The 57,671-nt window shown below is 65.5% G+C and carries 23 protein-coding genes (2 of these 23 cut by a window edge); 13 read left to right on the top strand and 10 right to left on the bottom strand.

Annotated elements, in window-relative coordinates; genetic code table 11:
* Positions 1-924, bottom strand: the start of a protein-coding gene (locus CH292_RS03150; protein ID WP_094626356.1) for a LuxR family transcriptional regulator. It extends 1,818 nt beyond the left edge of the window; only the first 924 of its 2,742 coding nucleotides appear in the window; the start codon lies at positions 922-924; its stop codon lies off the left edge, out of view.
* 433 nt (positions 925-1,357) lie between these two features.
* Between CH292_RS03150 and CH292_RS03145 the strand changes: the two genes are divergently transcribed.
* The 4 genes from CH292_RS03145 to CH292_RS03130 are packed head-to-tail and all read left to right on the top strand — an operon-like array spanning position 1,358 to position 30,771.
* Entirely contained in the window at positions 1,358-6,724 is a 5,367-nt protein-coding gene (locus CH292_RS03145) for a type I polyketide synthase (protein ID WP_094653971.1), read from the top strand.
* The gene (locus CH292_RS03140) at positions 6,724-11,466 is read left to right on the top strand and encodes a type I polyketide synthase (RefSeq protein ID WP_094653970.1); all 4,743 of its coding nucleotides are present in this window, start codon (positions 6,724-6,726) and stop codon (positions 11,464-11,466) included. The genes CH292_RS03145 and CH292_RS03140 overlap by 1 nt, the downstream gene beginning before the upstream one ends.
* A gap of 14 nt (positions 11,467-11,480) precedes the next feature.
* Positions 11,481-21,860 (top strand): type I polyketide synthase, encoded by a 10,380-nt coding sequence (locus CH292_RS29175; protein WP_094653969.1) that lies wholly within the window; start codon positions 11,481-11,483, stop codon positions 21,858-21,860.
* A gap of 31 nt (positions 21,861-21,891) precedes the next feature.
* Positions 21,892-30,771, top strand: a complete 8,880-nt coding sequence (locus tag CH292_RS03130) for a type I polyketide synthase (protein ID WP_218830164.1) — start codon at positions 21,892-21,894, stop codon at positions 30,769-30,771.
* On the opposite strand, the gene CH292_RS03125 is transcribed toward CH292_RS03130, so the two are convergent.
* The 9 genes from CH292_RS03125 to CH292_RS03085 all read right to left on the bottom strand — a co-directional run bounded on the left by CH292_RS03125 (position 30,722) and on the right by CH292_RS03085 (position 41,141).
* Entirely contained in the window at positions 30,722-31,369 is a 648-nt protein-coding gene (locus CH292_RS03125; protein WP_094626751.1) for a response regulator transcription factor, read from the bottom strand. The two genes, CH292_RS03130 and CH292_RS03125, sit on opposite strands and share 50 nt — an antisense overlap.
* Complete coding sequence (locus CH292_RS03120) at positions 31,333-32,574, bottom strand: sensor histidine kinase (protein ID WP_256977894.1); 1,242 nt, start codon at positions 32,572-32,574, stop codon at positions 31,333-31,335. The genes CH292_RS03125 and CH292_RS03120 overlap by 37 nt, the downstream gene beginning before the upstream one ends.
* A gap of 136 nt (positions 32,575-32,710) precedes the next feature.
* A complete protein-coding gene (locus CH292_RS03115) occupies positions 32,711-35,245 on the bottom strand; it encodes an FtsX-like permease family protein (protein ID WP_094628268.1) in 2,535 nt (844 codons plus the stop codon).
* On the bottom strand, positions 35,245-36,045 hold the full coding sequence (locus CH292_RS03110) for an ABC transporter ATP-binding protein (protein WP_094628267.1): 801 nt from the start codon (positions 36,043-36,045) through the stop codon (positions 35,245-35,247). Before CH292_RS03110 ends, CH292_RS03115 begins: the two co-directional genes overlap by 1 nt.
* A gap of 135 nt (positions 36,046-36,180) precedes the next feature.
* Entirely contained in the window at positions 36,181-36,927 is a 747-nt protein-coding gene (locus tag CH292_RS03105) for a thioesterase II family protein (RefSeq protein ID WP_094628266.1), read from the bottom strand.
* Positions 36,928-36,940: 13 nt separating this feature from the next.
* Complete coding sequence (locus tag CH292_RS03100) at positions 36,941-38,443, bottom strand: glycosyltransferase family 39 protein (RefSeq protein ID WP_094653966.1); 1,503 nt, start codon at positions 38,441-38,443, stop codon at positions 36,941-36,943.
* 21 nt (positions 38,444-38,464) lie between these two features.
* Positions 38,465-39,691 (bottom strand): cytochrome P450, encoded by a 1,227-nt coding sequence (locus CH292_RS03095; RefSeq protein ID WP_094628264.1) that lies wholly within the window; start codon positions 39,689-39,691, stop codon positions 38,465-38,467.
* Entirely contained in the window at positions 39,688-39,930 is a 243-nt protein-coding gene (locus CH292_RS03090; RefSeq protein WP_094628263.1) for a ferredoxin, read from the bottom strand. The genes CH292_RS03095 and CH292_RS03090 overlap by 4 nt, the downstream gene beginning before the upstream one ends.
* Positions 39,927-41,141 carry a cytochrome P450 gene (locus tag CH292_RS03085; RefSeq protein WP_094628262.1) on the bottom strand — a complete coding sequence of 405 codons (1,215 nt, stop codon included), beginning with the start codon at positions 41,139-41,141 and terminating at the stop codon, positions 39,927-39,929. Before CH292_RS03085 ends, CH292_RS03090 begins: the two co-directional genes overlap by 4 nt.
* Before the next feature lie 347 nt (positions 41,142-41,488).
* Here CH292_RS03085 and CH292_RS03080 point away from each other — a divergent pair, with 347 nt between their 5' ends.
* From CH292_RS03080 to CH292_RS03040, 9 genes are all read left to right on the top strand, one after another.
* The gene (locus CH292_RS03080; protein ID WP_373454665.1) at positions 41,489-42,325 is read left to right on the top strand and encodes a proline iminopeptidase-family hydrolase; all 837 of its coding nucleotides are present in this window, start codon (positions 41,489-41,491) and stop codon (positions 42,323-42,325) included.
* Positions 42,322-43,335, top strand: coding sequence for an ACP S-malonyltransferase (locus CH292_RS03075; protein ID WP_218829524.1), 1,014 nt, complete (start codon positions 42,322-42,324; stop codon positions 43,333-43,335). The genes CH292_RS03080 and CH292_RS03075 overlap by 4 nt, the downstream gene beginning before the upstream one ends.
* Entirely contained in the window at positions 43,289-43,528 is a 240-nt protein-coding gene (locus CH292_RS03070) for an acyl carrier protein (protein ID WP_218829523.1), read from the top strand. Before CH292_RS03075 ends, CH292_RS03070 begins: the two co-directional genes overlap by 47 nt.
* Positions 43,529-43,540: 12 nt before the next feature.
* Positions 43,541-45,070, top strand: coding sequence for an AMP-binding protein (locus CH292_RS03065; RefSeq protein WP_094653965.1), 1,530 nt, complete (start codon positions 43,541-43,543; stop codon positions 45,068-45,070).
* Entirely contained in the window at positions 45,067-46,617 is a 1,551-nt protein-coding gene (locus CH292_RS03060; RefSeq protein WP_094653964.1) for an AMP-binding protein, read from the top strand. Before CH292_RS03065 ends, CH292_RS03060 begins: the two co-directional genes overlap by 4 nt.
* Positions 46,614-47,885 (top strand): decarboxylase, encoded by a 1,272-nt coding sequence (locus CH292_RS03055; RefSeq protein ID WP_094628257.1) that lies wholly within the window; start codon positions 46,614-46,616, stop codon positions 47,883-47,885. Before CH292_RS03060 ends, CH292_RS03055 begins: the two co-directional genes overlap by 4 nt.
* Positions 47,882-48,355 (top strand): cobalamin B12-binding domain-containing protein, encoded by a 474-nt coding sequence (locus CH292_RS03050; protein ID WP_094628256.1) that lies wholly within the window; start codon positions 47,882-47,884, stop codon positions 48,353-48,355. The genes CH292_RS03055 and CH292_RS03050 overlap by 4 nt, the downstream gene beginning before the upstream one ends.
* A gap of 5 nt (positions 48,356-48,360) precedes the next feature.
* Positions 48,361-49,635, top strand: a complete 1,275-nt coding sequence (locus tag CH292_RS03045; RefSeq protein ID WP_094653963.1) for a methylaspartate mutase — start codon at positions 48,361-48,363, stop codon at positions 49,633-49,635.
* Between the two features lie 97 nt (positions 49,636-49,732).
* Positions 49,733-57,671, top strand: the 5' portion of a protein-coding gene (locus CH292_RS03040) for a type I polyketide synthase (RefSeq protein ID WP_218830162.1). It continues 2,663 nt past the right edge of the window; only the first 7,939 of its 10,602 coding nucleotides appear in the window; the start codon lies at positions 49,733-49,735; the stop codon falls past the right edge of the window.

Here is a 57,671-nt window from a genome sequence, read left to right as displayed (position 1 = left end):
GGCTGCTGTAGCGCCGTAACGAAACTGGTAGCCGTCGAGCAGTCCGGCTGCGCTGAGCAACTCGACGACCGAATCGACTGAGGTCGGGTGCTCGCCGGTGAGATCGGCGACGCGGTCGGGGGTCACCGAGGCCCCGAGAACCGCGATCTCGCGGGCAATTCGCAGGCGCGCACGTTCACCGCGGTACAGGCAGGCCAGTACGGAATCGCGGTACGAACCCGCAGGCGTCGGTTCGGTGACCTGGTCGGTGCTGCGGGTGTCGTCGATCAATGCATGGACGAGCATCGGATTGCCGCCGGTTGCAGAGTGGAATCGCGTGTCGACGTCGGACGATTCGACGCCGAGGCGGTCTCGAACGACTGTGCGGACACCGTCCTGGGTCAGTAGCGGAAGATGAATTCGTCGATACGGTTGGCGAAGGATCTCCGCCAGCTGTTCCGGTGCGAACAGCTTGGTCTGTTCGAGGTGCGCACCGAGGATCAACACCGGACTGTTTCGTGTACCTCGCAGAATATGCAGGAACACGTCGATCGAAGAACCGTCCATCAGGTATGCATCATCGATAGCGATCACAACTGTTTGGTCCAGCGCGAGAGTCGAGATCGTGGTGAGGGCCTCGTCTCTCACGTCGACGTCACCGGCATCCGACGACAAGCCTGGAATGAGCTGACGAATCAACGCCAGTGGCCTGTCGTGGTCCGTGTGCGACCCTGTGGCGATCATCGTGTGTGCGCCACGCCGCTGTGCCTCTGCACAGAATTCGTGCATGAGCTCACTTTTTCCCGAACCTGGTCCGCCACTGATCAGGACAAGTCGGCCGACTCCCGATGCTGCTGACTCGAATGCATCGATGAGCATCGTCCACTGGCTTCGACGCTCGACAAGGCGCACGTTCTCCCCTTCGAAATTCGGCTTTCGGACCATTTTCGTGCGTTGAATCGACGCCGTTGTCTTTCACCGCTGTAATCGATCGAGCGATCTTCGGTATTCACTTGTTCTGTACTCGTTGGCTGGGTAGTTGCAGTGAAAACTATCCTTGTACAACCAGGTTCGAATTTTGTTTCGTAACTATGTGTTCATCTGCGAGACATGAACAGTCGAAACTCGAGCGCCGGTACATCGACGATGACGCATATGCGAATCCAATGTACGACGGCGTGATCCGAACCGAGAATTTCGCCAGAGCACGAGTGGAAACGTTATTGCGCCGCGGTTGCACTGTCAATTGCAAGGGTGGACCCCTGCTGACCGCGTTGGGGGTTCTAGGGGTGGTTGACGGACGCACCCCTCCATAGATTTCGAACGTGGCCCTGCTGGGGCGACAAGCACACGTGAAGCCGACGGGACGGTGGCGAGGGTGAACAACGAGGAACGGCTGCTCGATTACTTGAAGCGCGCCACGATGGACCTCCGAGATGCACGGTCTCGCCTGGATGCTGCCGAATCTGCCGCGTCGGAACCGGTTGCCATCGTAGGTATGTCGTGTCGATACCCCGGGGGCACGACCACACCGGAACAGCTTTGGGATCTGCTCGATTCAGGTGTCGACGCGATCGGTGACTTTCCGACCGATCGTGGGTGGGACGTGTCCGCCCTGTTCGACGCCGATCCCGACCGAGCCGGAACGACCAACGCGACTTCCGGTGGATTCCTCTACGACGCAGCAGAATTCGATCCAGACTTCTTCGGTGTAAGCCCACGTGAAGCGCTCGCGACAGACCCGCAGCAGCGGATCCTGCTCGAAACTGCATGGGAATCGTTCGAGAGTGCAGGTATCCTCCCATCCACCCTGCGCGGTTCGAGGACAGGCGTCTTCACTGGAATCATGTACAACGACTACGGAACTCGGCCGGCTAAGGTGCCTGCGGATCTCGAAGGGTATCTGTCGAACGGCAGCGCTCCGAGCATTGCATCCGGTCGAATCGCCTACAACTTCGGCCTGGAGGGCCCAGCCATCACACTCGACACCGCGTGCTCGTCGTCGTTGGTAGCATTGCACTGGGCCGTGCAAGCGTTACGCGCTGGTGAATGTGATCTTGCTCTCGCAGGCGGCGCGACCATCATGTCCACGCCCGAGACGTTCGTCGATTTCAGTCGGCAGCGTGGGCTGGCGTCCGACGGTCGCTGCAAAGCCTTCGGTGTGGGCGCAGACGGAACCGGGTGGGCCGAGGGCGTCGGGTTGTTGCTCGTCGAGCGACTGTCCGACGCAGTGCGCGCGGGTCATCCGATAGCCGCCGTGATTCGTGGATCGGCGGTGAACTCGGACGGCGCGACCAGCACCATGACAGCCCCGAACGGGCCGTCGCAGCAGCGTGTAATACGTCAGGCACTCGACGCTGCGGGTCTCGAACCCGGTGACGTCGATCTGATCGAGGCGCACGGCACCGGAACCGCGCTCGGTGACCCCATCGAGGCACAAGCGTTGGCGAATGTGTACGGCAAGGGGCGAACAACGCCGATCCCGATCGGATCGATCAAGTCGAACCTCGGACACACGCAGGCCGCTGCGGGCGTAGCCGGACTCCAGAAGGTCATCCTCGCGCTTCAGCACGGACGAATCCCGAGGACCCTGCACGCGGACACGCCTACCTCCGCCATCGACTGGTCGACGGCGGGCATCGAACCGGCATCGAATGCCAGGCCATGGCCGCGGGCCGCCCGTCCTCGTCGGGCTGCAGTGTCCTCGTTCGGTCTGAGCGGTACTAATTCCCACGTGATCGTCGAGGAGGCACCCCCGTCGGATCAGCCGGCAAGCCAACCGTCGTCCTCGGATTCCACGACGGTACAGCCGTCGCGGCTGGTGCCGTGGGTAGTCTCGGCACGCACCTCGACTGCGCTCGACGCGCAGATCGCGCGCATCGCCGATCGCGCCCGCACCGACGTCGAGCATCAGGACATCGCGTACTCGCTCCTGACCACACGCACGAAGTTTCCACACCACGCGGTAGCGGTCGGTCGGACGACGGAAGAGTTGGTGTCGGGGCTGTCCGGCGCACCGAAGCGCGTCGCGAAGCCAGGGCGTCTCGCGATGATGTTCTCAGGGCAGGGCTCCCAACGGGTGGCGATGGGCGCTGCGCTGGCCGCGGAATTCGAAGTCTTCGCAGATGCACTCGACGAGGTGTATTCCGCGATCGAGGACGACGGAACGCTGAGAGACATCGTCGCAGGCAACGCGGATGCTTTGGCGCGCACCGAAAATGCGCAGGTTGCCATCTTCGCGGTCGAGGTTGCACTCTATCGATTGCTCGAATTCTTCGGAGTGCGGCCCGACGTCCTCGTCGGCCATTCCATCGGCGAAATCGCGGTCGCGCACGTCTCGGGAATGCTCACGCTCGCCGACGCGGCGACGCTCGTGCGTGCACGAGCTGCGGCGATGGGCGCACTGCCTGCAGGCGGTGCGATGATCGCGATCCGAGCGAGCGAAGCAGACGTGGCGGCGACACTGACCGAACGAGTCGGTATTGCCGCAGTGAACGGCCCGGAGTCCGTGGTCGTCTCCGGGGTCCGAGCAGAGGTGGAGGCGGTGGCGTCGCAATTCGCCAAGACTCGCGAACTGCGAGTCTCGCACGCATTCCACTCACCGTCGATGGAACCGGCGCTCGCCGACTTCGGTTCTGTCGTCCGAACTCTGACGTTCTCCGAGCCGAAGATTCCGATCGTCTCGACGATCACCGGAACCGCGGTCGACAAGTCGGTGATCTGTACTCCCGACTACTGGATTCGTCACGTACGTGAAACGGTGCGATTCCATCCCGCCCTCGTCGCACTTGCGGATTCGGGCGTGACCACATTCCTCGAAGTGGGACCCGACGCGGTGCTGACGGCTCTCGTCCAGGAACAGGACTTGGGCGCCGTCTCGACGATGCGCCGCGGTCAGGACGAGGAATCCGTTTTCGTACATGCCCTGGCCGAACTGCACGGCGATGGCGTGTCGGTGAACTGGGATCGATTCTTCGCGGACCGGACGGTCCGACGTGTTGCTCTGCCCACGTACGCATTCGACCGTCGTCGTTTCTGGCTCGACGCGACGGCGTCGGCGAGCGATCCGACGGCAGTCGGACAACGTCCAGGCTTTCATCCGTTGCTCGGTGCCGTCATAGAACTCCCCGAACCCGACGGAACGGTGTTCTCCTCTCGTCTGTCGGTGGCCGACCAGCCGTGGCTCGCGGATCACGTCGTGCACGGTGTCGTACTTCTGCCTGGCACGGCGTTCGTCGAACTGGCGCTGCAGGCTGGTGCCCGCGTCGGGTTCCCGGCCGTCCAGGAGTTGACGTTGCAAGCGCCGCTGGTCGTTCCCGAACCGGGAGCGCTGGAGCTGCGGATGATCACGAGTCCCACCGAGGAGGGCACCACGCGACTGGAGATCTCCTCGCGCAACGCTGACGACGAGTCAGGGGCATGGACGACCCACGCGGTGGGAACCCTACGAGATTCGGCGATGCCCGACGCCCCGTCGGTGACCGAGTGGCCGCCGGCAGGATCGCTGCCTATCGAGATCGGTAGCGTCTACGACGACCTTGCGGACAGTGGGTACGGCTACGGGCAGGCGTTCCAAGGGCTGAGGGCGGCGTGGAGGTCGGGAACCGATCTGTACGGCGAGGCCGTGCTGCCGAACTCCGTCCAGCTGGCTGCATCCGAGTATGCGATTCATCCCGCGCTGCTCGACGCCGCCCTGCACGTCAACTTGCTCGATCTGGGCAACGGCCCAGCGTTGCTTCCGTTCAGTTGGTCCGGCGTCGAGCTGAACGCGGCGGGTGCATCGTCGCTCAGGATCGCGGTGAAAAAAACCGGTGCCGAATCGGTTTCGGTTCAGGTGATGGACTCGTCGGGCGCACCGGTCGCGAGCGTCGAAGCATTGGTGGCGCGAGCGGTGACGGCCGAACGACTGTCGGTTCGATCGGCTCCGGTTCTGCGTCGCGAGTGGATCCCTACGGGCCACGACGACGCGCCGCCTGCGCCCGCTGCAGCATGGGGAGCCGTCGCAGGTGCTGCTCTGGCAATTCGAGAGAGCTTGAACGACTTTCCCGATCCGGTGCCCGCCGTCCTGGTCACCGCGGTGCCCGGCCCGGCGGGTGAGGTACCGGCCGCGGTCCGAGACACCGTCGACGACGTCGTCGCTCGCCTTCGAGAGTTCCTGGCGGCTCAGAGGTTCGCGTCGTCGCGACTTGTCGTCGTCACCCGCGGAGACGTTCCGGCCTTGTCGCCTGTTGCCGGTCTCGTCCGCGCAGCGGAGTCCGAGAACCCAGGTCGAATCCTGCTGGTGGACAGTGACGGCGGCGGCGTCGAATCCGCCCTCGCTACTCTGACGACCGGCGGATCCGACGAGACCGAAGTGCGTGTACGCCAGGGCGCGGTCACCGTGCCACGCTTGGTGCCGGCGCAGGTCGGTGAATCCTCGGTGACGTTCGGAGACCCCGACGACCGAGTCCTCGTGACCGGTGGAACCGGCGGCCTCGGCGCGATGATCGCACGGCACCTCGTCGCGACGCACGGCGTGCGCAATCTTCTCCTCGTGGGTCGCCGGGGGCCGGCGGCACCCGGCGCGACGGAGCTTGCTGCGGAGCTCGTCGCACTCGGCGGTGACGTCGTCGTCGAAGCATGTGACTGCGCCGACCGCGAACAGCTGGCCGCCCTGCTCGCCCGCCACCGGGTCGGATCGGTGATCCATTGCGCGGGTGTCGTCGACAACGCGACGCTGGGGTCACTCACCACCGAGCAGTTCGAGACCGTGTTGCGCCCCAAGGTCGACGCCGCCTGGAATCTTCACGAGCTGACCAAGGACAATCCGCCTGCTTCGTTCGTGCTGTTCTCCTCGATCGCGGGCATACTGGTCGGCGGCGGGCAGGCGAACTACGCCGCTGCCAACACTTTCCTCGATGCATTGGCTGAGCACCGCCACGCCGCAGGAATGCCCGCGGTGTCGATCGTGTGGGGTCTGTGGTCGGGCGCCGGAGGGCTGGCCGAGTCCCTCGAGGAAGCGGACCTGGAGCGGATGCGGCGCATCGGATTGCCTGCGTTTACCACCGAGGACGGTCTCGCTGCATTCGATGCTGCCGTTGCAGGCGACGACGCGGTAGTCGTGGCGGCCAAGGTCGATTCGGCTGCGGTGCGAGCGCGTGCCGACGGCATTCCGCCGCTACTGCGATCGCTCGTACGCGGGTCGGTGCAGGTTGCGCCGACGGTGTCCAAGGCGGCGGGGTGGCAGGAACGTCTCGCGCCCCTCGGCAGTGCCGACCGGACCCGTGTGGTGCTCGACGTGGTATCGGGTGCAGTTGCCGGGGTGCTGGGACACGATGACGTCGAGTCGATCGAGCCCGACCGGGCGTTGCAGGACGTCGGTCTCGATTCACTTGCCGCAGTGGAGCTTCGCAATGTGCTTTCCGCCACCACGGGGCTCACCCTGCCTGCGACGTTGGTGTTCGACTGGCCCACACCGGTCGAGATCACGGGATTCATCGTCTCCGAGCTCGTTCCGCTACCCGCCGATCCGACAGCTGCTCTGGTGAGCGAAGTGGACCGTCTCGGCATCGTGCTCGCCGACGCGAAGGTGACGGGCGAGGCGCGTACCAGGGTCATGATCCGGCTGGAGGCGCTGCTGCGAACGTGGCGCGACGGCGACGATGCAGGTCTCGACGGGCGAGACGACGCGCCGACCGCAGACCTCAGAAGTGCAACCGACGACGAACTTTTCGCCAGGCTCGACAACGAACTGGGAGTGCAGTGATGGCCGATTCGACCCCGACCACCGAGGTCACCAACCGCGACTCGAAGTTGCGTGAGTATCTCGAGCGCGCGACGAACGAACTGGAACGAACACGCTTGCAGGTCCGCGAACTACAGGACCGAGAGCACGAGCCGATCGCCATCGTGTCGATGGCGTGCCGGTATCCGGGAGGGATCCGGACACCGGAAGACCTGTGGCGCATCGTCGACGAAGGCATCGACGTCGTGTCCGAATTTCCTGTCGATCGTGGGTGGGACGTCGAATCGCTGTATCACCCCGAGCCAGGTCGCACAGGCAAGAGCTACGTCCGTCACGGCGGGTTCCTGCACGACGCAGCGGATTTCGACGCAGCATTCTTCGGCATCAGCCCCAAGGACGCGCCGGGAACCGACCCGCAGCAGCGTCTCCTGCTCGAGGTCTGCTGGGAAGCATTCGAACGTGCAGGTCTGGACCCGACTGCCATGAAGGGATCGCCGACGGGGGTCTTCATGGGTCTCATGCATCACGACTATGTCGGCGGCACCATCTCGGGCAGCATCGTCTCGGGGCGCATCGCGTACACGCTCGGCTTGGAAGGTCCTGCCGTGACGATGGATACGGCGTGCTCGTCGTCCCTCGTGGCGCTGCATTCCGCAGTCCAGGCGCTTCGTAGAGGCGATTGCTCGCTCGCACTCGTGGGCGGCGTCGCGGTGATGGCGAGCCCGGAGATGTTCGTCGAGTTCAGCGAACGCCGTGCTCTGTCCAGCGACGGACGCTGTAAGTCGTTCTCGGCAGATGCGTCTGGCGCAGCGTGGGCCGAGGGTGCGGGAGTTCTGTTGGTGGAGAAACTCTCCGATGCTCGCCGGAACGGCCACGAGGTTCTCGGGCTCGTGCGGGGAAGCGCGGTCAATCAGGACGGTGCGTCGAACGGTATGACGGCACCGAGCGGCCCGGCTCAGGTCCGTGTCATTCGGCAGGCGCTCGCCGACGGTCAACTCGCTCCGAATCAGGTCGACATCGTCGAAGCCCATGGCACCGGAACCACGCTCGGTGACCCTATCGAAGCACAGGCCGTGTTGACCGCTTACGGGCAGGACCGGCCTGCCGATCGTCCGATGTGGCTCGGCTCCATCAAGTCCAACATGGGTCACCCGCAGGCAGCAGCGGGTGTCGCGGCCATCATCAAGATGGTGATGGCGATGCGTCACGAGACCATGCCGCGAAGCCTGCACGCGCACAACCCGTCTCCTGCTGTCGACTGGACCAGGGGCAACGTCGAGCTGCTTGCCGAGCCGCAGCCGTGGCCGTCGGAGGGACGGCCTCGCCGGGCGGGCGTGTCGTCGTTCGGGATCTCCGGTACGAATTCGCACATCATCGTCGAAGAAGCACCGCCGGTGCCGGTCGCGGACACGTCGGAGGTCGTCGGAGCCGTCCCCGTTGTGCCGTGGGTTCTGTCGGGTCGGTCACCGGAGGTGGTGCGTATCGCGGCCCGACGCCTACGTGAGCAGTTGCAGGACAGTATCTCTCGTGGCGACAACGTCGACGCGCTCGACGTCGGATTCTCCCTCGCGACAACGCGTGCTGCGTTCCCCTATCGAGCTGCCGTCGTGGGACGGGATGTGCCGACATTGCTCGACGACCTGGACGAGATCGTGACAGGGCAACGCGAGGCGTCGGCGGTCACCGATTCCACGCGCACCGCATTTCTGTTCTCGGGGCAGGGCTCACAGCGTGCGGGTATGGGCAAGGTGCTGCGACAGGGTTTCCCGGTGTTCGCCGCAGCGCTCGATCGCATCTGCGCGGAGTTCGATCCGCATCTGCCCGAGCCGCTGCAGGACGTCATGTTCGCCGAGAACCCGGACACGTTGGCCCGCACCCGATTCACCCAGCCTGCGCTGTTCGCATTCGAGGTCGCGTTGGCGGAACAGTTGGCACACTGGGGTATCCGACCCGATATCGTCGCTGGGCACTCGATCGGAGAGATCGCGGCCGCGCACGTGGCCGGTGTGTTCTCACTGACCGATGCTGTCACTCTCGTCGCGGCACGTGGTCGCCTGATGGACGGATTGCCCTCGGGTGGTGCGATGATCGCCATCGCTGCGTCCGAAGCCGAGGTCCACCCGTTGCTGGTACCGGGGTTGGACATCGCCGCAGTCAACGGCCCCCGTTCGGTGGTGGTGTCCGGCGACGAGGACAAGGCAACCGCGCTCGCCGCACAGTTCGACAAGACGAATCGTCTTCGTGTGTCGCATGCGTTCCACTCGCATCTGATGGATCCGATGCTCGACGAGTTTCGTTCGACAGCAGCGTCGTTGCACTACTACGAGCCTAGGATCCCGGTGATCTCGGATGTCACAGGCGACGTCGCCGAGGGACTGTCGGACCCCGAGTACTGGGTCCGGCACGTACGAGAAGCCGTCCGATTCGCGGACGGCATCGACTCGGTGGTGCGCGAGGGCGCGGACACACTGATCGAGGTCGGCCCCGACGCGATCCTGACGGGTATGGCCGCCGACACGGCACCGCAGATGGTCGCCACTCAGCGTCGAGACCAGGACGAGGACCAGGCGCTCGTCGCAACGATTGCTGCTCTGCACAGCGCCGGTCATCGGATCGACTGGCCTGCGGTGCTGGCAGGCGGGCGACGAGTCGGCCTACCCACCTATCCCTTCCAGCGCACTCGGTATTGGGAGAACGTGACGTCGATGCTCGTACCGGCCCCGCGTGACGAGTCGGAAACGTTCTGGGAACTCGTCCGGGAGCAGGACGTATCGGCGATGGCAGCGACGCTCGGCATCGACGACCAAGAATCGTTGGCGACGCTGGTGCCCGCGCTGTCTCGATGGCACGACAGGCGCAGCAGTGCTGCTGCCTCCGATGACCTCTGCTACCGCATCGGGTGGAGCCAGATCGCCACGGAGCACAACGAATCCGGTGCGTGGCGTGTGGCGATCCTCGCCCTCGGTGGTTCGGTGGCCGACGGTGAACTTGCTGCCGCGCTGAGGCGTCGGGGCGCCGACGTCGTAACCCATCTCGTGAACGGTAGTACCAGAGCCGAATTCGCTGCCGAACTGTCCGCCGTTGCATCGATCGACGAGATCGTCGTCGACTCGGGGCCGTCGGCAACGGTACCGGTCGTATCTGCTCTCGTGCAGTCGCTCGAGGACATCGGTGCCGCAGCTCGGGTGCGGATCGTGACGCACGACGCCGTGGCGCACGAAATCTCGGCCCGCGTCGAAGGGTACGTCGCAGGGGCGCTGTGGGGACTGGGCCGTGTGATCGGCGTCGAGTTGCCGGACCGCTGGGCCGGGCTGATCGACCTGCCGTCCGATGCATCGCCGCGGGTGTTCGACCGGGCTGCGGAACTGGTGACTGCGGGCGGGGACGAAGATCAGGTCGCGGTGCGTGAGTCCGGTGCGTTCGGCAGAAGGCTCGAACGTGCAGGTGCACGAACAGGTCCCGCGTGGACCCCAACCGGAACGGTACTCGTGACGGGAGCTTCGGGCGCCCTCGGTGAGAACCTCGCACGGTGGCTTGCTGCGCAGGGTGCACCGAGGATCGTGTTGGCCAGCAGGCGCGGCGCGTCGGCACCCGGCACCTCGGCCTTGATCGCCGAACTCGACGGCACGGACGTCTCGGCCGTCGAATGTGACGTGACGGATCGTGCTGCCCTGGCCGACGTCGTGAACGACATCGGCGACCCGCACCCACTGACGGCGGTCTTCCATCTCGCGGGCGTGCTCGACGACGGCGTGTTCGACGCCTTGACCCCGGACCGGTTCGAGAAGGTCATCGCGCCCAAAGCGACCGCTGCACAGCACTTGCACGAGCTGACCGCCGATCTGAATCTGACGGCGTTCGTATTGTTCTCGTCCTTCTCGGCTGTAGTCGGCGGTGCAGGTCAGGCGAACTACGCTGCCGCGAATGCTGCGCTCGACTCGCTCGCCGAGCATCGACGAGGTGCGGGGCTGCCTGCCACGTCGGTGTCGTTCGGTCCGTGGGGCGGAGACGGCATGGCCGATTCGCACGTGGTGCGCGATACCGGACGCGCTCTCGGTATCGACCCGATCGTGCCGGCGCATGCGCTGACGGCTCTGAAGAGGGCGATCGAGACCGGCGAGACTCTGCTGACGGTCGTCGACGTCGCGTGGAACACCTTCGTTCCCGCGTTCTCCGCGTTGCGACCGAGCCCGCTGGTGGCCGGATTGGCCGATGTCGCGGCACCGGGTGGTGCAGCGGCCGCCGAGGTGCCGAGCATCGCAGGCGAGCTGTCACGGATGTCCGGCCCGGAACGCGACCGTGCCCTGCTGGACTTGGTTCGTAGCGAGGTCGCCGCTGTGCTCGGCTACGGCGGACCGGGTGACGTGGAGCCAGGGCTTGCGTTCAAGGACCTCGGGTTCGATTCGCTCACATCGGTGGATCTACGCAACCGCATCAGCTCCGCGTGCGGAGTTCAGCTTCCCGCAACGCTCGTGTTCGACTACGCAAGTCCAGCGGCGCTGGCCGATCACCTCGCCGGCGAGCTCGGGGAACCGGCATCGGGAGCCGACGTCGTGCTCGCCGAGCTGGACCGACTGGAGGCGATGATCGGCTCACTGGGCGCAGAAGACCTGGAACAGGCTCGTGTGACGGCCCGCCTGCAGTCGATCCTCAGCGGCGCGACTGCGGCACTGGCCGGAACGACAGCCTCGACAACGACATTGGACGACGCGTCCGCGGACGACGTGCTCGCATTCATCGACAACGAGCTCGGCGCGAGCTGAAGGAGCCGACCGTCATGACCGACAGCGCAGCATCAGGCAGCAGATCTCCGGAGCGCGAGGCCGAGGACCAGAAGATCCTTCGGTATCTCAAAAAGGTGACCGCGGAGCTGCAACGCACCCGTGAACGGTTGCGTGCAGTCGAGACTGAGGGAGCCGAGCCGATCGCCGTCGTCGCCACCGGATGCCGATTCGCGGGTGGTATCGACAGCCCGGAAGCGCTGTGGGACAAAGTCATGCGCGGAGAGGATGTCATCGGAGACTTCCCGACCGATCGTGGGTGGGATCTGGACGCCGTATACGACCCGGATCCCGAGTCCGCGGGTACTTCCTACGTGCGTCGCGGATGCTTCATCGACGCAGTGGGGGACTTCGATCCGGCGCACTTCGGTATCAGTCCACGCGAGGCCGAACTGATGGATCCGCAGCAGCGCCTGCTGCTCGAGGTCTCGTGGGAGGCTTTGGAACGCGGCGGCATCGCACCGGGCTCGCTTCGTGGCGGTCAGGTGGGTGTCTACGTCGGGACGAACGGTCAGGACTACCGAGGGTTGCTGGATCGGATTCCAGCGGAACGGGATTCGGCGCTCGGTACCGGCACTCTCGCCGCCGTCATCTCCGGGCGTATCTCCTACGTTCTCGGTCTGGAAGGGCCGGCCGTCACCGTCGACACCGCATGCTCGTCCGCGCTCGTCGGAATGCACTTGGCAGCAACGGCTCTGCGCAATCGAGAGTGCTCCCTTGCGCTTGCCGGCGGAGCCACCGTCATGACGACCCCCGACTCGTTCATCGCGTTCAGCCGCCAGCGCGGTCTAGCGATCGACGGTCGATGCAAGGCCTTTTCCGACGATGCCGACGGCACCGGGTGGGGAGAAGGCGTCGGGATGATCGTCCTCGAACGTCTGTCGGACGCCCAGCGCAACGGTCACCCGGTTCTCGCGGTACTTGCAGGTTCGGCGATCAACTCGGACGGTGCGTCCAACGGTTTGACGGCACCGAACGGTCCGTCTCAGCAGCGTGTCATTCGCAGCGCGCTCACCGCGGCCGGGCTGTCGGGTGCCGACGTCGACGTGCTGGAAGCGCACGGTACCGGCACCACGCTCGGTGATCCCATCGAGGCGCAGGCGCTGATGTCCACGTACGGCCGCACGCGTGGGCCTTCGGGTCCGTTGCTGCTCGGCTCGATCAAATCGAACATCGGACACACCCAGGCAGCGGCAGGCGCCGCGGGTGTCATCAAGATGGTCACCGCACTGGGCAAGGGCATCGTGCCTGCAACGCTGCACGTGTCGGAGCCGTCGTCGACGATCGACTGGACCGCGGGTGCAGTGGAACTGGTGACCGAGACGACGCACTGGCCTGCAGTACAACGGGTTCGACGCGCAGGCGTGTCCTCGTTCGGTGCGAGTGGGACCAATGCACACGTGATCCTCGAGCAGGCTCCTGCGCCGGAGGCACCGGACGAGCGGACCCCGGGACCCCTCGGCTCGGTACGACTGCCGCTTCTGGTGTCCGGCCGCACCGCCGCTGCTCGGGATGATCAGGCGCGCAGCATCGCAGCATTGTTGGAAGAGCCGGGGATCGAGCACGACGCTGTTGCGGGCGCCCTCGCCCTGACGCGGACGCATCTGCGGCACCGGGCGGCCATGGTCGGTCGCACGCCTGCGGATTCCGCTCGTGGACTGAAGGACACGTCGGACACCGAAGTCTCGGTTCTGGGTATCGCGGGTGACCGGATAGAACCGGTGTTCGTCTTCCCGGGACAAGGATCGCAATGGCGATCGATGGCAACGGAATTGATGAGCTCGTCGCCAGTGTTCGCCGCCCGGATGGCCGAATGCGCGCAGGCCTGCTCGTCGTACGTCGAGTGGGATCTGCTCGAGGAGCTGTCGGGTCCGCAGGACCGCGTCGACGTCGTGCAGCCGCTGCTATGGGCGGTCATGGTGTCGCTGGCGCACACGTGGCAGGCATGCGGTGTGAGCCCCGCCGCGGTGATCGGACATTCGCAGGGTGAGATCGCCGCGGCCGTCGTAGCCGGGGCGTTGTCGCTCGACGACGGCGCTCGCGTCGTCACACTGCGTAGTCGCGCGATCGCCAGGGACCTCGCGGGGCGCGGCGGCATGATGTCGATCGGCGAGTCGGCCGAGACCGTACGACGACGGCTCACCGCGCACCCCGAGCTGTCGGTTGCCGCGATCAACGGCGCGCGCTCGGTCGTCGTGTCCGGTGACGTCGCGGCACTCGATGCCCTCACCGAAGAACTCGTCGCCGACGACGTACGGATCAAGCGACTTCCCGTCGACTACGCGTCGCATTCCGCTCACGTCGACTCGCTGCGCGCCACTCTCGACGAGGTGTTGTCGGGGCTCTCGCCTCGGTCGTCGGAGATTCCGTTCTATTCGACGGTGACGGGTGAACCGATCGATACGGCCGTACTGGACGCGAAGTACTGGTTCACCAATCTGCGTGGCACCGTGCGGTTCGCGGAGACCGTCGAACGTGTCATCGCCGACGGCTTCGGTCTGTTCGTCGAGTCGAGCCCTCATCCGGTCTTGACGCTCGGCATCGCCGAGACCGCGGACTCGGCCGACGGCCCGGTCGTGGCCACTGTGCCGAGCCTGCGCCGCGACGACGGCGGGCCCGAAAGATTCGTCGCCTCGCTTGCCGAAGCCCACGTGCATGGTGCCGCGGTCGATTGGAAGACGGTGATGGGCAGCGGTCTCGCACCAGTCGCCCTTCCTACCTACCCGTTCCAACGCCAGATGTACTGGCCCGAGGCCGGCTGGAGCGTCGGCGACGTGCGTTCGGCCGGAGTCGACGCCACCGGACATCGGCTTCTCGGTGGTGCCGTCGTGCAAGCCGACGGCGGCGGAGCCGTGTTCACGGGCAGGCTGTCGACGGCCACTCACCCGTGGCTCGCCGACCACGCTCTCGGCGACGTCGTGATCTTCCCCGGCACCGGTCACCTCGAACTCGTGGCAGCGGCTGCGGAACGACTGGGCTGCGGAGTCGTCGAGGACCTCACTCTTGGTGCGCCCCTGGTGATTCCCGACGGCGCTGCCCTCGGGATCCAGGTTATCTTCGGCGCTCCCGACGACACCGGCCGCCGACACGTCGGCGTGTACTCGACGTCGGACGACACCGATCTCGGCGACCGGAGCTGGCAGACGCACGCCACCGGAACGGTCGGTACGGGTGCTGGTGATGTATTCGTGGGCAACCGACTCGACTCGTGGCCACCCCCGGGGGCCGAAGCCGTCGACGTCGCAGACCTCTACGCCGGGTACGCCGAGGCGAACTTGCACTACGGACCTGCCTTTCGCGCGGTGACCGCAGCCTGGCGCGTCGGCGACGACCTGTACGCAACGGTGAATTCGCCGGTCGACGTCGACGGTGTGGACCTGCATCCGGCGGTCGCGGATGCGGCGCTGCATGCGATCGGTCTGACCTCGATCGCGGGCGACGATGCGCTGCTGCCCTTCTCATGGTCGGACGTGCGCATCCATGCTGTCGGTGCTCACGATGTTCGGGTGCGCGTGCATCCCGTCGGGGACTTCTCGGTGTCGGTGGACATCGCGGACTTCTCGGGTGCGCCGGTGGCGAGCATCGGCGAACTCGTCGTGCGAGCCGTCTCTGCCGACGCTTTGCCGGTCCATCGAAAGAACGCAGGTGACCTCTACCAGGTCGTCGAGGTTGCGTTGGAAGACAACGCTACCGACCTCGAGGCCGCCGAGTCGACCGTCGTCGAAGCGCTTTCCGGCTCCACTGCAACCGAAGTCGAAGCGGCACTTGTCTTGCTCGTGTCCGAGCTTCGAGAGGCGTTGGACTCCGACGCCGAGACCGTCGCCGTTGTGGTGCCGGGTGATCCAGCCGGAGCTGCCGCGGCCGGTCTCGTTCGTGCTGCCGCTGCGGAGGAACCGGACCGAATCGTGCTCGTGACTGCCACCGGGGATATCGATGTGGAGGATGCAGTCACACGCGCCCGCGCGGCAGGAGAACCCCACGTCGTGGTGCGTGGATCCGAGGTGTTCACCCCACGACTGGTGCGGGCGGATACCGCTGTGTCGGACGACGGCCTGCGCACCGACGGAACGGTACTGATCACCGGTGCCTCCGGCGTATTGGCCGGTGAACTTGCGCGGCACCTGGTGCACGGGAACGGCATACGTCACCTGACTCTGTTGTCCCGCAGTGTAATCAGCGACGATCTGATCGACGAATTGACCTCTGCCGGCGCAGAGATATCGCAGGTCCGCTGCGATGTCACCGACGCCAAGGCGCTGTCGGCCGTGTTCGACGCGCTCCCCGCCGAGCGGCCGCTCCGCGGCGTGATCCACACAGCCGGTGTGCTCGCAGACGGAACGTTCGGTGCCTTGACTCCCGAGCGCCTCGGCGTGGTGTTGGCTCCCAAGGTCCACGGCGCGTGGAATCTGCACGAACTGACTCGCGAGCGTGATCTGGACGTGTTCGTGATGTTTTCTTCTACCGCCGGTGTTCTCGGAGCTCCCGGCCAGGCCAACTATTCCGCTGCCAACGCCTACCTCGACGCGCTTGCAGAACTGCGTCGAGGTGTAGGACTGCCCGCGCAGTCGTTGGCCTGGGGCCTGTGGGCGCAGGGCAGCGGGATGACGGGCTCGATGGACGGCACCGACCGTTCGCGGCTGACGCGTGGTGGCATCACCCCACTCGCCACCGACGATGCCTTTGCGCTGTTCGACCGCGGTCTTCGATCGCCGAACCTTGCCGCCGTCGTGGCAGCCGATTTCGACCTGGCAGGAATGCGGTCTCGTGGCGAGCGCCCTGACCCGGCCTTCCGTAGCCTCGTCACCGTTCGACGTACCAGTGCAGCCGCGCAGGTGGTCGACGAGAACGCCTGGCGCAGCGAGTTGTCCGCCGCTGATCCGGCACAACGGGAACGGATGGTGACCGACCTCGTCCGCGGGCGCATCGCCACGATCCTCGGGCATCGCAGCGTCGACGGTGTGCCCGCTGATCGCCCGTTCAAGGAACTGGGGTTCGACTCGCTCGCTGCCGTGGAGCTCCGCAACGCGTTGTCGGCGGTCACCGGACTTCGCCTGCCCGCGACACTGGTTTTCGACCATCCGACTCCAGTGGTGCTGGCGCGCAAACTGATCGGTGATCTAGGTGACACGGTCACTTCGACTCCGCAGAAGCGCGCGCCTGCCGTCTCGTCGGACGAGCCCGTCGCGATCATCGGTATGGCCTGCCGCTACCCCGGCGGCGTCGAGTCGCCGGACGATCTGTGGGACCTCGTGGCGTCGGGACGCGATGTCGTCGGAGGATTCCCCGATGACCGCGGATGGGATCTCGATCGGCTCTACGACCCCACGCTCGACCGGCCGGGCACCAGCTATTCGCGTCAGGGATCTTTTCTGGACGGGGCAGGCGATTTCGACGCCGACCTGTTCGGCATCGATCCGCTCGAAGCGAACTCTCTCGACCCGCAGGTGCGCCAGTTGCTCGAGACCTCCAGAACGGCACTGGAACACGCTGCGATCGACCCGACGTCGTTGGCGGGCACCGACACCGGCACGTACGTGGGGTTGATGTACCACGACTACGCAGGTGCCTACGGTACGGGATCGGTCGTATCGGGAAGAGTTGCGTACGAATTGGGCCTCGAAGGCCCGACCATGACCGTCGACACTGCATGTTCGTCGTCACTCGTCGCGCTGCATCTCGCGGCACAGGCCCTTCGGGCAGGCGAATGCGGAGTCGCGCTTGCAGGCGGAGTGACGGTCATGGCGACGCCGGGCATCTTCGTCGAGTTCAGCCGTCAACGCGGGCTGTCACCGGATGGACGGTGCCGCTCGTTCGCCGACTCCGCCAACGGCACCGGGTTCTCGGAGGGTGTCGGCGTGCTGGTGCTCGAGCGGCTGTCCGACGCTAGGCGTAACGGTCGGAACATCCTGGCCGTGCTGCGGGGAAGCGCGGTCAATCAAGACGGCGCATCCAACGGCCCGACGGCGCCGAACGGGCCCGCGCAGCAACGCGTCATCCGGCGGGCTCTCGATTCCGCAGGACTCACCACTGCCGATGTCGACGTGGTCGAGGCACACGGAACAGGAACGACACTCGGAGATCCGATCGAGGCGCAGGCCCTGATCGACACCTACGGTCGCGGGCGGGCCACAGAGGATCCACTGTGGCTCGGTTCGATCAAGTCGAACATCGGTCACTCCCAGGCCGCGGCAGGCGTCGCAGGTGTCATCAAGATGGTGCAGGCGCTGCGCCACCGTGAGATGCCGGCCACCTTGCACGTCGACGGCACTCCGAGTCGCCATATCGATTGGGAGGACAGCGGAGTCGCACTGCTCGCCGACGGCAGGCAGTGGCCGGAGCGCGATCGCCCTCTCCGCGCCGCGGTGTCGTCGTTCGGGCTCAGCGGAACCAACGCGCACGTCGTGCTCGAGGCCGCCCCGGCGACCGAGCGTGTCGTCCCGCAGGCGTACGCGTCGATTCCGTGGCTGCTGTCGGGCACGTCCGCGCAGTCGCTCCGTACTCAGGCTGCGGCGCTCGCGGCCGGTCTCGCCGCGAATCAAGACGTCGATGCGGTCGGAACAGCTCGCACTCTTGCGACGGGGCGCGCCCAGCTGGGACACCGTGCGGCACTCGTCGGCAGCGACGTGTCGGAACTGCGGACTGCGCTGACGGCCTTGGTGGCAGGAGATGCGTCGGCGAACGCGATGACCGGTACAGCCCGAAGCGGGCGTACGGCGTTTCTTTTCACCGGGCAGGGTGCACAGAGGCCGGGCATGGGTTCGGAAGCGGCTGCGGCACACTCGGCATTCGAGCGTGCGCTCGCCGAGGTCTGCTCGTATGCGGACCCTCTGTTGGACACGCCGCTGCGTGAGGCGATCGCGTCACCGGAGTTGGTGGGCCGTACCGAGTACACCCAGCCTGCGTTGTTCGCCGTGCAGATCGCGACGTATCGGTTCCTGACCTCGCTCGGAGTACAGCCCGACGCACTGGTCGGACACTCGATCGGCGAGATCGCGGTTGCTCATGTAGCCGGAGTGCTGGACCTGCCGTCGGCTGTCCGCCTGGTCTGCGCGCGCGGACGCCTCATGCAGGCTTTGCCCGACGGTGGGGCGATGGTTGCGATCGGTGCACCGGTCGACGAGGTTCGCCCGTATCTCACCTCCGATGTGGGATTGGCGGCCGTCAATGGACCTGCGGCAGTCGTTGTTTCCGGCACCGAGAGTGCAGTCGAGGCGATCGCGGCCCGGTTCGAGCGGACGACACGGCTGCGTGTATCGCATGCGTTCCACTCACCGTCGATGCTGCCCATGATCGACGAGTTCCGAACAGTGGTAGAGGATCTGGAGTTCGGATCACCGACGATACCGATCGTGTCGACGGTCACCGGCGAACCCGTCACGGACGGGATGGCCGATCCCGAATACTGGGTCCGACACGTCTCTGGTACCGTCCGGTTCGAGGACGCAGTGAACACGTTGTGCAACAGGGCTGTTGCACGCATGGTGGAGATCGGACCCGGATCGACGCTGTCGTCCCTCGCCTCGTCGTGTGTAGCGGACGCGGACGCTCCACCGGAGGTATTCCCGACGCTGCGTTCGGGTAGACCCGAGCCAGAAGCGCTGTCCGTTGCACTCGCACGCATTCATGTCAGCGGCGGTATTGTCGACTGGTCTTCGCTGTTGGGCAGTGGTGCTCCCGCTGCCGACCTCCCGACCTACGTCTACTCGCACCGCCGTTACTGGATCAACAGCGATGTGGTGGAACACGATCGGAGCGCTCATCCGATACTCGGTGGTGCCGTGGAGATAGCGGGCACCGGTACCACGCTGTATTCCAGCGAGATCTCCGTGGCTACTCATCCGTGGTTGGCCGACCACCGTATGGGAACGACTGTGGTCGTGCCGGGCACGGTGTTCGCGGAGATCGCGGTAGTGACAGCAAGTTCCGTCGGATCCTCGACGGTTCGCGAACTCACCGTGACGACCCCGCTCGTACTGTCCGATACCGGCTCCAGGACACTGCAGGCTTCGGTGTCAGGCGCCGATCGAGAAGGAGTGCGCGAGCTGAGTATTTACTCGGCCGAGCGTGCAGGCGGGGAATGGACGCTGCACGCCGTCGCCACACTCGCCGACGACACACTCGCCGACGACACCGTGGCGCTCGATCCCGACTCGGATCAGTGGCCGTCCAGCGACGCACACGATGTCACAGCCGTCGATGTCGACGCGCTGTACGCGGCCGCATCGACAGCAGGCGTCGACTACGGTCGGACCTTCCGTGGTCTCACTGCCGTCTGGGTTCGCGGTGACGACGTGTACGCCGAGGTCTCGGCCGATGCACTCATGTCCGGCGGCGCCACCGGGAGCGGTCACGTACTCCATCCCGCATTTTTCGACGCGGTCCTGCAACCGGTCACCGCACGCCAGGGCGCAGGAGACTCGGTAGTGATGCCCTTCTCCTGGTCCGGCATCCGAATCACGCCGAGTCGCTCCAACGTCGTGCGTGTGCGTCTCGCTGCGACGGGTTCGGACACCGTGCGGGTCACGGCGGTGGACGATCGCGGACTCCGGGTGGTCGATATCGAGTCGCTGACATTGCGAGAGGTGTCCGTGCGCCGATTCTCGGCACTCGGAGTCGCCGATGGGCTGTCGGTGATCGAGCGGATTCCGTTGTCCACGAGCGGTAGTCCGACCGCGACGCACTGGACAGTCGTGTCCTCGGATCCGGTTGCAGCGGCTGCGCTCGCGGACGAGGCAGCGACAGTGCGTACGGCTACCGATATCGCCGACGCCGCGTCGGTTGCCACGGATGTCGTGGTCGTCGGGGCTTGGGGTGACGGTGGACTCGATGCCCACGCGGGGTCGTCCGCGCGCCGACGCCTGCACGACGTTGCCGAACACATCCGACGGTGGTCGTCCGAACCGGCCCTCGCAGCTACGACTCTCGTGGTATGGACGGCAGGAGTCGCCGACTCCGCGGTGAAAGGCCTTGTGCGATCGGCCGCGTCGGAGAATGCGGGAACGATCGTGCTCGTCGATGCCCTGCCGGGCGTCGATGCACCGTCGGCGCTGCGCGCTCTGCCCGCGGCGTTGGCCACCGGAGAATCCGACATCGTCATAGGCACGGACGGCATCTACGCCCCGCGCCTGACGGCAGCACCCGCGTTCGACGGAGATCCGCAGCAGTGGCCCGACACCGTGCTGGTGACCGGTGGTACGGGAGCGGTTGGGGGAACGGTGGCGAAGCATCTCGTACGTACGCACGCGGTGGGACATGTCGTTCTCATGAGCCGCCGAGGACTCGGCGCAGACGGCGCACCCGAGCTGGTGTCCGCCATCGAGGACGCGGGCGGTCGTGTGACGGTGGTGGCCGGCGACATCGCGGACGAGGCCACTGTGCGAGCTGTCTTCGACGCTCATCCGATTCGCGGCGTCGTACATGCGGCGGGCGTTCTCGACGACGGGCTGCTGGAGACCATGACCGAGGACCGGACCGATGCGGTCGCTCGGCCGAAGATCGATGCCGCACTCGTGCTGCACGCCGTCACCATCGATCACGCCGTCGAGAAGTTCGTGTTGTTCTCGTCCACCGCGGGCATACTCGGTAGCCCGGGTCAGTCGAACTACGCGGCGGCGAACACGTTCCTCGACGGGTTGGCGCAGCACCGTCAGACGCTGGGAATGGCTGCGACCTCGCTCGTGTGGGGCCGGTGGAGCGGTGGCGGAGGCATGGCGGATCGACTCGACGACTCCGGGGCGAGGAGGTTGGCGGAATCCGGAATCGTCGGAATGTCCGACGAGGACGCGCTCGCACTGTTCGACGCGGCCGTCGACAGGGGAGACGCCGTCGTCGTGCCCGCGCGATTCGACGTCGCCGGTCTCACCGCACGATTTGACGCGTCACCCGCGTCGGTCGCGCCTGTCCTGCGAGGGCTGCTACGTCGGACGACGCGGGCGGCTTCGCCGACGGATCGCGGAGCGGAACTCCGAGCATCTCTAGCCGAGCTGTCTGTGTCCGAGCAGTCCGACCTCGTCGACGCCCTCGTACACGATCACACCAGCGCCGTGCTCGGGGTGACCGACATCGACATGGATTCGGCGTTCGGTGATCTCGGATTCGATTCGCTGGCAGCCGTCGAATTTCGAAACAGGCTCGTCGAGGCCACCGGACTGCGGTTGCCAGCGACTGTGGTGTTCGACCATCCGAGTCCGGCGGTGCTGGCAGCCCACCTGCTGACCGAACTCGTTCCACAGGTGTCGGTGCGAGAGACCGTCATCCGGGAACGTGCCGTCGACATCGGTTCCGTCACGGACGACGACATCGATGCGCTCGACACCGACGCCCTGATCAGCCGGGCGCTCGGGTCGAGCGACGAGAGCGATCCATCCGCGGAATGACCAGCTTGCACCCGAGAGGATCACGAGAGAAGTGACTACCGCCAGCACGCCCGACGATCGTGTGATTCGCGCCCTCCGGACATCGATGAAGGAGACCGAACGGCTGCGGGAGTTGAACCGAACGCTCACCGAGGCCGCGACGGAACCGATCGCGATCGTCGGGATGGCGTGCCGGTATCCCGGTGGAGTCACCTCACCCGACGGGTTGTGGAAGTTGGTGTCCACGGGCGCTGACGCGATCGCGGATTTCCCCGACGACCGTGGATGGGATCTGGAGTCGGTCTACGACCCCACACGTTCACGCCCCGACACGACCTATGTGTCCAGGGGTGGATTTCTCTCGAATGCAGCTGAATTCGATGCAGAGTTCTTCGGGATCAGTCCGCGCGAGGCCGAGATCATGGATCCGCAACAACGGATCTTGCTCGAGAACTCCTGGGAAGCAATCGAAGACGCGGGCATCGACCCGACCTCGTTGCACGGCAGCCGCACCGGCGTGTTCGCGGGACTCATGTACCACGACTACGTCGGCAGCTTCGGTAGCGGAAGCGTGGTGTCGGGACGTATTTCGTACACCCTCGGGCTGGAGGGCCCGACGATGACCGTCGACACTGCGTGCTCGTCCTCGCTCGTCGGCGTACACCTTGCGGCCCAGTCGCTTCGGCGCGGTGAAAGCACGCTCGCGCTGGCGGGCGGTGTCACCGTCATGGCGACCCCGGACACCTTCGTCGAATTCAGTCGACAGGGCGGTCTCGCCGAAGACGCGGTCTGCCGGTCGTTCTCCGACGATGCGTCGGGCACAGTGTGGTCCGAGGGCGTCGGTGTACTCGTTCTCGAGCGTCTGAGCGACGCCGTTCGGCACGGTCGCCGTATCCACGGTCTCGTGCGTAGCAGTGCAGTGAACTCCGACGGTGCGTCGAATGGCCTGACCGCTCCCAACGGGCCCTCACAGCAGCGGGTCATCAGAGCGGCACTCGACTCGGCCGGTCTGAGGGCCTCCGATGTCCAGATAGTCGAAGCGCACGGCACGGGTACGGTTCTGGGTGATCCGATCGAGGCTCAGGCGCTGTTGGCGACGTACGGCGCCGACCGGACGGATACGTTGGCACTCGGGTCGGTCAAGTCGAATCTCGGTCATACACAGGCCGCGGCGGGAATCGCAGGGATCATCAAGCTATTGATGGGAATGCGGCACGGCATCCTGCCGCACACCATCAACGTCGGAACCCCGTCCACGAAGATCGACTGGTCCGCTGGAGCCGTCGAACTGCTGACGGCGCCCAAGTCGTGGCCCGAGACCGGAGATCCCCGTCGAGGGGCAGTGTCGTCGTTCGGCATCAGCGGGACCAATGCACACCTCGTCGTCGAGGAGTATCGTGCGCCCGCTGTCGCCCCCGAGGAGCCGACTGTCGTTCCGCCCATGATCGTGTGGCCCGTATCGGGTGCGACCACCGATGGTGTTCGTGCGCAAGCGAACAGCCTTGCCGACGCATTCACCGGCACCGACGGGCTGTCGAATGCGGACATCGGCTTGGCGTTGGTCAGGTCGCGCGCCGCGTTGCGGCATCGAGCTGTCGCGATCGGCCGCGATCGAGAGGAAGTGCTGGCATCCCTCCGCACGATCGGGGAGAGCGGCCCGACTGCGCGGGTGCTGAAGGGCAAGACAGCATTTCTGTTCACCGGCCAGGGATCTCAGCGGCCGGGGATGGGCGGCGAACTGTACGCGGACTACCCCGCCTTCGCCGACGCGTTCGACGAGGTACTGTCGCACCTTCCCGCGGGAGATCGTCTGAAGCAGTTCATGTTCGGGTCCGAGCCCGAACAACTTGCTCGCACCGAGACAACCCAGCCTGCATTGTTCGTCTACGAGGTCGCTCTCTATCGACTGCTCGAATCCTTGGGGCTGAGTCCGGCATTCGTCGCGGGCCATTCCGTCGGTGAGATCGCAGCAGCGCACGTCGCCGGAGTGCTCACCCTCGCCGACGCGTGCACGCTCGTCTCGGCGCGTTCACGGTTGATGCAGGCACTGCCCGAAGGCGGAGCCATGGTGTCGATCCGTGCGTCGGAATCCGATGTCAGGGCCGAGCTGGTCGGTGCAGTCGACATCGCAGCGGTCAACGGCCCTGCATCGGTGGTGATTTCGGGTGTCGACGCTGACGTCGAGGCTGTTGCAGCACACTTCGACACGACGCGCCGACTGACCGTCTCCCATGCCTTCCACTCGTCGGCGATGGATCCCATGCTCGAAAGTTTCCGCCTTGCCCTCACCGACGTCCGCTTCACGAAACCCACGATTCCGTTGTTCTCCGGACTGTCGGGAGGCGTGGCGGCAGAGGAAATCTGCGATCCGGCGTATTGGGTTCGGCACGTGCGTGAACCGGTACGTTTCGCGGACTGCATCACGTCGTTACGCTCTCGCGGTGTGTCCCGATTCGTAGAACTCGGGCCCGATTCGGTACTCACGACGATGGCGCGCGAGAGCCTCGACGACGACCTGGCGCACGAGTCGGTTCTGGTGACAGGCACGGCACGGGCTGGGCGGTCCGAGACGGCGTCACTTGCGTCGGCCGTCGGCGCTCTGCACAGCGGTGGGCACTCTCCGGACTGGACGGCGCTGCTCGGCGGTTCCGGTGCGCGCGTTGATCTACCGACCACTGCCTTCGTTCATGACAAGTACTGGGCCACAGCCGATAACAGTGAACTTGACATTCGGTCGACAGGTCTCGACGCGACAGGGCATCCGGTGATGTCGACGGTATCGACGGTCGCCGAGTCGGGAGCATTGCTGTTCGGCGGCGTTCTGTCCACGAGGTCGGCGCCGTGGATCGCCGATCACACCGTGTCCGGTGTGGTCACAGCACCCGCGACCGCGATGGTCGACTGGGTGCTGCGTGCGGGCGACCTGATCGGATGCGCGTCGATCGAGGAACTGGTACTCGAAGCTCCACTGCTCGTGCCGGATTCGACAGGTCGGCGTATTCAGATCACGATGGAATCGGACGCCGCGCAGGGGCGCAGGGCATTCGTCGTGCATTCGGCGTCGACAGACGAGCCTGCTCAGTCCACGATCTGGGTCCGCCACGCCTCCGGCTCGGTGACGGCGTCCGACCCCGCGGCTCCTGTGGCGCCGTCCGAGTGGCCACCGTCGGGAGCTGATGCCGTCGAGGTCGGCGATCTGTACGACGGACTCGCCTCGGGTGGGCTCCGGTACGGACCGACTTTCCAGGGTGTCCGCTCCGTCTGGCGCACGTCGGAATCCGTCCACGCCGACGTTGTCTCCGACGGAGCGATCGACGGTGGCGTCGTCATTCACCCTGCACTGCTCGACGCGGCGTTCCATTCGCTGGCGTTCGCGTCCGAAGACGCAGGATCCGCCTCCGTTCCTTTCGCCCTGTCCGGCGTCCATGTCTTCGCCACAGGTGCCACGTCGGTGCGCGTGACCTCGACGCGCGTCGGTGCCACGTCGTGGCGGGTCGAACTGGCTGATGCCGTGGGAGCTCCGGTAGCCCTGATCGAGTCGCTGAGTGTCCGTCCCCTCGCTACTACGGATTCGGCCCCCGACCAGTCCGAGACCGCCCGTCGTTGGCTCTACGCGATGTCGTGGTCCGAGACCGACAGCGGGCCGGCAGTGCAGTCGCCGACGCGAGTGCACGAGGTCTCCTCGGGTGCCGACAGTCGGTCGATCCTACAGGCGACATCGGAAGCGCTTGCCGTACTGCAAGATTCCGACGAGCCGGTCGTGTTCGTCACGCGCGGTGCAGTGTCGGTGTCGGGTGAACCGGCACCCGATCTCGCGGGCGCTGCGGTGTGGGGACTGGTGCGGGCCGCACAATCGGAAGATCCTGGATGTGCGGTTCTGGTCGATACAGACACGGACGCGCGCGGCATCGGAGCAATAGACCCGGGCGGTGAACCACAGCTCGCTGTGCGCGACGGTGTTCGCTGGAGTCCGAGGCTCGCGCGGGCAGACGTGGTGCCGACGGGTTCACCTCTGAACACAAGCGGGACGGTCCTCGTGACCGGCGCGACAGGGGCGCTCGGTGCAGTGATTGCACGGCATGTGGTGACGGCGCACGGAGTGCGGCATCTGGTGCTGCCGAGCCGCAGCGGCAACGCTCGCGAACTGGCCACGGAACTGACCGAAGTGGGCGCGACCGTCGACCTCCCGCTGTGCGATGTCGCCGACGGCGCCGCTGTGCGGGCACTCGTCGAGTCCATCGATCCCGAACGTCCGCTGACCGCGGTGATCCATGCCGCCGGCGTGATCGACGACGGTACCATCGCCTCGCTCACCCCCGATCGGATTGCAACGGTCTTCGGACCCAAAGTCGACGGGGCCCTCGCGCTGCACGACGCGACGCGTGACCTGAGGCTCGATGCATTTGTGCTGTTCTCGTCGCTTGCCGGCGTTCTCGGTGGACGTGGGCAGGGCAACTACGCAGCCGCCAACGCGTGCCTCGACGCGCTTGCCGTCAGCAGGAGACAGGCGGGCCTTCCTGGCCTGTCGCTGGCCTGGGGCCCGTGGGAGGCCATCGGTGTCGGTGGCATGACCGAGAACCTCGCCGACGCCGATCGAGACCGTATCGCGCGCACTGGTTTCCAAGACTTGACCGCATCGCAAGGGACAGCGCTCTTCGATTCAGCCCTGAATTCCGATTCAGCCCTTCTCGTTCCGGTCCGTCTGGACATCCCGCGTCTGCGTGAGCGCGGCGCGTCACTGCCGCCCGTACTGCGCGGACTCGTCGGGTCCACGACACGTCGGACGGCAGCAAGCGAGTTCGCAGCGCCCGTCGACGCGCTGCGAGCGGCCGATCCGGCGACGCGTCGAAACCGGGTGCTCGAACTGGTTCGCAGCCGGGTCGCCGAGGTCCTCGGGTACTCGTCGGCGAGTTCCGTGGAACCGGATCGGGCATTCTCCGAGTTGGGTTTCGACTCCCTCGGTGCCGTCGAACTGCGCAACACGTTGAGCGCCGATGTAGGGGAGCGACTGCCCGCTACCGCGGTGTTCGACTATCCGACGTCGGCGGCGATGGCGGGCTTCCTGAGTCTGCTGCTCGGCGGGGACGAAGCCACCACCGCACAGCAGTCCGACACGTCGACCCGCGGCACGGTCGACGACGACGATCCGGTCGTCATCACCGGCATGGCCTGCCGATACCCGGGCGGAGTCTCGTCCCCGGCCGATCTGTGGGATCTTCTGATCACCGAACGCGACGCCATCGGCGAGTTCCCCGACGATCGTGGCTGGGACGTGGAGGAACTCTACGACCCTGCCGGAGAGCGCCCGGACTCGTCGTCCTCACGGCACGGCGGATTCCTCTACGATGCGGCCGATTTCGATCCCGAGTTCTTCGGCATAGCGCCCCGCGAAGCTCAGGCCATGGATCCGCAGCAACGCCTGATGCTCGAGGGCGCATGGGAGGCATTCGAGGACGCAGGTATCGCTCCGGAGTCGTTGCGCGGCAGTGATACCGGTGTGTTCGCCGGCGTCATGTACCACGATTATTTCCGCAGTTTCGGAAACGGCAGTGTGGTGTCGGGCCGGGTGGCGTATGCGTTCGGTTTGGAGGGGCCGACGATGACGGTGGATACGGCGTGTTCGTCGTCGTTGGTGTCGTTGCATCTGGCGGCGCAGGCGGTGCGTCGTGGTGAGTGCTCGATGGCCTTGGCTGGCGGCGTGACCGTGATGGCTTCTCCTGGAACGTTCGTCGAATTCACGCGTCAGCGCGGTCTCGCCCCTGACGGTCGGTCCAAGTCGTTCTCGGACGATGCGGACGGTGCCGGATTTGCGGAGGGAATGGGAGTTCTTCTACTGGAACGTCTGTCGGATGCGCGTGCTGCGGGTCGTCGGGTGTGGGGTGTGGTGCGGGGTTCGGCGGTCAATTCCGATGGTGCGTCGAATGGTTTGACGGCGCCGAACGGTCCGTCGCAGCAGCGGGTGATTCGGGCGGCGTTGGTGGATGCGGGTGTGGGTGTGTCGGGTGTGCAGGTGGTGGAGGCGCATGGGACGGGGACTCGGTTGGGTGATCCGATCGAGGCGCAGGCGGTGTTGGCGACGTATGGTCGTGGGCGTGTGGGTGGGCCGTTGGTGTTGGGTTCGGTGAAGTCGAATCTGGGTCATACGCAGGCTGCTGCGGGTGTGGCGGGTGTGATGAAGGTGGTGTTGGGGATGCGGTTCGGGGTGGTGCCTGCGTCGTTGCATGTGGGTGCGCCCTCGTCTCGGGTGGAGTGGTCCGGTGGGGTGGAGGTGGCGTCGGTGGCGCGGGAGTGGGTTGGTGGTGTGGATGGTGTGCGTCGTGGTGCGGTGTCGTCGTTCGGTATCAGTGGGACCAATGCGCATGTGGTGATCGAGGAGGGGGATCCGGTCGAGTCCGCACCGGCACCCGGATCGACGCAGCAGTCGACAGCTCCTGTGCTGTGGGCAATTTCCGCGAAGACTCAGCACGCATTGACCGAGCAAGCTGCCCGGTTGGCGTCGGCGCCGAGTGTCCTTACGGAACCCATCACGGATATAGCGCGAACTCTCGGTGCGCATCGCACGTCGTTCACGCATCGGGCAGTGGTGCTCGGCTCGGATCGTGACCAGTTGATCGAGGGACTTCGATCGGTAGCGGAGGGCGCTCCGGTCACAGCCGTCGGCACATCGAGACGTGACAGCGGCACCGCGTTTCTGTTCACCGGTCAGGGAGCTCAGCGCCTCGGCATGGGCCGCGATCTGGCGAATACGTATCCGGTGTTCGCCGATACATTTTACGCTGCACTGCAACTCGTCGACGCTGCGTGGGCCAGTCTCGGGAAGGACTTCCCGTCGGCCCGGTCGGTTCTGCACGGTGACGACGCGGACGCCGTGCAGCGCACCGTGTTCGCGCAAGCAGGATTGTTCGCGTACGAGGTTGCGCTCTTCGGATTGCTGGAGTCGATCGGAATGCGTCCGGATGCAGTCGCGGGCCACTCCATCGGTGAAATCGCGGCAGCACACGTCGCGGGTGTGTTCTCGCTCGCCGATGCAGCAGCGCTCGTGGCTGCCCGCGGCGCGCTCATGGATGCGCTCCCCGACGGCGGAACGATGGCAGCGCTGAAGGCGTCGGCCGACGTCGTCACCCCGCATCTCACGGATCGAGTCGGGATCGCCGCGATCAACGGCCCCGACGCCGTAGTCGTCTCGGGACACACCGCGGATGTGCACAGTCTCACCGAGAAGTTCGACGGCAGCAAGGAACTTCGAGTCTCGCATGCCTTCCATTCGATGCTCATGGATCCGATGCTCGGTGAGTTCCGTTCCGTGGTCGAATCTGTGCACTTCGAGGAACCGATCATCCCGCTCGTCTCCGCAGTCACCGGGGAGTCGGTACCGAACGACGTCGTCACCGACCCCGAGTTCTGGGTACGACACGTCCGTGAACCTGTCCTGTTCTCGGCCACCGTGGAGGCATTGTCCACGCAGGGAATCGGGCGTTTTCTCGAAGTCGGTCCGGCTGCTGTGCTCTCGGGAGCCGGGCCTGCGAGCGCACCCGCGTCGGCGCGATTCGTTGCACTCGGTAGTTTGAGAACCCCCGAGGTCGACGCATTCGCAGCGGGTATCGCGGCAGCTCACGTGGATGGATTCTCACCGAACTGGATGCTGCTCTTTCCGGGCACACGAACGGTGACGCTCCCGACCTACGCCTTCACTCGGCGCCGCTTCTGGATCGACTCCGAAGCGGGTGCCGGTGGCACGGTGGACACGGCGCCGCAGTACAGCGAATCGGTCGCCCCGCTCTCAACCAGCGAGATGGATTCCGAGGCACTACTGGATCTCGTCCGTAGGAGAACCGCTGCAGTCCTGGGGCATTCGGATGTCGATGCTATCGATCCTGCGGCACCGTTCCTAGAGGTAGGTATGGACTCGGTGTCTGCGATGGAGCTACGAAGCGCCCTTGCGTCGGCGACAGGTCTGGAACTCTCGGCCGGGATCGTGTTCGATCATCCGACGGTGGAACAGCTCGCTGCGTACCTCGGCGACATGGTCTCGGGAGGTGGCACTCCGGTTCGCGACGATCAGGAGTCGATCGGTGCTCTGTTGCGGCGAGCGACTGCGTCGGGCGACATGGCGGGTGGCATGGCTCTTCTCGGATCGGTGGCGAACATCCTGCCGAGCTTCTCGGGCGCAGCCGACAGCGGGCCGATCTCCGACCCGGTCCGGCTCGCGTCTGCCGATGTCACCGGCGACACCAGTCCGGTCCTGCTGTGCATCGCGTCACCGATGGCTCTCGGTGGTGCCCAGCAATACGCGCGGTTCGCGGCCCGATTCCGTGGTCGCCGAGACGTTCTCGCACTCGCCATACCGGGTTTCGCTGATGGAGAGGCACTTCCGGCGACATCCGACGCAGCCGTGGACGTCTTCGCTCACCAAGTCCGCGCCGTTGCCGGAGATCGCCCGGTCGTTCTCGTCGGATACTCCTCGGGCGGACAGTTCGCCCATGCGACGGCGGCAGTGCTGGAAGATGCGGGCACTCCGGCAGATGCCGTCGTGTTGGTCGATACGTACGTGCCGGGACGTGACGGCAACGAGTCGCTGTGGCAGGCCATGTTCGACGGCATGCTCGACCGTGAATCCTCGTTCGGACGATTCGGAGCGTTTCGGCTCGCGGCGATGGGTCGCTACAGCGACCTGATTCTCGACTGCCTACCGACGGAAATGGACACGCCCGTTCTGTTCCTGCGCGCGTCGGCACCGTTCGTTCCGGACGCGATCGACTGGCAAGCGTCGTGGACCGCGGAACACGAGCTCGTGGAGGTGCCGGGTACTCACTTCTCGATTCTCGAGGACGAATCGGCCACCACCGCTGCGGCAGTGGACGAATGGCTGAATGCGCGGGAGGTCAGCCGGCACCCAGATAGGCGAGTACAGCCAGCACCCGCCGGTTCGTGATGCTGTCGGCCGACAGTGTGAGCTTGCCGAAGATGTTGCCGATGTGCTTGGTCACCGCGCCCTCGCTGACGACGAGTCGTTCGGCGATCGCGGTGTTCGAGCACCCCTCGGCCATCAGCGCGAGTACCTCTCTCTCGCGGGCGGTGAGTGTTTCGATCGGCTCGTCGTGCGATCGACGCGCCATCAACTGAGCGATGACCGCGGGGTCCATCGCGGTGCCACCGCCCGCGACGCGGCGCACCGCGTCGATGAACTGATCCGGTTCGAAGACACTGTCCTTCAAGAGATATCCGACTCCGCCGTGTCCGTCGGCGAGCAGCTCACGCGCATACAGTTGCTCGACGTGCTGGGACAGCACCAGCACCGGGAACGCAGGCACGGCGCGGCGAATCGCCAGCGCGGCCTCCAGCCCCTCGGTGGTGAACGTCGGCGGCAGTCGCACGTCGAGTATCGCGACGTCCGGACGATGCTCGAGAATCACCTGGGCGAGGTTCTCGCCGGTGTCGACCGCAGCGACGACGGTGCACTCGAAGGACTCGAGCAATGCGGTGAGACCCTGCCTCAGAAGGAAGAGGTCTTCGGCGATGACAACGCGCACGGCACCTCCATGTCGATGATCGTAGGTCCCCCCGACGGACTGTCGAGGGTCATGCTCCCGTCGAACGCCGCGAGCCTTCGGCGGATCCCTGCGAGACCCGAACCGGCGTCGAACGCGGCCCCGCCGTGGCCGTCGTCGACGACACGAGCACGAAGCTTGCCGTGCTCGTACGTCAAGCCTATGTCGGCGTGACTCGCGCCGGAATGCTTGAGGATGTTCGCCACCGTTTCGGACACCGCGAAATACAGGGCGGACTCGACCGGGGGAGGAGGCCGTCCGATGACATTGGAGCTGGTTTCGATCGGAAGTGGACTCGCGAGAGCGAGCGCGCGCACCGCGTCGACGAGGCCGCGCTCGGCCAACACGGGCGGATGAATACCTCGCACGAGATCACGTAGTTCGGTCAGGGCGGCAGCCGACGACGACCGCGCGTCGGCGAGCAGCTTGCGTGCGGCCTCTGGGTTCTTCTCCAGCGTGCGCTCGACGGCTCCGAGCGTCATACCCATCGCGACGAGTCGCGCCTGGGCCCCGTCGTGCAGATCGCGTTCGATCCGGCGCAACTCGGCGGCACCGGAGTCGATGACGTCGTCCCTCGTTCGCGTGAGGTGTCGCGCACGGGCGGCGAGCGCCTCGGACTTCGTCGGGCCGAGTAGAGCGCGCGTGAACAATGCGTGAGCGCGAATCATGGTCGGGGCGAAGTACGTCCAGATCACGAAGAATCCGACGGCGGCGATCGCGGCGAGACCGGCGTCGAGATAACTCTCGATGTGGATGGGACCGTACCAGCGGCCGTAGCCGGCGTCGTGAATCGGACGCCAGAGACCGGCGGCCAGAACGATCCCCTCTCCGACGTAGTAGAGCAGCGCGGCGGGCAACATCATGAGCAGACCGACCGGGACTCCGAGCAGCAGCCAGGCCAGGTCGCGCCACGTGACAGGGTCCTTGAGTATCCATCGCCACCGAGCGAATCCGGCAAGTGGACGCCCGGTCGCCGACACCGGTGCCGGGCGATACGGGTCATCGACCCGAACGCCGGAATGTGTTGCCAGCTGTCGGCCGAGCGAGCACACCCACCGGACGAGCGCGATGGTCTCGGGCAGCAGAAACAATCCGATTCCGACGACACACAGCAGCAGGACCATTGCGGTCAGCAGTGCTGCGAACAGACCGCCTTGCGAGAGCACCGCAAGTGCGACACCTACCATTGTCGCGTGTCCGGCGCGCCGAATTCGGTGGCCCATTCCAGTCATCGTGCCAGAACGGGAGCGCGAGGACGTAGTGCCCCGCCGCGAGAAGCGACGGGGCACTGCGTTCTTTTCGGCCATGATCGAATCGGGGGGGTCAATCGGGCCGAGTCACCGAGTCGACTGCTGGTCGTGCCATGCCGCGCCATGCGGGCACCATCGTCGAGCCGATCGTGAGGGCGATCGCCAGCACCACGATGCCGATGTAGATCATCGGTGAACCCGAGGGCATCGCCGAGCCGCTCTTGACGAGGCTGTACGGGACCATCGTCGCGGCCGCCGCCACCGTTCCGAGCACCACGGCGGTGCCGACGATGAAGCCGCTCTCGACACCGAGCATGCCCAGCACCTGTCGACGCGTGGAACCCGTCAGACGCTGCAGGCCGAACTCCCTGCCGCGCTTCCTGGTCGCAGCAACGAGCGTGTTGACCACTGTGATGGCCGCGTAACCGATGATCATCGCCACGATCGTGTAGTTGGCCGAGACCAGGATCTGCTGGACGCGTGTGTTGTCGCTTATCAGCGACGCCCTGTCCGATACCGACGCCCCCGGTACGAGCGCGGCGGCCGAGTCGAGCTCGCTCCGCAGTGTCGATTCGTCGACGCCCTCCTCGGCGCGGACGAGAATCTGCGGGGCCAGGCCCGACGTCGTGTGCGCTGCGAGCACGTCGGCGGGCAACAGGATGGAAGGGTCGTTCAGGTCGTCGGCGTGAATCGAGACGACCGTCGCTGTCAGCGGCGAGCCGTCGCCGAGGTGTAGACCGAGGGTGTCGCCGACCTGCACTCCGAAGCTCGTCGCCTGGCTCTCCGAGATCGCGACGCTGTCACCGGTGAGATCGTCGATCGAACCCGTGATGGATTCGAAGCGGATCGTGTCCTGGGCTCCCGCAGCCGTGACACCTCGGAACCCGAAGTCCGAGCCGCCGCCAGGACCGTCGACGAAGCCGTCCGACGTCACCAACTCGGAGGCACCTGCGACTCCCGGGAGCGCCGAGATCTCCTCGACGACGCCGGGAGCGAAGCCGCCGGTGACCGACCCCTCGGATTCGTCGCCGGTCGAGATGACGTAGTCGGCCAGCAGGTTGGTGGCATACGTTTCGGTCTTGACGGCGTTCTCGGTGCTCTGCATGTACAGGGTGCCGACAGCGATTCCGACGAGCAGCACGATCGGTGCGACCGCTCCTGCCATCCGGATGCTGCGAGCACGAGCGTTGTTGACCGCGAGGAATCCGGCCGAGCCGGTCAGCATCCGAACAGGCCATCCGACGACTGCGACGATGACCTTCATGAATCCCGGTGTGAGCAGGGCGAGTCCGATGCCGACGAGAACCGAGGCCGGGCCTGCGGTGCTCGCGAGGATCGGTCCGTTCTCCATGACGGCCACCGTCACGACGGACATCGAGATTCCTGCGGCCAGGAACATGACGGCGAGGATCAGACGCGGACGAGTGAGCCAGCGCGTCGGCTCCGTGGCTTCGGAGAGAGCGGCGAGCGGCTTGGTGTTCGCGGCGCGGCGCCCGGCGACGAGTGTTGCCGCGATCGCCGCGGCCATCGCGGTGACGATGCCGACGATCACCGGGACAAGACCTTGGTGGAATGTCATGGCAGAGGACACGATCCCGCTCGATGCCAGCTGACCGAACAGGAACCGGCCGAGGAAGTAACCGGGGATCACGGCCAGCGCGGTCGCGACGACGCACAGCAGTATCGTCTCGCCGAGGATCATGCGGCGTACCTGGCGCGGGGTGCTGCCGATCGCTCGGAGCAGCGCCATTTCACGTTGACGTTGACCCAGCGACAAACTCAGCATCGAGGCGACGCCGAACAGCGCGATCAGCAACGCCCAGCTGCCGAAGATTCCGGCGAGAATGGTCAGCGTCTGCTGGCTCGCGAGTGCTCCGGGAAACTCGGCGAGTCCGCGGTTCTCGCCCGTCAGAACCGTTGCGGCACTGCCAACTGCCGTACCGATCTCGGTAGCGACCGCGGCTGTGTCGGCGCCGGGTTCGGTGAGCACACCGACCGAGTCGATCCGGCCGTTGGTGCCCGCGAGATCGGTCGCCGCGGAGTCTGAGAAGAACACGGCGGGAGAGCTGTCTCCCGCGTCGACGATTCCAACGACGGTGAACTGCTCGGTGGCGCCGCGTACTGCGACGTCGACGGAGTCTCCGGTGGACACTCCTGCACTGTCGGCCAGTTGCCGTGAGAGCACCACATCGGAGTCGGACGTCGGCTCGACGCCATCGGAGAGGGTGAATGGAGTCAACTGGGCGGAGGACCAGTTGTGGCCAGCGTTGTCATTCGAGCCCGATACAGGTGAACCGTCGGACAGCACGGCTGCGGGCAACGACAGGTCAGCGATCGCAGTGGCCACACCTGGAACCTGGGCGACCTGATCGACGATCGAGCTGTCGATTCGAGTCCGTTCGGTCAGTGCGACGCCGTCGTGCGTCTGATTTCCGGTCACGACGACGGCGGCGCCGCCGAGACGTTCGGGAGCTACCGCGGCACGTATGCCGGTTTCCATCAGTCCACCGCACGCCATCACGATCGCTGCACCGAGGAAGAGCGCGAGGAACGTTGCGACGAAGGACGTCAGTCGATACTTCAGCGAGCTGAGTGCGAGCCGAATCATCAGCGCTGCCCCCCGACACCTGCTGCGGAGACTCCGGGCGTACTGGCCGCGCGGGCGTCGAGGTGAGTCATTCGCTCGGCGATGGCGGAGGCCGTCGGGCGGTAAAGCTCGCCGACGAACTGACCATCGGCGAGAAACACGACACGATCGGCGTAGGACGCGGCGACGGGATCGTGGGTGACCATGACGATGGTCTGTCCGTTCGAGGTGACCGACTCGCGCAGCAAGGTGAGAACGTCACCGGCAGTGCGGGTATCGAGTGCACCGGTGGGCTCGTCGGCGAAGATGACGGACGGTTCGGCGGCGAGAGCGCGAGCGATGGCGACGCGCTGCTGCTGACCACCGGACAGCTCGCTCGGCAAGTGGTTGACACGGGCTGCGAGGCCGACCGCGTTGATCACCATCATGATTCGTGTCCGATCGATCTTGCGGCCGGCGAGACGCAGCGGCAGTTCGATGTTCTGCGCAACGGTCAGCGACGGCAGCAGGTTGAAGGACTGAAAGATGAATCCGATGCTTTCGCGACGCAATTCGGTAAGGCCGACCTCGTCGAGGCCACCGAGGTCGTGGCCGCCGACCGTGACCGTGCCCGAGTCAGGAGTGTCGAGGCCTGCGGCGCAGTGCATCAACGTGCTCTTACCGGATCCCGACGGGCCCATGATGGCGGTGAAGGTGCCTTGCGCGAATCCGATGGTGACTCCGCGCAATGCGGCGACCTCGTTCTCACCGGAGCCGTAGGTCTTCGTCACTGCGTCCACGTGTACTGCAAGAGGGTGATCGGCTGGTCGTCTGGTGTGCATTGTGTGCTCCTCGAGAGAAGTCGATGTGAAGTGCTGTATGCAGCCTGTGTGGTTCGTCTACGACGCTATTGCTCGCGATCGAGGTTTCACATGGAGCCAAAGGGCGAATCGGGGGTGGAGTTTCCTCCACCCCCGCTAGGATGCGACAGCACGAATCTCGGCGAGGATGGCGCCCGCGTGATGGTCGAGGTAGAAGTGCCCGCCGGAGTACGTGTGCAGCGTGAATCCGCCGGTGGTGTGTCTTTCCCACGCGGCGGCCTCGTCGGCACTGACCTGAGGATCGACGTCACCGGTCATCGCGACGATCGGGGTGCGCAGCGGTGGACGCTGGGCCGGCCGATAGGACTCGACAGCTCGGTAATCGGCACGCACGGCCGGGAGAATCATCTGGATGATCTCGTCGTCGCCCAACAGATCGGATCCTGTGCCCTGGAGTCGACGGAGCTCGGCGATGATGCCTGCGTCGTCGCGGCGATGTACGTTCTCCGATCGGATGCACGACGGTGCGCGGCGGCCCGAAGCAAACAGAGCGAGTGGTTCGATGCCTTTCTCTTCGAGACGCGCGGTGACTTCGTAGCCGATGGTCGCACCCATGCTGTGCCCGAACAGGATCAACGGCCGATCGGCCACCGTCTCGACGGTGGCGGTGACGGCGTCGGCCAGTCTGTCGATGTCGTCGATGAACGGTTCGGCCCGGCGATCCTGCCTCCCCGGATACTGCACTGCGAGAACGTCCATCGACGATGCGAGTGCGCGCGAGGTCTGGAAGTAGTACGTCGCGGATCCACCGGCATGCGGAAGGCAGATCAGCCGAGGCCCTGTTTCCGGTGCAGACCCGAAGCGGCGCAGCCACAGGTCGGTGTCGATGCTGGAGGTAGTCATCTGCCGGTCCTTTCTAGAGACGGTGAAGGCGGGGCCACAGGTCGGTCCATGGCGCACGCGGATGCTCGGCGTACCAGATCGGTACATCCTGATTGACGTTGGGGCGCGGGGCATCCAGGTTCGTCCGGCCGACGAGGCGGACGTCGGAGAACCAGGCATCGAGTTCGGAACGGTCGTAGCCGACGACGAGGACAGGATCGTCGGATGCGGGGGGGCCGAAGTAGTAGTACCCGCGCTCCGGGCTGTATACCGGTGGAAGAGCATCGTGTGTAAAGACTTCGAGAGCGCCTGCCTGCCAGAATGTTTCGGTCACGACGGCAGCGGGTGGCTCTTCCGTTTCTTCGACGGCATCGCGCGCGGTGTTCGCCAGTTCCGGCCACCCGAGGCTGCTGCTTGCGGTCCATTGCGTGGAGGTCACGGTGGACACGGGTGCGACCGGCAGGAAGACGACGACCGCAATGACGGCCGATACGGCCGCGACGGGAAGCGTCGGAATCCAGCCCCATGCCCGGGCAGGCCGTACGGCTTCGATGCGCACGGCGGACGCAGCCATCAGCACCGCGTACAACCCGGCGACGTAGTAGAAGCGACCGCCTGTTGCGATACACAGTACGGTGCACAGGACGACGGCAATTCCGAGGAATCGATACTGCCGAAAGCGGCTGTCTCGCAGAAGTACCCACAGGCCGTGGCAGCACAGAACCGCGCCGATCACCCCGGCGAACAGCAGGGCCGTCGGCACGAACATCTCGCGTCCGCCGAACATCGCTTCCACTTCGCTCGACACCGCGGTTTGCATGTCGAAGAACGGCCAGTCGTGTTCCGCTTGCCACACGAGCGACGGAGCGGTGACCACTGCGGCGAGCAGGCCTCCCGCCCATAGTGCGGGGCGCCCGAGCAAGTTGCGCGGACCGGCGATCAACGCTGCTAGCGCAATCGCAGCCCACAGAAAAGCGATGAGATATTTTCCTTGCAGCGCAATCGCTGTGGTCGCACCTGCGAGCAGCAACAGGGCATCGGACCTGGTCCTGACCCAGCGCACCACGAGAAAGCAGACGACGGTCCAGAAGAACGGATCGAGTGTCGACGTCGCGAGGATATGCCCAGAGGTGAGAATTTGAAATGCGAACCCGTATGCAAGCGCGGTCAGTAATTGCGCTCGGCGGGCGCCGCCGAGCTCACGGGCTAGCAGTGCCGCTACGACCACGCCGGACGCGGTGACAATCGTTGCGGGAAGTCGCATTCCGACGACCGAGCCCGGCAGCAGTGTATCCATCGATCGAGCAAGCACCGGGAGTAACCACGGTTGGTCCGCATACCCCCATGACAAGTGGTGTCGACCGGACGCCAGGAAATAGAGTTCGTCGCCGTAGTAGCCGATCCGCCCGCTGGTTGCAAGGAGTACGACGGCGACGATGCCGGCGACGACCGAGATCGGGCGCCACGAAACGTCCGGTATCTCGGCCGATTCTCGGCGGTCGCGCGATGTGAAGGGGCTGTCGATACCGGTTGCCACGAGTTCTCCTCGAGTCGGGCGTCACCAGGTCACGGGCAACTCGTGAATTCCGTAGACCATGGCGTCGCTCTTGAACTGCAGGTTGTCGAAGTCGGCTGCGAGGCGCAACTCCGGAATGCGTTCGAACAATGTGGTGTAGACGATTTCGAGTTCGAGCCGGGCCAGGTTCTGGCCGATGCACTGATGGATGCCGTAACCGAACGCGAGGTGTCCACGCTCGGTGCGGTGGAAATCGATTCGGTCGGGCTCGGTGAACGCAGCGTCGTCGTGGTTCGCCGCGTTGTTGAGCGGTAGAATGCCCTCGCCTGCAGCGATAGTCACGTCACCGACGGTGATGTCCGCGGTGGCGACCCGCGGCGTTCCCGAATCGGAGATGGAGAAGTAACGAAGGAGTTCTTCGACGGCCTTGGGCATCAGATCCGGATCGCGGCGGACGGACTCGAGAAGGGCCGAATCGCGAAGGAATGCAAGCACTCCGAGCGAGATCATGTTCGACGTCGTCTCGTGCCCACCGATCAACATCAATCGTGCCATCGTGACGATGTCCAGGTGGTCGGCGACCTCGGTGGCACGGTTCTTTTCGATGAAGCGGCTCAACAGGTCGTCGCCAGGCTCGGATTCCTTGATGGTGACCAGACGATCGAGGTAGCTGTCGATGTTGCCGATCGCCTCCAGGTACTCCTCCTGGCTGATTCCGCGGCTCATGATCTTCGCGGACCAGATCTCGAATTCCGCGTGGTCCGAGTACGGGACGCCGAGGAGCTCGCAGATGACGAGCGACGGGACCGGGAGGGCAAGGGCGGTGACCAGGTCGATCGGGCCACCTGCTTCGATCATCGAGTCCAGGGTGCGATCGACGATCTGCTGCACGTGCGGACGCATTCCGCGCATCCGATGAGCGGTGAACTCGGGGATCAACATGCGTCGTTGAGCCGTGTGATGCGGTGGATCCATCGACAGCAGCATGGGGCGAACGGTCTGGAGAACCTCGTCGGGCACGGGAACCTGCAATGGGTATCCCGGACGCTTGATGTCGGCGCTCACATGGCTGTCGGCAAGAATCTTCTTGACGTCCTCGTGCCGGGTCACCAACCATGCTTCTCGGCCCGTGGACGCCAGCACGGTCTTCGACACCGGCTCCGATTCACGAAGTTCCGCATAGGCGTCGGGCGGCGAGAACGGGCATGTCCGCGGAAGGGGGAACGTCGAGGTTCCTTCTTCGGGAGTGTTGTCGACGGTGCTGGTCATGGCGTCCTCACTTCGTCTCTGTCGCTGTCTGCGTCGATGTATTCCAAGGCGGATACCGGACACCCGCGGACCGCGTCGATCACCGAACTGCGCAGGTTGTCGGCTGGTGCGGGATCGAGGACGACGACCCGTCCGTCCTCTTCGTCCTGGTCGAACACGTCGGGTTCGGTGAACGCGCATGCTCCAGAGCCGACGCAGCGCTCGCGGTCGGCGTGTATGCGCCGCTGTGGCCGGGTCACCAGGTCACCGGCAATGCGTCGACGCCGTACACCATCGCGTCGTGTTTGAAGCTCAAGTCGTCGACCGAGCCAGCGAGCGCGAGGTCGGGGAGACGATCGAGAATCGTCCTGATCGTGACGTCGAGCTCGAGTCGCGCAAGGTTCTGCCCGATGCACTGATGGATGCCGTACCCGAAGGCGAGATGACTGCGTGCTTCACGGGCGAAGTCGATCGTCTCCGGATTCTCGAAGACCGCAGAATCGTGGTTGGCTGCATTGTTGAGAGGGAGAATTCCTTCTCCGGCCGCGATCATCGCGCCGCCGATCTCGATGTCCTCCTTGGCAACTCGTGCCGTTCCCGAGTCCGAGATCGACCAGTACCGCAGCAGCTCTTCCACAGCTTTGGGAACGAGATCGGGATCGGCGACGAGTGCCTGGCGAAGGTCGGGACGATCGAGCAAGGTCAGGACAGCGAGTGAGATCATATTCGCCGTGGTTTCGTGGCCCGCAATGAGCAGCAGACGAGACATGCTCGCGATGTCGGAGTGCTCGACGGCCGGCTCTTCCCGGTTGCGTTCGACGAGTCTGCTGATGAGATCGTCTCCCGGTTCGGTTTCCTTGTCCGTCACCAGTCGATCGACGTAGATGTCGAGGTTGTGGTGCGCCAGTCCGCGCTCTTCGTCGGAGATGTCGCGGCTCATCGTCTGCGCCGACCAGCCTTCGAACCGTGCGTGGTCTGCGTAGGGGACACCGAGCATCTCGCAGATGACGAGGGAGGGTACCGGCATTGCTACGTGTGCGACGAGATCTGCAGGCGATCCTGCCGACATCACGGCGTCGATGCGGCGGTCGACGATCTCCTGAATGCGTGGACGCAAGGCGCGCATCCGTCGAACGGAGAACTCGGGAGCCAACATTCGGCGTTGCACTGTGTGCTCCGGCGCATCCATCGACAGGAACGTCAATGGAACGGCCTGCAGGATCTCGTCGGGGACAGGGACCTGCAACGGATAGCCCGGCAGCTTCAGATTGGCGCTGACGCGGTCGTCGGCGAGAATCTTCTTGACCAACTCGTGGCGAGTGATCAACCATGCCGTTTTGCCGTTGACTGAGAGCTGCGAACGGGAGACCGGTTCGTTCTCTCGTAACTCCGCGTAGGCGTCCGGTGAAGAGAAGGGGCAACTGCGCGGCAGCGGGAACGTGGCTGCCTCGGTGACGGGTGACTGCGTCATGGTCGATTGCTCCTCGTCATGTCAGTTTCTCCTCATCGTGGACTTGTCTGTGTGCTGTGGTTTCTCGCTGGTCGGCGGCACCGCCGTCACGAATGGACGGTAGTGACGTAGAGGGGCCTGTCCACACCCCTAGAACCCCCTCACGCCGGGCCTTCCCGCAGGCACTGCGCGTATCGGGGTCTGGGGTCGGTAGGGGTCCCGGTAGGTCCCGGCCCCAGGTTTGCTGAATGGCGTCAAGTACGAGGCGAGTACGCCACCAAGGCGATACGACGGGGAGGTGACGGGTGTATCCGACGCCCAGTGATCGCGGGACCGTACCGTTCGGCGAGCATCGAACCTGGTATCGGGTGACCGGAGATCTCTCGTGTGGTCTACCCGCGCTCGTCGTGGTGCACGGTGGACCGGGAAGCACGCACGACTACCTGTTGCGCCTGACCGAGCTTGCGAAGCACGGTTGGCCGGTCGTTCACTACGACCAACTCGGCAACGGTGGCTCGACGCACTTGCCCGAACGCGGCGCGGAGTTCTGGACCGTGGAGTTGTTCGAGGCCGAACTGGACAATCTTGTGTCCGCTCTCGCACTCGACTCCGGCTACGTCCTGTTCGGTCAGTCGTGGGGCGGCCCGCTGGCGGCGTTGCACAGCTCGCGCAAGCCCGACGGACTTCGCGGGCTCGTCATTGCGAATGCGCCTGCCTCCTACGAGGACTGGCTCAGTGAGATGGCGGTGCTGCGGGCTCTGCTGCCACGTGACGTTCAGGAAACTCTGGTGCGGCACGAGGACGCAGGCACCACCGACACCGATGCGTACTTCGCTGCGATGAGAGTGTTCTACGATCGGCACGTATGCCGCGTCCAGCCGTGGCCGCGCGACTTCATGTCCAGCTTCATGGAGATCTACAACGACCCGACCGTGTATTACACGATGAACGGGCCCAACGAATTTCACGTCATCGGTACGTTGCGTGACTGGTCGGTGGTGCCGCACCTGAGGGCCATCGATACCCCGACACTGCTGATGAACGGACGCCACGACGAGGCAACGCCGGTGACGATGCAGCCGTTCGCAGATCACATCGCCGGCGCGGAATGGACTGTGTTCGAGAACTCCTCGCACCTGCCGCATCTCGAGGAGCCGGAACGATTCGACGAGGTCATGCTCGGGTTCTTGAAGAGCGTCTCGTGAACACAGCACTCGTGTTTCCCGGTATGGGGCCGACACCGTTTCGCGACATCGGTCGATTTCTCGTCACCGATCCGGTCGGTCGAGAACTGGTCGATACCGCAGACGACATCCTGGGGTACTCGCTCGTCGACGCGTATCGAACCACCGAAGGTGACTACTCCGAACCCGCGCAGGTCGCGTTCATGGTGACGTGCCTGGCGTCGGCCCACTGGGCGGTGCGGAATCTGGACGTGCGTCCCGACGTCTGCGTCGGACCGAGTTTCGGTGAGAAAGCCGCGCTCGCATACTCGGGTGTGCTCACGCCGGCAGCCGCGATCGAGATCACCGTGTTGCTCGCTCGATGCATGGACGACTACTTCGCCCACGAGCACACCGACATCGTCACGCACTCGTTCGCACGCGTGCCTGCAGACGCGTTGGAGCGGATTACAGCCGAATCCGATGCGGACGGTCAATGGAACGACGTCTCCTGCTACGTCGACGAGGGTTTCGCGATGCTGTCGATCCGTGAGTCGAGACTGCCGTGGCTTACACAGCGAATCCGCGAAGAAGGCGGCATGTCGATGTATACGATGCGTCCGCCGATGCACTGCGCGGACTTCGCACCGCTGCGCGATCGGGTGGAGTCCGAGGTGCTCGACCGTTTCGAGTTCGCCGACCCGAAAATTCCCGTTGTCGCCGACCAGGACGGCTCGGTGATCACGACGGCCGCGGCCGCACGTCGGATGCTCTCGGACGGTTTCGTGAAGCCACTCCGGTGGCCGACTGTCGTCGAGTCGATGACGAAGCTGGGGATTCGCACGGCCTGTGTCGCGGGCCCCGACAGCCTGTTCGGCCGCGTCCGGTGCACGCGCGACGCTTTCGAGATCATCGCCGCGAACCCGCGGCGCGCCCTGACCCCGGTGCAACGAAGCACCGTTCGAAAGAACCGCAGCAACGAGAGGAAAAATGATGTGGGACAGCATGTTCGAGGGCATTCTCCGTCCGTACCTACCGTTCCTGTCGCCTGAGGAGCAGCTGACGGAGGACCTCCAGTTGCGCGACGTCGGTCTCGACTCACTGGGCACGGTCGAGCTTCTCGGCCAATTGGAGGCCGGGTACGACGTTCGATTCGACGTCGACGCTCTGACGATGGAGACGTTCGAAACTCCCGCAGTGCTGTGGAAGACGATCTCCTCGCTCACCTCCGACCTGGCGCGCTAGGACGGAACCGTCATGTGGGACAACGCGCCGACCTCCGACCGCCGCGGCTTGGCGGGACGCTTCCTTCGTGGATTGGCGTCCTCGCCCGATCGTGTGGCCGTTCACACGGCGCACCAGGACGTAACCTATGCCGAGCTGCATGCCGAGGCGCTCACCCTTGCCGGATCCATCGCAGGGACCGGCGCGTCGGTGATCGGCGTTCTGGTCGACAGGTCGGTGTCGTCCTACCGGGCGATCCTCGCGGGCCTGTACGCAGGCACAACCGTCGTCCCGCTGCAGCAAAGCTTTCCGGCCGCGCGCCTGCGTCGGATGATCACCGATGCAGGCGTCGAGATTCTGGTCGTGAACGACGAATCAGGCGACCTGCCCATCGAACTGCGCCGCGCAGGCGCACCGCAGCCGACTCTGTCGTCCGAACCGAGCTCCGATGCAGTGGCTCTGGCCGAACCCGAAGAGGTAGCCGGCGGTGACACCGCATACATACTGTTCACGTCCGGATCGACCGGTAGACCCAAGGGCGTGCCCGTCACGCACGACAATACGGCGCACTACTTCGGGCTGTTGGACGACCGTTACGACTTCGCCCCCACCGACGTGTTCACGCAGAACTTCGATCTGGGTTTCGACTGCGCGTTCTTCGACCTTTTCTGTGCATGGGGTGCGGGCGCGACACTCGCCGTCGCCGGACCGCACGACTACCGAGACATGCCGGCCTTCGTCTCGAAAAACGCAGTTACCGTGTGGTTCTCGACTCCGAGCGCGATCGCGTTGGTGCGGCGCATGGGCGGGCTGACCGAGGGATCTATGCCGTCGCTGCGGTGGAGCCTGTTCGCCGGTGAAGCGCTCGGTGCCCGTGACGCCGCCGAATGGCATCGTGCGGCGTCGAACTCGACCGTCGAGAACCTGTACGGCCCGACCGAACTGACGATCACCATCATGGCGCATCGTCTCGAGGTCCAGTCGACCGACGACACCGTCGGGTCGGTTCCGATCGGCCGCCTGCACGAGGGGCATTCTGCACTTCTGTTGACGCCGGAGGGCGACGTGCATCCCGAGGAAGGCGAATTGCTCATCGCCGGGCCACAATTGACGGCAGGCTACCTCGATTCGGACGACGACGCGGGACGTTTTTTCCACCACGACGGGCTGCGGTACTACCGCACCGGGGATCGAGTCCGACGCGGCGCCGACGGGACGTTCGACTACCTGGGACGGTTGGATTCGCAGGCACAGGTGCGAGGCGTCCGCGTCGAACTCGCCGAAGTCGATGCAGCCGTACGCACATGCCCTGGCGTCGAAGATGCAGTGACGGTGACCATGCCGGTCGACGGAACGGTCGAGCTGGCAGTGTTCTTCACCGGTGAGAACGTTCCACCGGCTGCTCTGGCGCGCGACCTGCGCGCGGTACTGCCCGCGGCCGTGGTGCCGCGCCGATTCACGCATCTGGACGAATTCCCCCTCAACAGCAATCGCAAGATCGACCGTCGTGCACTTGCCGAGGCCGCGAGCTCACACACCACGACTCCGAGGAAGATCCCATGAAACCTGGCGCACCGTCGCAACCGACTCTCGTCCACCACATCATGGACGACGCGGCCGCTCGGACACCGGACGCGACAGCAGTGACGGACTCCGCAGGTCAGTGGACGTACCGCGAACTTGCCGACGCCGGTCGCCGTGTAGCGCGCTGGCTGCTGCGCAGCGGCATCGGACACGGCGACCGAGTTCTGGTGCAGATTCCCAGCGTTCGCGCCACCGCCGCGATCTTCGACGGCGTCGTCCGAATCGGAGCGATCTTCGTTCCGGTCAACCCCGGCACCAAGGAGTTCCACCTTCGCTCGGTGTTGAGCAGTGCCGATCCGTCGTTGATCATCGGATCCGGAGCGTCGGTGCAGGTCCTCGGCGAACTCGTACCAGGACCGGTCCTCGAACTCGACGAGGTCTGGCCTGAGATGATCTCGACGTCCCCGCTTCCCGACGAAGTTTCGGTGGATCCGGAAGACGTCGCGGTGCTGGTCTACACGTCGGGCAGTACTGCCGCTCCGAAGGGCGTCGTGTGCCCCCACCGCCAGATGGTGTTCGCTTCGCAGGCCATCGCGAGTGAGCTGGGTTATCGCTCCGACGACGTCGTCTTCTGCCGCTTCCCCATTTCGTGGGACTACGGCCTGTACAAGCTCCTGCTGACCGCGCTAGTCGGCGCCGAGATCGTGCTTGCCGACGGCGAGTCCGATCTTGTTCTGCTGGAACGTATTCGGCAGACAGGTGCCACGGTCGTGCCGATCGTTCCGTCGTTCGCCGCGATGGTGTGTCGTCTTGCGGCGCGCGCGGATGCCGTGTCGGCGAGCGACAACAGAGTTCGAATGTTCACCAATACCGGTGCTGCTCTTGCCGATACCACCGCCGACGAACTTCGTACCGCGTTTCCCGGCGCGGCGGTGATCCGTCAGTTCGGGCAGACCGAGTGCAAACGAATCTCGGTGTTGCTGCCGGAGGACGAAGCCTCGAAGGGTGATTCGGTCGGCAAGCCGCTGCCCGGCACCGCCGTGGTGATCCTGAACGACGACGGTACCCCGTGCTCCGTGGGTGTCGTCGGCGAAATCGTCGTCACCGGACCACACGTGATGCCCGGGTACTGGCGTGCTCCCGAGCTGACCGAGCGGACGTTCCGCACCGGACCCGCTGGCGAAGCCCGTTTGCACACAGGTGATTACGGCTCCCTCGACGCAGACGGTTTCCTGTACTACGAGGGTAGGCGCGACGACATGTTCAAGCGCAAGGGCGTGCGCATGAGTGTGCTCGAGATCGAGGCCGCCGCCATGGATGTCGACGGTGTGACCTCCGCGGCCGCCGTGCCGCCCGCGGACGGACGCGACCTCGGTCTGGTCGTCACCGGCACCGCAGGGTCGCACGTGGTCCTACGCGAGCTCTCGAAGCGGCTCGAACCGGCGAAGGTGCCGTCGGCCTGCCGCGTCGTCGACCAACTTCCGCTGACCCTGCACGGCAAGTACGAGCGACGCGAACTGGTAGCGCTGCTCGATGGACCACCGAAAACCTCGGCAACACACACTCTGGAAGGGACACCGTCGTGATCGACCCCGCACTCGTTGCCGAGAGGTTCGGTACGCCCGCTTTCGTGTACGACCTCGATCGTGTCCGCGCCGCACGTACGGACCTCGCGACTGCGTTGCCCGAGGAATTCGAAATCTTCTACGCGGTGAAGGCCAACCCGCATCCGGACATCCTCCGTGAACTCCGCAGTGTGCCGGGCAAAGCTACCCGCGCCGAGATCAGCTCGACCGGAGAGCTGGAGGCCGCACTCGCAGGCGGATTCGCCGGCGCCGACATTCTGTACACCGGACCGGGTAAGACCGCCGGTGAGATCGCCGAAGCGTTGAGTGCGGGCGTCCGTCTGTTCTCGGTCGAATCGCTCGGAGATCTGCGACGGATCGGTGCCACGGCAGCGAGTGCGGGGGTGATCGCTCACTGCCTGCTGCGCATCAACAGTGCCACCAGCAGCGCGTCGACGAGCATTCGTATGACGGGGACGCCGTCGCAATTCGGTTTCGACAGCGAGACGATCCCCGAGATCAGCGACGAGATCCTGAGTGTGCCCGCCACGAAGATCGATGGTGCGCACTTCTATTCGCTCAGCAACGCACGGGACGAGGAGAGCCTCGTCGCGGAGTTGTTGCACACCATCGACTGTGCCGCGACACTGCAGAGCCAGCTGGGCATCGCCTTCGAACTACTCGACATCGGTGGCGGATTCGCGGCACCGTACGCGAGCATCGGTGAGCGCCCGCTGTACTCGAACCTCGGCGCGGCTCTGAGAAGTGCTCTCGACGCGAACTTCGGCGGATGGCGTGAGGGTGCTCCGAAGATTGCTGTCGAATCCGGTCGCTACCTGGTCGGCGACAGTGGCGACCTCGTGACTACCGTGGTCAATCTGAAGGACAGCCGCGGTAAGCGGTTCGTCGTCGCCGATGCAGGCATCAACACGTTCGGAGGAATGTCGGGCTTGGGGAGGCTGCTCCCGGTGGCGGTACGTCCGCGCGAGGACGGTCGGCCTGCGGATCAGAAGGCCAGCCTGGTCGGTCCGCTGTGTACGCCGGGGGACATGCTCGGTCGGGACATCGCGCTACCAGCGCTCGAACCGGACGATGTCGTCGTCGTTCCCAACGCAGGTGCCTACGGGCCGACGGCGAGTCTTCTGATGTTCCTCGGCAGGCCCGCACCGGTCGAGATCGTCGTCCGAGGCGGCGAAGTACTGGGTGCAACGAGGTTGCGCCACACACGTGAGAACGTCAGAGCTATCGAGAACAGTGCATTACCAACAGAAGTGGGGGCATCAGCATGACAACTGTGGACGATCGCATCAGGCATGTCGGCGATTCGGATTCGGCGAACTCTCGCGAGACGATCGTCGTCAGCGGCGTGACCTCGGACTCGCACACGTGGAACCTCGTGTTCCTGCAGCTGCTCGTCGAGGAGGAAGGATTCGACGTGATCAATCTCGGACCGTGCACTCCCGAAGACGTCCTCGTGTCGGCCTGCGCCGAGCATGCCCCGTCCATGGTCGTCATGAGCAGCGTCAACGGGCACGGCTACCACGACGGTATGCGCATGATCAAGACGGTGCGCGAGAACTTCGGAGCGCGCGAGCTTCCCGTCGTCATCGGCGGCAAGTTGGGCATCACCGGGGCGAGCAACTCGACTCTCTCGTCCGAGCTGACGTCCGCAGGATTCACCGCGGTGTTCGACGACAGCGCAGACGGTTTGGCCGAGTTCCGTGGCCTTCTCGGTTCGCTGGCGTCGATCGCCGCCTGACGGTCATGGCGGCGCCCGCGTCCACGATTCCCACCGCGGACACCGGATTCGGCGCTTTCGTCGCTCGCGCCGCGGCATCCGGTCTGCTGGTCGTTCAGCCTCGAATGGGCATGAGCGATCCAGGCGTCATGCGACGAGGGCTGGCCGCAACCAAGAACGCCGACGGATGCACCGTCGGTACCGTCACACTCGACAGCTACACGCGAGTAGGCGATCTGGATGCGGCCCGGCTGGCAGTGCTGGGAGGTGAGGGACTCAACGGATATCCCATCGTCACGCACGACGACGCGACGACGCGCGCCGTGCTCGACGGCATTCGGTCACCTGAGTTCCCTGTTCAGGTTCGGCACGGATCGGCGACACCGTTCGACATCTTCACCGCCCTGATCGAGGCGGGGATCGACGCGTCGGAAGGAGGCCCTGTCTCGTATTGCCTTCCGTATGGCCGTGTTCCGCTCGAGACCTCCATCGACAACTGGGCGCGCTCGTGCGCTCGGTTCGCCGAATCGGCAGACCTCGGAATGGACCCACACCTCGAAACGTTCGGCGGATGTATGCTCGGGCAGCTCTGCCCACCAAGCCTTCTGGTGGCCATCAGCGCCCTCGAAGCGTACTTCTTCCACTATCACGGCATTCGGAACATTTCGGCGAGCTACGCCCAACAGACCGACTTCGACCAGGACGTCGAGGCCGTCACCGCACTCCGACGCCTCTGCGGTGAACTGATTCCAAGCGCCGCCTGGCATGTGGTGATCTATGCCTACATGGGTGTGTATCCGTCGACCCCTTCGGGCGCGTATTCACTGCTCGGCGCCGCAGCGCGACTCGCGAAAAGCACTGGATGTGAACGGTTGATCGTCAAGACCGAGGCCGAGTCCCTGCGAATTCCGACCATCGAAGAGAACGTCTCGGCACTCGAACACGCTGCGGCCGAGGCGTCGCGCACAGCTCACGGCGTCGACCTACCGCTCGAATCTCAGACGTACACCGAGGCGCGGGCATTGGTGACGCGAGTGCTGGAACTGAACGACGATCCGGGACGTGCACTGCTCGAAGCCTTCCGGCGCGGATACCTCGACGTCCCGTACTGCCTGCACCCCGACAATCGAGGTCTGACCCGCAGCTACATCGACGATTCTGGCAGGCTGCACTGGGGGGCACTCGGCAACCTTCCGCTCGGCGACGTGACCGAGGCGGGTGCGCCTCGGCGCGTCACATCGGCGTTGCTGCTCTCCTCACTCGGATTCGTCAGCCGCCACTACGACGGTCTGCCCTCGTAGGGGCAATTACCCGTAGGGGCAGTTAAGGGTGGGTGTGCTTCACCCCCACTCCTACGGTGAAACCTAACAGTTGTCGATGCCGACGTGGGGATACTGCATGAGTCTCGAAGAATCGTTGGCGGGATCCACGGGATCGGATCGCCGCAGGATCGTCTCGGACGTGGTGCGTGAGTGCGCCGCAGCAGCTCTGTCGGCGGCGCGGTCCGCAGAGACCGACGTGCAGCTCGCATGGGATCCAGCGATGCCGTTGCGGGAACTCGGAATAGACTCGCTCGCGGCACTGGAGCTGCACCGCCGCCTCGTCGCCGCTACAGGGCTGACGCTCGACGTGACCGTCGCCTACGACCATCCCACGCCCGAGAAGTTGGTTTCGGCGATTCTGGACGCCGTGACTTCCGGTGGAATCGAGTCATCGGCAGAGCCGGAGCCCAGCGCAGCGATCAGCGACCACGACGACCCCATCGTCGTGGTCGGCATCGGTTGCCGTTACCCGGGTGGGGTGTCGTCACCGGAAGACCTGTGGCGCGTCGTCACCGAGGACGTGGACGTACTGTCGGAATTCCCGTCGGATCGCGGCTGGGATCTGCAGTCCCTGTTCGACGACGACCCCGAGACGGCAGGAACCACATACACCCGACGCGGTGGATTCTTGGACGACGCAACGGCATTCGATGCCGAGTTCTTCGGTATCGCGCCGCGGGAAGCTCGTGCGATGGATCCGCAGCAGCGCCTGGTTCTCCACTGCGCGTGGGAATCACTCGAACGCGCGGGTATCGATCCCACGACGATCCGCGGTACGCAGGCCGGGATGTTCTTCGGCGCAGAGGCAGGGGAGTACGGCCCGCGTCTGCACGACGCGCCCGACGGTATGGACGCCTACCTGATGACAGGTAATGCGCCCAGCTTGATTTCCGGCCGTGTCGCGTACGCATTCGGTACCGAGGGTCCCGCGATCACCGTCGACACCGCGTGCTCGGCGGCACTCGTCGCCGTGCACCTCGCCTGCCAGTCGCTGCGCAGTGGAGAATCCTCCCTCGCGCTCGCAGGCGGTGCTGCCGTCATGGGCGGGCCCGGAGTCTTCACTGCCTTCAGCCGTCAGCGCGGTCTCGCCCAGGACGGAGTGTGCAAGCCGTTCGCCGCTGCAGCCGACGGCACCGGATTCTCCGAGGGCGTCGGCGTTCTGGTACTGGAACGGCGGTCCGACGCGCTGCGTGCGGGTCACCCGGTGCTCGCAGTGATCAAAGGATCGGCCGTCAATTCCGACGGGGCAAGCAACGGACTGACCGCGCCCAGCGGACCGGCGCAGAGGCGAGTGATTCGTCAGGCACTCGCGAACTCGGGCCTGACGTCGTCAGAGGTCGACGTCGTCGAAGCACACGGCACAGGAACCACCCTCGGCGATCCGATCGAGGCCAACGCGATCCTTGCCACCTATGGACGCGATCGCACTGCCGACCGGCCGCTGTTGCTGGGATCGGTCAAGTCCGTACTCGGCCACACCCAGGGTGCAGCAGGAGTGACCGGCATGATCTCGATGATCATGGCGTTGAATCACCGTGTCGTTCCTCGCACACGCGGTATCGATGCACCCACACCGCACGTGGATTGGTCCTCGGGCACAGTGGAACTGGCATCCGAACAGCAGGAGTGGGAGTCCTTAGACCGACCTCGTCGCGCAGGAGTGTCCTCGTTCGGGCTCAGCGGAACCAATGCGCATCTGATTCTCGAGGAAGCAGACGCGGGCGCGGAGCCTGCAGGAGCGACCGAGTCACCCGACGGTGACGCACTGCCGCCGAAGGCTGTTGTGCCGCCGGTTGTTCCGCTCTACCTGTCCGCGCACAACCCGACTGCCCTGCGGGCGCTCGCTGCCGAGCTGGCTGCCGTGACCACCGACGACAACGCTGTCGACATCGCGTTTTCCGCTGCTACGACGCGTGCAGCGTTCGGGCATCGTGTCGGAGTCGCATCGTCGCCTGCCGAGTTGCATTCGGTGTTGACGGACATTGCGTCGGGAGCACTCCTCGGCCACGATGTCGCAGGGGGAGCACTTGCCGTCCTCTTCACCGGGCAGGGTAGCCAGCGCGCGGCCATGGGCCGTGACCTCTACCAGACCTTTCCGGTGTTCGCCGACGCACTCGACACCATCGCCGGCCATCTCGATCTGTTCCTGCCCACCCCGCTCTACGACGTGTTGTTCGCCGCCCCCGGCACCGAGCGAGCGTCGTTGCTCGACCGCACCGAGTACGCGCAACCCGCCATCTTCGCCGTCGAGGTGGCCTTGTTCCGGCTCGTCGACAGTTGGGGCGTGCAGCCGGATTACCTGGCCGGGCATTCCATCGGCGAGATCGCCGCCGCACACGTGGCAGGAGTTCTCGCGGCGTCGGACGCGGCAATTCTCGTCACCACCCGCGCGCGGTTGATGCAGGCGCTTCCCGACGGCGGGTCGATGGCAGCCGTGCGAGCACCCGAGGACGAGGTGCGTCCACTGCTGACCGAGGGTGTCGATATCGCTGCCGTCAACGGCCCCGCGTCGATAGTGCTGTCCGGCAGGGCCGACGAAGTCACTGCGATCACCGACGTGTTGTCCGCACGGGGCCGTGAGGTGAAGCAGCTCCGTGTGTCTCATGCCTTCCACTCGCCTGCGATGGAACCGATCCTGGTCGAATTCGAACGCATGGCAAGGATTCTCGACTACTCGGCCCCGACGTACCCGATCGTGTCGACGGTGACGGGAGCCTCGATCGGCGCGGACATCGCGACTCCCGAGTACTGGGTGCGCCACATTCGCGCGGCCGTCCGATTCGACGACGCGGTGACCGAACTCGTCGGGTCCGGCGTCCGCACTTTCCTCGAGCTCGGTCCCGACGGCATCCTGACCGGCCTCGGTGCGAGCGCGGTCGACGCTGCCGACATCGGTTTCGTCGCCGCACTGCGACGTGACCGCTCCGAGGTTTTCGAGGTAGTGGGCGCGGCGGCCACGGTGTTCACACGAGGTGGGATTGCCGCTCGGGGAATGTATTTCGACTCGGTTGCCGCCCATCGGGTGGACTTGCCGACCTACCCCTTCGCGCGAACGAGCTTCTGGATGGATCCGTCGCGCAGTAGCGATCCCACCGCGTTCGGCCAGCGACCCACCGGACATCCTCTGCTCACGGCCGCAGCACCGGTCGGAACCGATTCGGTGGTGTGGACGGGAGTGCTGTCCACTCGAACACACCCGTGGCTCGCCGACCATGCCATCGGCGGGCGCCTGCTCGTTCCTGGAACCGCGTTGGTGGATCTTGCACTCGCAGCCGGTGCTTCGGTAGGGGTCGACGCCGTCGACGAACTCACTCTCGGTGCCCCCCTCGTTCTCGGCGAGGACTCGGTGGTTGCGGTTCAGGTGGTGGTGGGCGCCGCCGACACGGGCGGCCGGTGTGGCGTGACCGTGCATTCGCGCGTGGGTGACGAGGAAGGCTGGAGCGCGCATGCGGTCGGCGTCCTGTCCGCCGGCAGTTCTTCTGCAGTGACCGGCTCTTCTGCTGTGACGGGGGACGCGTGGCCACCCGCGGGCGCCGAGCCCATCGACATCACCGGCGTCTACGACGACCTCGCCGACGAGGGCTACGAGTACGGACCCACCTTCCAGGGCTTGCGTGTCGCATGGAAGCGAGGCGACGAGCGGTTCGCCGAGGTGGCTCTGCCTGCGGGCGTCGAGTCCGCAGGTTTCGGCATCCATCCGGCCCTGCTCGATGCGGCTCTCCACGCTGCCGATCTCGAGACCGGCGACAGCACCGATGTGCGCGTGCCGTTCGCGTGGACCGGCGTTCGGCTGTACACGATCGGTGCACGACGTCTTCGTGTACACATCAGGCGAACCGACGCCGGCCTGAGCCTGAACTTCTACGATGTCGACGGCCGTCCCGTCGGGCAGATCGAGCGACTGGTGTCCCGTCCCCTCACCACGTCGACCGCGCTGCACACGGTGGACTACCGGGAGTTGGCGGAACCGAAGGGAGTCGACGAACTCGACGTCGAGGTTGTCGACATCGCTGCCGAGAACGACACTGCGGGCGGGGCCCTCGAATCGACCCTGTCGGCTTTGGCTACGCTGCAGCAACACTCGTCTCCCGGGCTCCTGGTGCTACGTACCGGCACCGGTGCGGCCGGCGCTGCGGTCCGCGGACTCGTCCGCGCAGCGCAGGCCGAGGATCCGGGCAGCGTCGTACTCGTGGAGAGTTCGGATTCGATCTCCATCGAAGACGCGCGTCGAGTGGTGGCGTCGGGTGAACCGGTCGTCAGGATCGAGGCAGGCGCACTGCTCGTTCCACGTCTGTCGACCGCCGCCGATGTCGGTGGAACCGAGCTCGACTGGGGCACAGTCTTGATCACCGGTGGACTCGGTGGCGTGGGTGCACTTTTGGCTCAGCACCTGATAGAGCGACACGGCGTGCGCTCGCTGATTCTCGTCGGGCGCAGTGCGACGCGGGAGTCGATACCGGCCTTCCTCTCCGAGCAGGCCGACATCACCGTGGAGAAGTGCGACGTAGCCGACGACACTTCCGTGCATGAATTGTTCCAACGTCACCACATCGACTCGGTCGTCCACGCCGCGGGCATCGTCCGCGACGGAGTGATAGGCACCCTCGATGCGGAGTCAACCTCGGAGGTGTTCCGCGCCAAGGCTGTCGGCGCGTGGAATTTGCACCAGGCGTCGCTGGAGTTTCCGCTTCGCGCATTCGTCGTGTTCTCCTCGCTGGCTGCGCATCTCGACGGCGCGGGCCAGGGGAACTACGCCGCCGCCAATGCCTTCGTCGAAGAACTGGCACAGTCTCGTCGCGATGCCGGGCTGCCCGCCTTGTCCCTGGCGTGGGGACTGTGGGCCGAGCCGGTCGGGATGGGCAGTGTCCTGGACGAGAGTGCGCTGGCCCGGATCGCACGACTCGGTGTTCCAGGCCTGTCCGCTCCGCAGTCGCTCGACTTGTTCGACGCGGCAGTATCGTCCGGTCTGACACGTGTGGTGCCAGTCGAGCTCGATGTCGCAGCCATTCGCGCACGGCCAGACGGCATTCCTCCGCTGCTCGCGGATCTCGTACGGCCACGGGTTGCACGACACACAGCCGATACAGGATCCGACCGAGAGCCGAATGCGCTGCTGGCGCTGTCGGAATCGGATCGTGAACGAGCGGTCTCCGAGCTGGTTCGGTCCGAAGTCGCGGCCGTCCTGCAGCACGACGATGCCGACGCGATCGCCCCGGGTCGAGCGTTCACGGACATCGGATTCGACTCGCTCTCGGCCGTCGAACTGCGTAACCGGCTGACGGCCGTCACCGGCCTACGGTTGCCTGCCACCCTGCTGTTCGATCACCCGACGCCTGCTCGCCTGACGACTCTGATCCTGGATACCTTGTTCGGCGGCGACGACGGCGAGGAATCGGTTGCGGCGGTACCCGTGCGCGACGACGAGCCGATCGCCATCGTGGCCATGAGCTGCCGCTATCCAGGGGGCGTGGTATCTCCAGAGGACCTCTGGAATCTCGTCGACGGTGAGATCGACGGCGTCGGCGCATTCCCCGACGACCGAGGATGGGACACCGAGGGCCTCTACGACCCGCAGCCGGGAACACCGGGGAAGACCTACGCCAACGAAGGCGGCTTTCTCTACGACGCAGCGCAGTTCGATGCCGACTTCTTCGGAGTGTCACCTCGCGAAGCAATTGCGATGGACCCGCAGCAGCGTCTACTCCTCGAACTGTCGTGGGAGGCATTCGAACGCGCGGGTATCGATCCGATCTCGTTGCGCGGCAGCGACACCGGTGTGTTCGCGGGCGTCATGTACCACGACTACGGAACCTGGCTCACCGATCCGCCCGCCGACGTCGCCGCGTACCTGGGTAACGGCACACTGGGCTCGGTCGTCTCCGGCCGCGTCGCCTACGTCCTCGGTCTCGAAGGCCCGGCACTGACCGTCGACACGGCGTGCTCGTCGTCGCTGGTGTCGATGCATCTCGCGGCACAAGCGCTGCGGCGAGGTGAGTGCACGTTGGCACTTGCCGGTGGTGTGACCGTGATGTCGACGCCCGATACGTTCGTCGATTTCTCCCGTCAGGGCGGCCTCGCGGCCGACGGCCGGTGCAAGTCCTTTGCCGCAGCAGCCGACGGAACAGGGTGGGGTGAAGGTGCAGGAATGCTGTTGCTGGAGCGTTTGTCCGACGCCGAAGCAAACGGTCACCGTGTGCTGGGCATCCTTCGCGGCAGTGCTGTCAACCAGGACGGAGCCTCCAATGGACTGACGGCGCCGAACGGCCCGTCACAGCAACGCGTCATCCGCTCGGCTCTGGCCGATGCGCGGTTGACGACGGGCGACGTTCAAGTCGTCGAAGGCCACGGCACGGGAACGACGCTCGGTGATCCCATCGAGGCGCAGGCCCTCCTCGCCACCTACGGCCGCGACCGTACGGGCGCGGCGTTGCAACTGGGGTCCATCAAGTCGAACATCGGGCACACCCAGGCCGCGGCGGGCGTCGCAGGCATCATCAAGCTCGTCATGGCCATGCAGCACGGCCGGATGCCGCGCACACTGCACGTAGATTCGCCGTCCGATCAAGTCGACTGGGACGGAGGATCGGTCGAACTGCTGACGGAGTCAAAGCCGTGGGCCCAGGTCCACGGCCGACGTGTCGGGGCTGTGTCGTCGTTCGGTATCAGCGGCACCAACGCGCACGTCATCGTCGAGGGAATGCCCGAACCTGTTGTAGCGGAACCTGAACGGGTCGATGGTAGTCCAGTTCTGCTACCGATTTCCGGTCACGACGCGGATGCTGTTCGGAGCGCGGCCGATCGACTTGCTCGCGCATTGGACGGCGATCTTCGCACCACAGCGCTGACGGATGTCGCTGCAGCGCTCGGTGCGACGAGAGCTGCGCTCACCCATCGCGCGGTCGTCCTCGCCACCGATCACGGCAGTGCCGCAACAGCGTTCGATGCTCTCGGACACGGAGACGGCAACAGCCCCGTGACGGTTGTCGGGCAGGAGCGGACCGGCGGGCTCGCATTCCTGTTCTCCGGGCAAGGATCGCAGCATGCGTCGATGGCCCGATCCTGGTACCCCACGTTCCCGGTGTTCGCTTCCGCCTTCGACGAGGCCGCCGAGCACCTCGATCGTTCACTGGCGGTGCCGCTCGCATCCGTCGTCCTGGGAGATCGATTCGATCTTCTCGACGAGACGGAGTACACCCAGGCGGCGTTGTTCGCCGTGCAGGTCGCGCTCTACCGAACCGTGACGTCGTTCGGTGTCACGCCGGATCATCTGGCCGGACATTCCATCGGCGAGCTCGCAGCCGCGCACGTAGCCGGAGTGTGGTCGCTCGCCGACGCCGCGCACATCGTGGCTGCCCGCGGTCGGTTGATGGGTGCCCTTCCGGTCGGTGGTGCAATGGTTGCAGTGCGGGCATCCGAGGAGGATTCGTCCGTTCACCTCACGGATGAGGTGAACCTCGCCGCTGTGAACGGTCCGGAGTCCGTGGTGCTCTCCGGCGGGGAGGACGCCGTTCTTGCTGCGGCAGAACACTTCGCCAAGTCGAAGCGACTGACCGTCTCGCACGCCTTTCACTCGTCGGCGATGGATCCGATGCTCGAGGAATTCGCCGCCGTCGTGCGCGCCGTACCAGCGCACGCTCCCGAGATCCCGATCGTATCGACCCGTACCGGAAAGCTTCTCACGGCGGACGAGGCGCGCGATGCATCGTACTGGGTGAATCACGCGCGTGGGACGGTGCGCTTCGCCGACGCCGTCGCCACTCTCGACGCACGCGGCACGACGACGTACCTGGAAATCGGACCCGACGCAGTGCTGACCGCGATGGCCCGCGGGTGCCTCGAGGACCGCGACGACGTGACACTGGCCTCCGTCGCGCGCGGCGAACGCCCGGAGGTCCGAGAGTTGCTGGCGGGAATCGGCGCGGTGTGGTGCGCGGGGCACGAAGTGAACTGGGGGGCGCCGGGCGCACCGGTCACACTCCCGACGTATCCGTTCCAGCGCAGACGCTACTGGTTGG

The organism is Rhodococcus sp. 14-2470-1a (assembly GCF_002259425.1).
GTDB classification, from domain to species: domain Bacteria; phylum Actinomycetota; class Actinomycetes; order Mycobacteriales; family Mycobacteriaceae; genus Rhodococcoides; species Rhodococcoides fascians_E.
This window is presented reverse-complemented; position numbering and strand designations above follow the sequence as displayed.

Bases quoted from the DNA above. Each gene is read 5' to 3' on its own strand.
- CH292_RS03140 (WP_094653970.1), top strand. From the start codon at position 6,724: ATGGCCGATTCGACCCCGACCACCGAGGTCACCAACCGCGACTCGAAG.
- CH292_RS29175 (WP_094653969.1), top strand. From the start codon at position 11,481: ATGACCGACAGCGCAGCATCAGGCAGCAGATCTCCGGAGCGCGAGGCC.
- CH292_RS03120 (WP_256977894.1), bottom strand. From the start codon at position 32,574: ATGGTAGGTGTCGCACTTGCGGTGCTCTCGCAAGGCGGTCTGTTCGCA.
- CH292_RS03115 (WP_094628268.1), bottom strand. From the start codon at position 35,245: ATGATTCGGCTCGCACTCAGCTCGCTGAAGTATCGACTGACGTCCTTC.
- CH292_RS03110 (WP_094628267.1), bottom strand. From the start codon at position 36,045: ATGCACACCAGACGACCAGCCGATCACCCTCTTGCAGTACACGTGGAC.
- CH292_RS03105 (WP_094628266.1), bottom strand. From the start codon at position 36,927: ATGACTACCTCCAGCATCGACACCGACCTGTGGCTGCGCCGCTTCGGG.
- CH292_RS03095 (WP_094628264.1), bottom strand. From the start codon at position 39,691: ATGACCAGCACCGTCGACAACACTCCCGAAGAAGGAACCTCGACGTTC.
- CH292_RS03085 (WP_094628262.1), bottom strand. From the start codon at position 41,141: ATGACGCAGTCACCCGTCACCGAGGCAGCCACGTTCCCGCTGCCGCGC.
- CH292_RS03070 (WP_218829523.1), top strand. From the start codon at position 43,289: ATGTTCGAGGGCATTCTCCGTCCGTACCTACCGTTCCTGTCGCCTGAG.
- CH292_RS03065 (WP_094653965.1), top strand. From the start codon at position 43,541: ATGTGGGACAACGCGCCGACCTCCGACCGCCGCGGCTTGGCGGGACGC.
- CH292_RS03060 (WP_094653964.1), top strand. From the start codon at position 45,067: ATGAAACCTGGCGCACCGTCGCAACCGACTCTCGTCCACCACATCATG.
- CH292_RS03050 (WP_094628256.1), top strand. From the start codon at position 47,882: ATGACAACTGTGGACGATCGCATCAGGCATGTCGGCGATTCGGATTCG.
- CH292_RS03045 (WP_094653963.1), top strand. From the start codon at position 48,361: ATGGCGGCGCCCGCGTCCACGATTCCCACCGCGGACACCGGATTCGGC.